Here is a 54,153-nt window from a genome sequence, read left to right as displayed (position 1 = left end):
GAGGACGTTAAAAGGTTACAGTGAAAATAGGAAATCTGACGCAGAGTCTTTAGACTCTAGAAAGATTTATCTTTTTCACACAAACCTTAGTCCGAATTCAATTACTCTCGTGATTTACGCATATAGGTTACGACTACCTTTTTGGACTTTAGAGTTTCTGGCTCCCTTATCCGCTATATACGCCTTACTATCACCTTCCTGTTCGTAGAGCCACGATTTCGCTATCCCTTCCTCTGACGATTCTTATTTCCAGCGTCAGACTTAAAACGGTCTATCCCCAGACCGTTTTAATCCGCTACCTCACGATAGTCAGGCTTGGGAATCGCTATTGGGTTCACCGGTAGCAGGTGCCCACCGAGGACTTACACCTCAGATGCACGACATGCCCGTCGTACCAGAAAAGAGCAGGAAAAATTTCCTACTCCAATTTTCTACACTCGTTCTCCATCACTGTTTACTCTGTAGCCATCCACCGTCGTATTAACAGCTAGGGCACCTGAAGAGTAAGAATAATACCACTTACCAGAAACTTGATACCAGCCTGTTTTCATTGCCCCTGAACTATCCAGATAATACCACGAGCCATTTTCCTTTAACCATCCTGTCTGCATTTCACCAGATAATTTCAAATAATACCAGCTAGAACCGTCTTTCAGCCAGCCTGTTGATTTAGAACCATTTGATTTGAAATGATACCAACTACCATTTATTTTCTTCCAACCGACAGTTGGACTACTATTGGATCTATAGCTAGAGCTATTTCCTGATTGATTCTGATAATTTTGTGAAGAAGTCACTCCCTCTAGCTGTATATAGCGACGACTTCCGTTATAAGCCGTATAACTCAACCACTTGTAGCCATCTTTTTCGAGAATTTGATCATAATGAACCTTCTCCCCAGGATAATAGTAATCAATCACAGTTGCGCTAGCTAGAGGTTGATTTTTGATAGCTGACTTAGTCTTAAAATAATGTGTGCCCCCTGTTGAAGCTAAGGATTGACTAGTCCCAACACTGCCACCAGCCAAATCTTTAAAATGAATAAATCCTGTCATCGTATTTGCTTTTATACTTCGTTTATTATAGGCTTCTGTATAACCATAGTTATATTCCTCGATCTCAATCTGATCTCCCATTACATTTGACACCCAGGCAACATGCCCATAAGTTCCTGCAGTAGACCAAGCAATGGAGCCAATCGTCGGTGTATTATCTACACGATAGCCTTCACGACGAGCACGATGCCCCCATTCATTCGCATTTCCATAAGCCCTTGGAATCTCAAAACCATTGACATTACTCAAACGAAAGGCTGCGAAAGAAGTACACTGACGAGAATACATGCGCCACTGATCAATCTCCTGGCTCCCATTTTTATAATAAGCAGGATAATCATCTCCACGCGCAATCGATCCATTCCCTCCAGAGTAGGCATAGACACTATCACCCGCTGCTAGCATCAATCCTACTACTAAAAAAGAAACAAGCTTTTTAACTGACATCTTCAAGTAATAACTTGTCCCTCTTGCTATAAACGGTAAAATTTTCATTCTTCCTCCTTGAAAAATAATATAAATCGAAGATTGCCTTCACTTAAACTATTCGGAGAAAAAAGAAAAAGTGAGAAAATTTCTCACTTTAGTCCAGATAATGAATCAAATTCTTTTCTGTAAGGATATCTGAGTAGGTAAAGGATTCAACGTAAACATTAGCTTGTTTATCTCCTTCAACGTTCCCAAATTCCACAATAAATAGGGATGGATAAACTTCAATTAACTTACCCAATCTATTTTTTTGGCGCTTGCGCCCATTTTCCAAAGTCATTTCAATTACATGACCCTCATGCGCCTTGATTTCCTCTTTGATTTTTTTCATCTTGGCTACATCTGTAAATGCATCTGACATCTTATGCCTCCCTCTTTGAGATACTTGAAAATTTATTGTATTCTTTTTGGAAAATCAATTCCACAGTTCCACGAGCTCCACTACGGTTTTTCTCGATAATAACTTCCACCTTATTATTTGGTATGCCTTCCTCTTCTTCACCACCACGCTCATAGTAATCGTCGCGATAAAGAAAGGCTACGATATCAGCGTCCTGCTCGATAGACCCAGATTCACGAATATCAGACAAGACTGGTCTTTTATCCTGACGTTGTTCTACACCACGAGACAACTGACTCAGAGCGATTACTGGAACCTTCAGTTCCTTGGCTAGGATTTTCAACTGACGTGAAATTTCTGAAACTTCTTGTTGGCGGTTTTCTCGCCCAGTTCCCGTGATAAGCTGCAAGTAATCTATCAAAATCAAACCTAGATTGCCCGTTTCTTGAGCCAGTTTACGAGAACGAGAACGAATCTCTGTAATTCGAATCCCTGGCGTATCATCGATATAGATACTTGCGTTTGCTAGGTTCCCTTGAGCAATGGTATATTTTTGCCACTCCTCATCGGTCAATTGACCTGTACGGATAGAATGCGACTCAACCAACCCTTCTGCCGCTAACATACGATCGACTAGACTTTCCGCACCCATTTCGAGCGAAAAGATAGCAACCGTTTTGTCCAACTTAGTTCCAATGTTCTGAGCGATATTCAAGGCAAAGGCTGTCTTACCAACCGCTGGACGGGCTGCTAGAATAATCAACTCCTCCTCGTGTAGACCAGTCGTCATATGATCCAAATCACGATAACCTGTCGCAATACCTGTAATATCGGTCGTTTGTTGCGAGCGAGCTTCCAGATTTCCAAAGTTGACATTCAACACATCTCGAATGTTCTTAAACCCGCTTCGATTAGCATTTTCACTGACATCAATCAGGCCTTTTTCTGCCTGAGCAATGATTTCATCAGCTGGTTGCGACGCTTCGTAAGCTTGGTTGACAGACTCTGTCAACTTAGCGATTAATCGCCGTAACATAGCCTTTTCTGCAACGATTTTAGCATAATACTCCGCATTAGCAGAAGTTGGCACAGAATTGACAATCTCAACTAGGTAAGACAGGCCACCAATATTCTGTAAATCCCCTTGATTATCAAGAATGGTGCGAACCGTTGTTGCATCTATGGCATCACCACGATCGGATAAATCGACCATGGCTTGGAAAATCAAACGATGGGCATACTTAAAAAAGTCCCGAGACTCAATGTATTCTCGCACAAAAACAAGTTTACTCTCATCAATAAAGATAGCCCCCAAAACAGATTGCTCAGCTAAGATGTCTTGAGGTTGTACTCGTAACTCTTCTACTTCTGCCATCAGACTTCCCTTCCTTTTACAATCTTGTCAAGAAGGTGTAAACTTATCCTTCTTTCACACGAAGATTGATTACACTTGTGATATCTTGATAGATTTTCACTGGCACATCAATCAAACCAACCGCTCGAATCGGAGCTTGTACTTGAATATGACGTTTATCAATCTTAATTCCAAATTGCTTTTGCAATTCTTCTGCAATCTTCTTATTGGTAATAGAACCAAAGGTACGACCATCTGGACCAACTTTTTCAACAAATTCTACAACCGTTTCTTCTGCTTCAAGTTGGGCTTTAATTGCTTTTGCTTCTGCAATCATCTCAGCGTGAGCTTTCTCTTCAGATTTTTGTTTACCACGAAGTTCACCTACAGCTTGAGCAGTCGCTTCTTTTGCTAGGTTCTTTTTGATAAGAAAGTTTTGCGCATACCCTGTTGGTACTTCCTTAATTTCGCCTTTTTTACCTTTTCCTTTAACATCTGCTAAAAAAATTACTTTCATTCTTCTTTCTCCTTTTCCTTTATTTCATTTAATACAATTTCTGTCAGTTTTTCACCTGCTTCTGACAAGGTTAAATCTTTAATTTGAGCTGCTGCCAAATTAAAGTGACCTCCACCGCCTAACTCTTCCATAATCCGTTGCACATTCAGTTTACTACGACTCCGAGCTGAGATGGATATAAAGCCTTGTGTATTTTTCGCAAGAACAAAACTCGCTTCAATACCTGACATAGCTAACATGGCATCTGCTGCCTTACTAATAACAACTGTATCATAGCATTTCGTGTCCTTAGCCTCTGCTATTAGTACATCTGAACCTAATTTACGCCCCTGTAAAATCAGTTCATTGACCTCACGATATTCTTCAAAATCTGTCGCAGCGATTTCTTGGATAGCAATACTATCACTTCCGCGCGTTCTGAGATAGCTAGCAACATCAAATGTCCGACTAGTCACTCGTGAGGTGAAATTTTTAGTATCCAGCATCATACCAGCCATCAAGACACTTGCTTGCATACGACTCAAACGATTTTTCTTAGAATTTTGGAACTGAATCAACTCCGTTACCAACTCACTGGCACTGCTTGCACCACTTTCGATATAAGTGATAACTGCATTGTCTGGGAAATCCTGATCCCTTCTATGGTGGTCAATAACAATGGTTTGGGTAAATAAATCATAAAAATCTTTTGATAATGTTAAGGCTGTCTTTGAATGGTCTACAAGAATCAACAAAGAACGATTGGTCACCATCCCCATTGCATCCTTAACAGACAACAACTTCGTAACTCCTTCTTTTTCTAAGAATGAAACAGCTCGTTCAATATCTGGAGACATTTGTTCTTCGTCATAAAGAGCATAGCTATTTTCAATCACATTGCTGGCGAACAACTGCATACCTACAGCAGAGCCCAAAGCATCCATATCTAAATTTCTATGCCCAACTACAAACACTTGATCCACACTACGAATCTTATCAGATATGGCTGTCATCATTGATCGAGTACGGGTACGAGTGCGCTTGATGGACGCAGCCGACCCACCGCCAAAGTAGACTGGATTTTTCGTTTCATCATTCTCCTTGACAACCACCTGGTCGCCACCACGTACTTCAGCCAAGTTCAAGTTGAGCAAAGCAACTTTCCCTATTTCATCATGATTTCCATCGCCATAAGAAAATCCCATACTTAAGGTCAAGGGCAACTGCCTCTGTTTCGACTCTTCTCTGAAAGCATCAATAACAGAAAATTTATCATTCATCAAGCCCTCAAGCACCGTATAGTCAGTAAATAGATAAAATCGATCCATACTTACCCGACGAGAAAACATCATGTATTTTTCTGAAAACTCTGATATAAAATTAGCTACAAAACTATTGATTTGACTAATATCTGACTCAGAAGTTGCATCCTCCAAATCATCATAATTATCCACAGACACAACTCCAATCACTGGTCGACTCGTTACTAATTCATCTGTTATGGCTTGCTCCCTGGATACATCTACAAAATACAAAACACCGGAAGAAGAATCCATATGAACAGCATAACGCTTCTCACCCAGCTTAGCATAAGTAGACGGATTTCCTACTGAAGCCTTGATAATCGTTTGAACAGCTTCTAAATCAAAATCGCCATCTTCCTTGGTCAAAATCAATTCAGCATAGGGATTAAACCACTCAACCTCTCCAGAAGATAAATTCAATTTCATAACACCTACAGGCATCTGTTCCAATAGAGCTGTCAAACTTTCTTCCGCTTGGTGGTTTACATACTGTATCTGTTCTACATCACTCCTTGTATAATGCACTCTCAGTTTCTTAAATAAAAAAACATAGCCTCCTACAAAAAGAAACAAAATGAAAACCGTCAACAGATTATTATTAACAAAAATAATGAAAGTGGATAAGACTCCAAACGCAATCAATCCTACTAGAATAGGAAAAATTGGACTTACATAAAATTTTTTCATTCAAAACCTCTTGGCACCCATTATACCATAATACCCCTCAAAAAGCGACTTTTTAAAAGTGTAATCAGTAATTCTATCAATTATAAGAAAAAGGTAGTTTACAATTCAGTAAACCTACCTTTACACATATTGAAATTAAGATTCTTTAACCTCTAACAAACCAATTTCGCCATCCTCACGACGATAAATCACATTGGTTGTCTGATCTTCAACATCCACATAGATAAAGAAATCATGCCCCAATAAATCCATTTGTAGAATTGCTTCTTCCAAATCCATTGGTTTTAAATCAATTTGTTTTGAACGAACAACTTTAGACTGGACAACATTTGAATCTTCCACCAAAACATCTGTAAATAATTGACCAGTTGCTACCTTATTTTTATTTTTACGCTCGATTTTTGTTTTATTTTTACGAATCTGACGTTCAATTTTATCAGTTACAAGGTCAATTGAACCATACATATCTTGAGACACATCTTCTGCACGGAGAGTAATAGATCCAAGCGGAATCGTTACTTCCACTTTAGCTGTTTTTTCACGATAAACTTTTAAGTTAATGCGGGCATCCAACTCTTGTTCTGGCTGGAAGTACTTTTCGATCTTTTCGAGTTTAGAAACTACATAATCACGAATTGCTTCTGTTACTTCTAGGTTTTCACCACGGATACTATATTTAATCATATGAGTACCTTCTTTCTAAACATTTTTGTTTTTATGATTTTATTATAACGCTTTCATTCTATTTTTGCAAATTTTTTCCTCATCTTACAAGGGAAAATGTTTTTACATCCTTAGCACCAGCTTCTTCCAACAGTTTCTTGACACGATTTATAGTTGCTCCTGTAGTATAGATATCATCTATAAGTAGGATTTTTTTAGGAATAGTGACTCCACTTTTTATAAAGAAAGGAAGTTCTGTCCCCAAGCGTTCTGAACGATTTTTAGAAGAACTGGCTCTCTCTTCTCTTTTCCCTAGTAAATCCAGATACGAAAAACCTGCTGCCTCTACCAAGCCCTCAACCTGATTAAATCCTCTGTTAGCATATCTATCAGGACTTAGGGGAATGACTACAAATTGATACTCTTTGTACTTTTTTAACTCCTCACTTAAAACTGAAGCAAAAACTTTTCTTAAAAGGAAGTCTCCATCAAACTTATACCGACTGAAAAAATCCTTCATAGCTTGATTGTAAGTAAAAATTGCTCTATGACTGACTTCAACTCCTTCTTTACACCAAAGTTGACAATCTTGACACTTTGTTGACAATCCTATTTTCATACAGTTTGGACAGTACTCTTCTCCAATTCTCTCAAAAGTAGAATCACAATCTAAACAAAGACAGGAGGCATCATTCTTCAGAAGTAAGAGACTACTAAAAGTTAAAACAGTCTTCATAGTCTGCTCACATAACAAGCACTTCATAGACCAGCCTCCTTATTCATCATCTGAATTTCCTTAATCGCCTTCTTAATTGAAGCATTTAACCCATCATGGAAGAAAAGCAAATCTCCTGTCGGTCTATCCATACTTCGTCCAACTCGTCCACCAATTTGAATCAAACTAGACTTGGTAAACAAACGATGATTGGCCTCTACTACGAAAACATCCACACAAGGGAATGTAACTCCACGCTCCAAGATTGTCGTACTGATAAGTATTGTCAGCTCCCCATCTCGAAAAGCTTGTACTTGCTCTAATCGATCCTCTGTTACAGAAGATACAAAGCCAATTTTCTCATTTGGAAATTGCTCCTGTAAGATTTCTTTTAACTGCTCCCCTTTCTTAATTTCTGAAGCAAAAATAAGTAACGGATAACCTGTCTTTCTCTGCTTATCAATATAGGACTTTAACTTTGGCGACAAACACTTCTTATCTAAGTAGCGATTAAAATCCGATAACCAAATTGGTTTTGGAATAATCAACGGATTTCCATGAAACCGTCTCGGTAAACTCAGTCTTTTTAGTTCTCCTAAACGGATCTTTTTATCTAACTCATTGGTCGAAGTCGCTGTTAAAAAGATTCTCAATCCATTCTCCTTTACACTATTCTTGACAGCGTGGTAAAGCGTGGGATTATCAACATAAGGAAAAGCATCTACTTCATCCACTATCAGCAAATCAAAAGCTTGATAAAACTTCAATAACTGATGGGTCGTCGCAACAACTAGTGGTGTTCGAAAATAAGGTTCCGATTCTCCATGTAGCAAAGCTATTCCGCAAGAAAAATCCTGTTGCAGGCGCTTATACAGCTCCAAACAAACATCTATGCGAGGACTAGCCAAACACACTGCACCACCTCCATTGATCACTTTAGCCACTACTTGATAAATCATTTCTGTCTTTCCAGCTCCTGTTACCGCATGAACTAAGGTTGGCTTTTGCTTGTCTACTGCTTGAAGTAGTCCCTCTGACACCTTCTCTTGAAAAGGAGTTAATTGGCCGCGCCATTTGAGAACATCTTGCTTCGGAAAATCCTCCTGCGGAAAATAGTATAAAGTTTGATCACTTCTGACTCGCTTCATCAGCAAGCACTCTCGACAATAGTAAGCACCGATGGGCAAATACCATTCTTCTAGAACAGTACTATTACAACGTTGACAGAAAAGTTTCCCCTTCTCCTTTCTCATTGCTGGAAGTTTCTCCGCCAACTGACGTTCTTCTTCTGTTAATTCATTCTCAGTAAATAAACGACCGAGATAATTTGGATTTACTTTCATACTTCTTTATTCGTAAAAACTAGCACTTTAGATGATTTTTTAGTACAATTAAATCATGGAATTTAGAACAATTAAAGAGGACGGTCAAGTCCAAGAAGAAATCAAAAAATCTCGCTTTATCTGCCATGCCAAGCGTGTTTATAGCGAAGAAGAGGCTCGTGACTTCATTACTGCCATCAAAAAAGAACACTACAAAGCGACACATAACTGCTCTGCCTTTATTATTGGAGAACGTAGTGAAATTAAACGTACAAGTGATGATGGTGAGCCTAGTGGTACTGCTGGTGTTCCCATGCTTGGGGTACTAGAAAATCACAATCTCACCAATGTCTGTGTGGTTGTGACACGCTACTTTGGTGGTATTAAACTAGGCGCTGGAGGACTAATTCGTGCTTACGCCGGCAGTGTCGCCTTAGCTGTCAAAGAAATTGGCATCATTGAAATAAAGGAACAGGCGGGCATTGCTATTCAAATGTCTTATGCTCAGTACCAAGAGTACAGTAACTTTCTTAAAGAACATAATCTCATGGAGCTGGATACAAACTTTACAGATCAAGTCGATACGATGATTTATGTTGATAAAGAAGAAAAAGAAACTATTAAAGCTGCACTGGTAGAATTTTTTAATGGAAAAGTCACTTTAACTGATCAAGGTTTACGCGAAGTTGAGGTTCCTGTAAACCTAGTGTAAACAATAGATAATACAGTGTTTCACTGATATTTCCACCGCTACTTTAATTAGCAAAATAAAAAGATGCGTACCAAAATATACTAGAAAATGAAGCAATTCAAACGAAACCTGATATCGTTTTCCTTTACACCTATTTACTAGAATTAGCTGAACACAATCGCTTAAAAATTAATGGCTTAGACCTGTGATATAAAAAAATCCTATCACTTCGATAGGATTTCTATATTTTACAAATGGTATAGATAGCGTTATACTAGAAATATCTTATACAAAGAGGTATTCATATGTCTATTTATAACAACATTACTGAACTAGTCGGTCAAACACCGATTGTTAGACTCAACAACATTGTGCCAGAAGGTGCTGCAGATGTCTATGTAAAACTTGAAGCATTTAATCCTGGTTCATCTGTAAAAGACCGTATTGCCCTTAGCATGATTGAAAAAGCTGAACAAGATGGTATTCTGAAACCTGGTTCTACTATTGTTGAAGCAACAAGTGGAAACACTGGTATTGGACTTTCATGGGTAGGGGCTGCTAAAGGGTATAAAGTTGTCATCGTTATGCCTGAAACTATGAGTGTAGAACGCCGTAAGATTATCCAAGCCTATGGTGCTGAACTCGTCCTTACGCCTGGTAGCGAAGGAATGAAGGGTGCTATTGCTAAGGCTCAAGAAATCGCTGCTGAACGTGATGGCTTCCTTCCTCTTCAATTTGACAATCCAGCTAATCCAGAAGTACACGAAAGAACAACAGGAGCTGAAATACTAGCTGCTTTCGGTAAAGATGGACTAGATGCCTTTGTTGCTGGAGTAGGTACCGGTGGAACGATTTCTGGTGTTTCTCATGCACTCAAATCAGAAAATTCTAACATTCAAGTTTTTGCAGTAGAAGCAGATGAATCTGCTATTCTATCTGGTGAAAAACCTGGTCCTCACAAAATTCAAGGTATCTCAGCTGGATTTATTCCTGATACACTTGATACTAAAGCCTATGATGGTATCGTTCGTGTAACATCAGATGACGCTCTTGCACTCGGACGTGAAATTGGTGGAAAAGAAGGCTTCCTTGTAGGGATTTCCTCAGCTGCAGCTATCTACGGAGCCATCGAGGTTGCCAAAAAATTAGGTACAGGTAAAAAGGTCCTTGCTCTAGCACCAGATAACGGTGAACGTTATCTCTCTACAGCACTCTATGAATTTGAAGTTTAGTCTCCTAAATACAATTGGCCCTTATTATAGGGCTTTTTATTTTTACCTTAAAAATAGGAAGCTCTCCCTATAGGGATCGACTGCATAGAAAAAAGGAAGCAAATTTACTTCCTTTCTATAATCAGTTATTCAAGGCTGCTGCCATTGTAGCTGCAACTTCAGCTTCGAAGTCGTTTGCAGCTTTTTCGATACCTTCACCAACTTCAAAGCGAGCGAACTCAACTACTGAAGCGTTAACTGATTCAAGGTATGCTTCAACTGTCTTGCTATCATCCATGATGTAAACTTGTGCAAGAAGTGTGTAAGCTTGGTCAACTTTAGTGTTGTCAAGCATGAAGCGATCCATTTTACCTGGGATAATTTTATCCCAGATTTTTTCTGGTTTGCCTTCTGCAGCCAACTCAGCTTTGATGTCAGCTTCAGCTTGAGCAATAACATCATCAGTCAATTGAGCTTTTGATCCATATTTCAAGTGTGGAAGAGCTGGTTTGTTAACCATTGCACGGCTTTCGTTATCTTGGTCGATAACGTGGTTCAATTGTGCCAACTCATCTTTAACAAATTGCTCATCCAATTCTTTGTATGAAAGAACTGTTGGTTTCATCGCTGCGATGTGCATTGAAATTTGTTTAGCAAGTGCTTCGTCTCCACCTTCGATTACAGAGATAACACCGATACGTCCACCGTTGTGTTGGTATGCTCCGAAGTGTTGTGCATCTGTTTTTTCAATCAAAGCAAAGCGACGGAATGAGATTTTTTCTCCGATAGTCGCTGTTGCAGATACGTATGCAGCTTCAAGAGTTTCACCTGAAGGCATTGTCAAAGCAAGAGCTTCTTCGTTGTTAGCTGGTTTTCCTTCAACGATTGCTTTAGCTGTTGCGTTTACCAACTCAACAAATTGAGCGTTTTTCGCAACGAAGTCAGTTTCAGCATTTACTTCAACAACTGCTGCAATGTTACCGTCAACATAAACACCAGTCAAACCTTCTGCAGCAACACGGTCAGCTTTCTTAGCTGCTTTTGCCATACCTTTTTCGCGAAGCAATTCAATCGCTTTTTCGATATCGCCTTCCACTTCAACCAATGCTTTTTTAGCGTCCATAACACCAGCACCAGATTTTTCACGCAACTCTTTAACAAGTTTAGCTGTAATTTCTGCCATTTTGATTCTCCTATATTTTTTAAAAATAGGAGAGCCGGGCTAAGCCCCGCCCTCCTAGGTAATTACTATTTATTATGAATTAAGCGTTGTCGCCTTCTACAACTTCAACGATTTCTTCAATTGAATCTGCTTGAGTTTCTGAAGCTGTAAATTCTGCTTCAACTGCTACTGCATCCTCACCTTGACGTCCTTCGATGATAGCGTCAGCCAATTTAGCTGTGATCAATTTAACAGCACGGATAGCGTCATCGTTAGCTGGGATGATTACATCAATATCATCTGGATCAGTATTTGTGTCAACCATCGCTACAACTGGGATTCCCAATTTTTTAGCTTCTTTAACAGCGATTTGCTCTTTATGTGGGTCAACTACGTACATCACATCTGGGATACGAGGCATATCTTCGATACCACCCAAGAATTTTTCAAGACGCGCACGTTGTTTGTTAAGAAGTGCAACTTCTTTCTTAGGAAGAACTTCGAAAGTTCCATCTTCTTCCATACGTTTGATTTCTTTCAAACGAGCGATACGTTTTTGGATTGTTCCCCAGTTTGTAAGAGTTCCACCCAACCAACGGTGGTTGATGAAGTATTGACCTGAACGTACTGCTTCTTCAGCAACTGCATCAGCTGCTTGTTTCTTAGTACCAACGAACAATACAACTGCATCATTAGCTGCTGCATCACGCATGAAGTCGTATGCTTGGTCAGCATATTTTACAGTTTGTTGCAAGTCGATAACGTGGATTCCGTTACGTTCAGTAAAGATGTACTTAGCCATCTTAGGGTTCCAGCGACGAGTTTGGTGACCAAAGTGTACACCAGCCTCAAGAAGTTGTTTCATTGAAATTACTGCCATGAGTATTTCTCCTTTTTGTTTTTTTCCTCTTCTTGACTTCAACTCGCAAAACGACCCAAGGGCAACTGCTTCACAATTCATCAAGAATGAGTATTATCGTTCATACGACAATTTTTATTCTACCATACTTTTTCGATATTTTCAAGCTATTTTGATGGGATTTTTAATAGTTATTGTCTCTGGTAAAATCTGAAAAGAGGGCTCTATTCGAGTCCCTCTATAATTAGTCTGCATAAATATATGTTACAAAACCTTCAGAAGTCGTTGTTGGATTGAACCATCCACGGTGATTTCCAATTGTACGATTCCCAGCATAATTTGATTCTGATACTTGGATACGTGTTGTTGATTCAACAGCTGTAACAACCGCTACGTGACCATATCCACCATCGTTCCAACATGCAATTGCTCCAACTTGAGGTGTTGAACCTGTACGGAAACCTGCTGCTGCTGCACTTGTGGCCCACTGTGCTCCATTACCCCAATAGTCTCCAGCCCAAGGTGCTAATGTTTTAACTCCCCATGTACATTCACCAATTGGATAAGTTGAGGCATTTGTGTTATATGTTGGACGTACTTTAGCCTGAACAGGTGCTACTGCAGATTCAGATACTGCTTGTACCTGTGCTGTTAGGTTTGTATTACCTGAAGCAAGTACTGACTGTTGTTGGCTAGCTTGTTTTTCTTTATAAGCTGCTTCTGCTGCCGCAGCTGCACGAGCCTCTGCCTCAGCTGCTGCTTTTTGCTCTAATAGACTTGCTTTTTCCCCTTCAGCTGTCGCTTTCTCAGCAGCAAGACTCAATTCAGCAGCCTTTAGTTCTGCCTGTTTCGTAGTCAATGCTTGAGCATCATCAGCTAATTTTTGTTGATTAGCAATTACAGTATTGATAGCATCATTATTTGCTACTTGTTTTTCAGAAATAGCTTTTTTATCTGCCTTTTGTTGTTCTAACATTTTGTTGTTCGCAGATACGATTTCACTCATTGCAGTAACACGTGAAATAGCTTCTGTAATTGATTTTGAGTTTACAATGGTATTGATATAGCTAGTTGCAGCTCCATTTGTTTGAGCACTACGAGCTTGTTTTTCCAACGATTGGTTACGAGAAACAATGTTTTTGGAAAGTTCTGTAATCTCACCCTCGAGTTTCTTAGATTCTGCTTGTAATCTATCATTTTCAGATTGCAAGTTAGATTGCTCTGCTTGAATAGCAGATACTTGCTCCTGAATTTGATCAACTTGTTTTTGTGCTTCTTCTTGTTGTGCTGTTAAGTTACTAATTTTATTATCTTGAGCAGCAATTTTATCATCAGTCGTTTCTGCATGGGCAGTCGTCAATACTGCTGCCTGGGAAACCATTACTGTACTTAATAAAAGCGAGGCTAAGATTTTTTTCTTCATGGTTAATAAATACTCCTTCTGTTTAAGACAATACTAGTATACCAAAAAAAACTCCAATAAATATTACGCCTTTGTTACATTTATATGTCGTTCTTATAGATAATATTTTTCAAAAATAAATTGAAAAACAGTAATCCATAAAAAATTTAAAATCATCGTTGGTACCAAGCTATAGACTATAAAAATAGACATGTTATCCACTGTCAACCCTACCATAAAAGCCAAAAGATAACTACCCATTTCAAACAGGAATGTCAGGACAATCATGGCTAGCATTCTTGTCCAACGATTCAACAAAATAACACTATTCAATTTATGAAGGAAGGCTCCCAATAAGATAAATAAGAGAGTTGCAATCCCTATTAGATGGAAAAAGTAAACATCATAAACCAAGCCTATAACAAAACAATAGACTAGATAGAGATACTCTGATACTTCTATCGTCTCAAATAAGAGAAATAGAAACAGAAAATGACTAGCCAAATGTACATGGGGGAAAAATGAGCCCAGAAGCTGGCTAATATGGGCGTCAATTAGAACAAAGAAAGGGAGCAATAAAAACACTCCAACCCGCTTCAACTGTCTCATTATGAATTCCCCACTAATTCTATCACATCCACATTATGAGTATCTGCACTCAATTTAACAGTTACTTCTCGTGTCAAATAGTCTGTACTATGCGTTGTGGCAACCACTTCACCAACAGGAATATCCGTAACGTTAAAGTTTCCTAATCCACCCGTTGTCACCTTATCGCCTGTACTAATATCGCTATTACTATTTAATTGACTAATTTTAAGAACTTCATTTTCCTTGTCGTAGCCAACAATAATTCCATAAATTGTAGTAGTGCCGTGTTGAATTTTAACAGAAATCTTATCAGTATTTTCCGTATTTGTCAGAAGGTTGACCATAGTAGAGTTGTCCTCCACTTTTGAAACACTCCCAATCAAGCCACCATTTGCAATAGCTAACATATTCTCAGAAGCCCCTTTTGATTTCCCTGCATCTAAGGTCAACTCCTGCTTCCAAGATACCGGAGAACGCATAATAACATCTGCTGCCAAAGTCTTTGTGGCTTGCAATTTAGACTTCATATCAAGCAATTGGCGCAGTTGTTCATTTTCCGTCTTTAAACTTTCCGCCTCATTTGATTTGACTTCTAACTGGTAAATCTGTTTCTTCAAACTTTCATTTTCATTATATGTTCGTGTCAAATGAGCCAAATCTGATTTGACAGAATCAAACCACCGAAAAGGTTTTTGCACAACTCTATCAACCAATGAGATCCCATCTCCTAATTTTGTCACAATTGTACTTGAATAAGTCGTCGCTAAGAGAGCTGAGACAAGCAGAACAGTGACAAAAACAATAATGACATATTTTGATTTTTTAAAACGGTTCATATCCCTACCTTTATATCAAAAACTGTTACAGTAACTTTTTATCAATTCCTAAAAGCTACTAAGATTTTAAGAAAAATAAGCAACAACCAAGTACGAGAATAACAAGAATAGTCAGCGTATCCTTTCGAGTCCATTCCAATTGTCGGTATTGACTTCTGCCTTTTCCACCCTGATAACCACGCGCTTCCATAGCGATAGCTAAAGAATCTGCACGTTTTAAACTTGTTGCAAAAAGAGGAATCAAAATTGGAATCATAGCCTTCACCTTTTGAACAATGCTTCCTTCACCAAAATCCACTCCACGCGCTTTCTGTGCATTCATAATCCGCGTCGTATCATCCATCAAGGTTGGGACAAAACGTAGGCTCATGGACAGCATCAATCCAATTTCATGAACTGGAACTTTCACACGCTTTAAAGGCGCTAACAAAGCTTCGACAGCTGAGGCCAAACTTAAGGGCATGGTCGTTAAGGTTAACAAAGTTGAAAAGAAAATAATCAATACAAAGCGACAAAAAATAATTCCAGCTTGTTGCAAAGCATAATCCGTGATTCTCACAAACGAAAACTCAAATAAAACATTCCCATTAGAAATGAAAAATAGTTGAAAAATAGTTGTGAAGGCAATCAAGAAAAACATAGACTTCAAGCCCTGAATAAAAAATGAAAGAGATACTCCTGACAAGGCAATAAATATCCCTGTCGCTATAAAAAGAATTAAATTCGTCAAGGGAGTATTAGCCCAGAAAACGATTAAAATCAGTAACATCATAGCAAGCAATTTGCTACGTGGATCCAATCGGTGAACAATCGAATCCCCTGGGATATAACGCCCCAAAATCATACTATCCATTTAGCGACTCCTTGAACTCCTCTATCTTAATCGGTAATCGTTTAAATGACACGCCTCTATCAGCCAATCGTTTACAAAAGGCCGTAATTTTAGGTACTCCCAACTGCACTTCTTCCATAAAGACAACATCTTGAAAGACATCACTTGGCTTACCACCCTTAACTAGACGTCCCTTTTCCATCACATAGACTTGATTCGCATATTCAGCAACATCATCCATCAAATGCGTTACCAAGACAATGGTCATCCCTGACTGGTGGAGTTTTTTGAACAAATTCATCAACTCTTTTCTACCCAGAGGATCCAGGCCTGCTGTGGGTTCATCTAAGACTAATACAGCTGGCTCCATGGCAAGTATGCCTGCAATGGCCACACGTCTCATTTGTCCCCCTGACAGCTCAAACGGGCTACGATTTAAAAGTGATTCATCAATTCCAACCAGAGCCAGTTTCTCACGCGCAATCTTCTCCGCATCTTCTTCAGAAACTCCAAAATTTTGCGGTCCAAAAGCAACGTCTTTCAAAACCGTTTCTTCAAAAATCTGATTTTCAGCAAACTGAAATACCAAGCCAACCTGTTTTCTAATTTGACGAATATCTTTATTTTTAGAAGTCGAGGTGATTAAGGTATCAAAAACTCGCACACTCCCTTGACTTGGAACCAATAAACCATTTAATAGTTGTAAAATAGTTGATTTGCCACTACCTGTATGTCCAATTAAGGCCGTATAAGAACCATCCTCAATCGTCAAAGAAACATCCGACAAAGCTGCTGAAGCTAAGGGAGTACCTTCTTGATATGTAAAACTCACATTTTCTAGAGCAATTCCCATAGTTTATCCTCTAGCTCACTTTCTGTCAAATAATTTTCAGGCAAATCATAGCCATTCTGACTCAAAGAATGTTTTACTTGATTGGCAAAAGGATCGTCTAATCCAATTTGATCTAAATCATTTCGTGAGAAAAGTTCTCTTGGGCTACTAGTTGATTCAATTTCCCCTTTTTTCATGACCAATACGCGGTCACTCATGGCAACTTCTTCCAAATCATGTGTAATGGAAATGACCGTCATATCATAGTCTTTCCGAATTCCTTTTACTGTCTCAATCAGTTCTCTACGACCCTCAGGATCCAACATACTTGTTGCTTCATCTAAGATTAAAATAGCTGGTCTTAGGGCTACAACACCTGCAATGGCCACACGTTGCTTTTGTCCACCTGATAGACGCGCCGGCTCTCTCTTTTTAAAGTCCAACATGCCAACTAAAGTCAGAGCTTCCTCCACTCTCTTTTTCATTTCTTGACGAGAAAGGCCCTGATTTTCCAAACCAAAGGCAACATCATCCTCAACAGTCGCTCCAACAAATTGATTGTCTGGATTTTGAAAAACCATACCGATTTGACGACGTATATTCCAAACATTTTCCTCAGTCAGCCGTTGGCCATCAATTACAATCTCTCCGGATTCTGCTTCCAGTAAGCCATCAATTAAGCGAACCGTCGTTGATTTACCACTACCATTATGCCCTACAATCGAAAGCCATTCTCCACGTTTCACGTGAAACGTAATATCCTTCACATCATAGTATTCTTGACTTTCCTTATAACGAAAAGAAAGATTTTTTACATCAATTATTGATTTCATTTCGAACCAAATGTCCCTTTAAATACATAGGCACTACCCTTGAAATAATCATAGCCAGAGTAGATAGTGAAAAACAAGGCTACATAAAGTAGAACTTGACCAAGCAAAGTCCAATGTAATAGCAAGAAAATAATGGCAAACATCTGACTGAAAGTTTTAATTTTTCCAGGCATTGCCGCTGCTAAAACTGTTCCACCAGTTTCAACCAATAAAAGCCTTAAACCTGTCACAGCCAACTCACGACAGATAATTACTGCAACAATCCAAGCTGGAGCCATACCTAACTCAATCAGCATAATAAAAGCCGATATAACTAGTAACTTATCCGCCATAGGATCTGCAAATTTACCAAAATTACTGACCACATTCCATTTACGTGCTAAATATCCATCTAAATAGTCGGTAATACTGGCAACAGCAAAGATAATAGCTGCCACTATATGACTCTCTATCGAATTTCCTACTGTTAAAATAAAGATAAAAATAGGTATAAAGAGAATTCGACCTATTGTTAAGAGATTGGGAATTTGTTCTTTTTTCATTCGTTTTTCCTTAATTTTTAGTAAAGGTTACAGTGATTTGTCCAGTCTGCGCTGTTAACTTCGATAAATCAACAGTCTGATTATCTACTGTCAAAGTAACACCTTTTACAACACCTAACGTAATTGTTACAGGATTTTTTGTTGCAACTGTTGCTTCTGCACTTTTCTTCTCTGGCGATAGGGTTACACCGCCCTCAAGTTCGCTTTCTGAAATGCTGACCCAACTTGTAACATCTGAAACTGCCAATTGCAATTTAACTGTTTCCTTACTTGTCTTATAAGCGATGTCTACATGATTTCCTTCGCCTGATACACTTATAGCTGATTCTACACTAGAAGAACTGCTAGATGAACTACTACTTGAGGAGTGGGGAACAGAGCTAGTTGAACTTATTGAACTTGTTGATTGAACCACACTGTAATTAGAAAAAGAAGGCCCCTCTGGTTGAGTTTGAATATAGTTCCAAACATAATAGGTCACAAAAATTAAAATCGATAAGGCGAAAAGGATAAAATAAAATAAAGGTAAAAAGGATGTTTTTTTCTTCTTTTTCTTACTTGAACGTCTACGACCTGTCAACTCATCTTCATCAACATCTACTTCCTCATAAGTAATCATACTCCCAGAATCATAAGCATCCAAAACAATTTGATCATCTAACTCAACAGCCCATGCATATTTTCTCAAGAAAGAACGCGTGTAAAAAGGACTTGGAAGTTGATCGAAATCGTCTGCTTCCATTGCTTCCAACATATCTAACTGGATTTCTGTCTTTTTCTGCAATTCATCTAAACTCAATCCCTGATTGATTCTAGCTAATCGTAAAACCTCACCAATTGTTTTTTTCCTCATACTTGTCATCCCTTCTTTCTAGTGTCTATTATGATAGGTTACTACGATGGGAATATTGTAAAATCAACTATGTCACCATCATCTATTAAGTGATGTCCTGCTTCAAGGACATCCTCTAAAGTAATTTCCTGTAAAATTTTCGGTAAATCAAAAATTGTCTCACCATGTTCAAAAGCATCATATTGCGTTGCAATAAATTCAAGAGAGTTCATGCTACTGAAAAATTCTCCAAACATCTCTCTTTTGATAATATCTAAATGATCCTCTGTAATATCTAAATCCTTTGTAAAATTACGAATGGCCTTCCTAAATTGATGAGATAAAGCAACTGGCTCTTTTGTATCCATTGTCAACATGACAAAATGAAAGCGACTTGTTACTTCAATTTCAAGAGATAGAGAAGCATCTATTTTACCTGATTCATAACATTTTTGAAAACGATCCGAAGTCCAACCAAACATCATTGAAAACAATAATTTTAATAAAATATGATGTCGATAGCAATCCGCCTCAGCAACTTCTCGCTTACCTCTAATCCCAATCGCTAGTTTGGGAGAAGATACTTCCATTCTCATACTGTCTGTTTGCTTTACAGGCTGTAAAACAAATTTTTCTCTTGCTAGTTCCTGAACATCTAAATCTTTCAGTTTTTTTCTTTCAAAATAGTCCTGTACTTTCTCTACATCAAAATCACCAACTAAAAACAGAGACATGTTTACAGGTTTGTAAAATCTTGCAAAATTTTCTTGCAAATTAGTTAGATTGATTTTGGAAATGGATTCCTCACTTCCAACTATATCCGTCGCTAAAGGTGTACCAGGATACAAATTCGCTAGAGTTGAAAAGAATAAACACGAATCTGGATTATCTTGATATATTTCTCGTTCTTGCTGGATAATATCCTGCTCTCTCAAAATGGAAGCTTCAGTAAAGTGTGCTGATGTTACCAATTCATCAAGTAAATCTAAATTCTCTAAGAGATAATCCGTCGATGAAAAAAGATAGTTTGTTTTTGTAAAGCTTGTAAAGGCATTGCTATCCGCACCTAGACTCGTAAATACTGACATCAAATCGCTAGAATCTTCTCTCTCAAATAATTTATGTTCAAGAAAATGAGCAATTCCCGCAGGATATTCTTTTACATCTCCGTCAACTTCTGTGATAAGCGTATCTACCGAACCAAACTGTACAGTGACACTCCCGTAAACCTCTTTAAATTCCTTTTTAGGCAAAAGAACAACTGTTAATCCATTTGACAAACGAGTTCGATAAATCATTTCTTTTACAGCTGGATAGTATTTTTCTTCAAAAACAACCTTTGTCATTCTATTCCTTCCATAAAGTAAATCGCTTGTAGTTTCACATTATTAGCTGCTCTACAAATAGCATCTTTGTCAACTTGCTCGAGTTTTGCAATCCAACCTTTAAAGTCTGCTGAAGATTTTCCAAGTAAGGCATTTTGATAAGCACGTTCAATCAATGAACCTTGATTATCTTGAGAAAGCAACAAAGACCGACGAATCATTTCCTTGGTCTGCTCTAACTCAAGCTCTGTAAAATAACCTTTTTTTAAATCAAGCAGTTGATTATTCATCATTTTACGAGCCTGGTTCCTATTTTCTCGATTGATACCAGCATACATTCTCAAGAATCCACTAAACAAATCGAGTTGACTTAAAATGGTATAAGCTAATCCAGCATTTTCACGGACATTTGTAAAGAGCTTAGAGTGAGCAAATCCACCAAGTAAACCATTCATTACAATCATGGTTAAATGTTGCTCATCACCATATTCAGAAGGGCAATAATAACCTAATTCCAAAATGGATTGTCCCACATTTTTCCGAACCATACCTTCCTGAAGGATATTGGAATAAGGTTGACAATACTGGACCTTCACATCTCCTTTTCGACCTTTAAAGCCAAATGATTCTAATACATTTTGAATTTCAACCTCATTAAAATCACCTAGGAAAAAGAAATCTATTCGATCATTGGCTAAAAATTCTTGGAAACAAGAGTAAGAACTTTGTGGAGTTTCAGCTAAAATACGATTTCGTAAATCACTATATTCCAATTGAAGACGTTCATCATGAAAAAACAATTTATCCAATTCTTTATGTGCAAAATAAAAAGAATCATCCATATCAGCTGCTAAACTTGCTAGCAATTGTTTTTTCTCAATTTCAAATAAGGCCGGATCAAACCCATTATCAACTACTACGGGTGAAAAAAGAGTTTCTTTTACAAGTTCCAAAATCTGAGAAGTTAGCACGTTTTTCCTACTTAAAAACTCATCACGAACATAGGTAAATGTCAATTCTATAATGTGGCTTTGCCCTCTTCTGAAACAATTGGTTGACATATCTGTACCGTATAGACTGGCCAAGTGTCTCCTCAAATCTTGAGAAGTGGGGTACATCTGATTAGCAGTCTCTAGCATACTTGCACTCAACATGTGACCTGCAATCGTATCAAGGGATAATGGAGCGGTAAAACGCACGGCGATTTTGTTCGTTTTAAACTTTTTTGATTGGATAAAATGTGTTGAAATTCCATGCACTAACTCCATGATTTACCTCCTTATATACAGACTTCTATTATATCACGAAAACCTGAAATTTTCTTGTTCTCTGTAACACTTTTGAAATAAAAATCGCTTACATTTTTCCCTATTTCTCTCACTATTTTTAGGAAAATATGGTATAATACCAAAGATTGAGGTGAATTATGGAATACAAATTATTTGAAGAATTTATTACCCTCCAAGCACTACTCAAAGAACTTGGAATTACACATAGCGGAGGAGCTATCAAATCCTTTCTCTCTGAACATTCTGTTTACTTTAATGGGGAATTAGAGAGTCGTCGTGGTAAAAAACTTCGTATTGGTGATAAAGTTGACATCCCTGACATGAATATTGACATCTTGTTGACACAACCTACTTCTGAAGAACAAGATGAATACCAAGCTGATAAAGTTGAAAAAGAACGAATCGCTAAACTTGTTAAGGAGATGAATAAAGGAGTAAAAAAAGACAAATCAAAACCTACTTCATCACCCAAAAGCAAACAAGCTCCGCGATTCCCTGGTAGATAATCATGTGGCTACAACACCTATCTCTCAAGACTTTTCGTAACTACAAAGAGACGAAAATAGACTTTAATCCTAAATTAAATGTCTTTTTAGGACGTAATGCACAAGGTAAAACAAATATGTTAGAGGCTATCTATTTTTTAGCCTTAACACGTAGTCATCGAACTCGAACCGATAAAAATCTCATTCATTTTGATGAGGAACAACTTCATCTTTCAGGTCTTATTCATAAAAAAACGGGATCCATTCCTCTCGAAATTGAACTAACACAAAAAGGCCGTGTAACAAAAGTTAATCACTTAAAACAGGCACGACTTTCAGATTATGTCGGACACATGAATGTTGTCTTATTTGCTCCTGAAGATTTACAACTTATTAAAGGAGCACCTTCGGTTCGACGAAAATTCATTGATATGGAACTTGGACAAATCAAGCCCATCTATCTATCAGACTTAACCAATTATAACCACATCCTAAAACAAAGAAACACTTATCTAAAATCAGCTCAAAAAATAGATGAAACCTTCCTTTCAGTGTTGGATGATCAGTTAGTTGATTATGGATGTCGTGTGATGAATCACCGCTTAGATTTCATAAAAAAACTAGAGCATTTTGGTCGTAAGAAACATTTTGAACTTTCTAATCAGATTGAAGAGTTGTCAATATCCTATCAATCTTCTGTCAATATAACTGACAAACAAAACTTATCCGAATCTTTCAAAATTGCTTTAGAAAAAAGTAGATTCAGAGATTTATTTAAAAAGAATACTGGTGTCGGTCCTCATCGAGATGACATTTCTTTTTATATAAATGGGATGGATGCTAGTTTCGGAAGTCAAGGTCAACATCGTAGTCTCGTCCTTTCTATAAAATTAGCAGAAATCGAATTAATGGAAAGCATTACTACAGAATCTCCAATATTACTGCTTGACGATGTTATGAGCGAACTTGACAACACTAGACAACTAAAATTATTGGAAACGATTTCTCATTCAATCCAAACCTTTATCACAACAACAAGCTTAGACCATCTTCAAAATCTACCAGAAAATATAAGTATCTTCACTATTCAGGATGGTAAAGTTTTTGTAAATTAAAATTGACAACATTGTAAAAGAACTCCTGTTTCCACGGGAGTTCTTTTCATTGTTTTTTTACATAGAATAATTTGGTGCCTCATTAGTAATTTGTACATCATGAGGATGGCTTTCTTTCAAACCAGCACCAGACATTTCAATAAATTGAGCATTATCGTGTAGTTCTTTAAGGTTAGCTGCACCACAGTAACCCATACCAGAGCGAATACCACCAATCATTTGGAAGACAATATCAGCTGCAGCACCTTTATAAGCAACACGACCTTCAATTCCTTCTGGAACAAGTTTGTTTGCTTCATTGACAGAACCTTGGAAGTAACGATCGCTTGAACCTTTCTTCATAGCAGCAATTGATCCCATACCACGGTAAGTCTTAAACTTACGTCCTTGGAAGATTTCAGTTTCGCCTGGAGCTTCATCAGTTCCAGCAAACATTGATCCAAGCATAACTGCATTTCCACCTGCAGCAAGGGCTTTTACAATATCTCCAGAATACTTGATTCCACCGTCAGCAATAATCGTTTTTCCATATTCACGCGCAACAGCTGCAGCATCGTAGATCGCTGTTACTTGCGGAACACCAACACCAGCAATCACACGAGTAGTACAGATAGAACCTGGTCCAATCCCAACCTTGACAACATCTACACCTGCTTCGTAAAGGGCACGTGCACCTTCAGCAGTTGCAATATTTCCAGCAATCAAAGTACGATCTGGGAAGTGAGCACGAATCTCAGCAATTTTACGCAAGACACCTGCAGAATGACCATGTGCAGTATCAATAACAATCGCATCCGCTCCTGCTTCAAAAAGAGCCTCTGCACGTTCAAATGTATCTGAAGTAACACCTACTGCACCTGCAACTAGTAGACGACCAAACTCATCTTTAGCAGCATTTGGAAACTCAATAACTTTTTCAATATCTTTGATAGTAATCAAACCAGAAAGACGACCTTCTTCATCTACCAACGGAAGCTTTTCAATACGGTGTTCTTGAAGAATGCTCTCAGCTATTGCAAGATCTGTACCCACAGGAGCAGTCACAAGATTTTCACTAGTCATATGGTTTGAAATTGGTTGGTTATAATCTGAAATAAAACGAAGATCTCGGTTTGTCAAAATACCAACCAATTTACGATTTTCAAGTGTTTCAACAACTGGAACACCACTGATGCGGTAACGTCCCATAAGCTCATCTGCTTCAGCAATTGTATGTTCAGGCGTCAAGAAGAAGGGATCAATAATAACTCCATTTTCAGAACGTTTTACCTTACGAACCTCGTCTGCTTGTTGAGCAATTGACATGTTTTTATGGATAACTCCGAGACCACCTGCACGAGCAATAGCAATGGCCATTTGACTCTCTGTAACTGTGTCCATGGCAGCGGTAATAATTGGGATATTTAAAGTCAAATTATCTGCCAATTTAGTTGTTAAATCTGCATCGTTAGGCAACACATGACTTTCAGCTGGAATAAGCAATACATCATCAAAGGTAAAACCTTTTTTCAAAAATTTAGTGTCCCAATTAGACATTCGAAGTTTCCTCTTTTCTTTATTTTTGAGCTTGACTCTTTTTATATTGTATCTATCATACCATTCTATAAAAATTTGTCAAATGTTACAGGGGTAAATAAAAAACTATCTTTTCTTCGAGATAGAAATGATAGTTTCTTGTAAAATAAACTTAGTTAAAGTAATGAAGTCCCATTGCTCCTTTAACCTCAGATAGGGTTTGACCTGCAACTTCACGCGCTCTTTCACTACCTTTTTGAAGCATATTATAAACTTCTCCCATATCCTTAGCAAATTCGATACGGCGCTCACGAATAGGACCAAGTTCACGTTCTAATATTTCAAGTAGATAACGCTTGGTCTTCACATCACCAAGACCACCTCGTTGATAATGTTCTTTCATGTCAGCAATTTCTTGAGCATCTTCTGGGCGACCAAAAACATCTAGATAATGGAAAACCATATTTCCCTCAATCTTACCTGGATCTTCCACTCGAATATGATCTGGATCTGTATACATACTCATCACTTTTTTACGCAAAGTATCCGCATCATCAGCTAAATAAATACCATTATTGAGTGATTTAGACATTTTAGCATTTCCATCTAAACCAGGCAAACGCCCTGCTCTCTCATTTTCTGGATAAATACCTTCCGGCTCTATCAAGACATCACATTTATATGCATTGTTAAAAGAACGAACAATTTCACGAGTTTGCTCAATCATTGGTTTCTGATCTGTCCCAACAGGAACATAATTAGCCTTGAAAGCTGTGATGTCAGCTGCTTGAGCGATTGGATAGACTAAGAAGCCTGTCGGAATACTTTCTCCAAAGCCTTTCTGAGCAATTTCTGTCTTGACAGTTGGATTACGCTCCAAACGTGCTAATGAAACTAAATTCATATAATACATAGACAACTCAGCTAATTCTGGAATTTGGCTTTGAATAAAGATAGTTGACTTACTTGGATCCAATCCAACTGCAAGGTAATCCAAAGCCACATTTCCGATAGACTCTACAATGGTTTGAGGATCTTTGGCATGATCTGTCAAGGCTTGTTGGTCAGCCAAGAACACAAACATATCATACTTATCCTCTTCCTGTAATAATACTCGATTTTTGAGACTTCCAACATAATGTCCAATATGCAATTTTCCTGTTGGACGGTCTCCTGTTAAAATAATGGGTTTAGTCATTTTGTTCTCCTTCGATATAGTCCCTTCAATTATAGCATTTTTTTAATGAAATAACCGCAATTTATCAAAATAAATCAACCTTACTATTCACGGATTTGTGTAAAGTATAATGTAAATATAATTTACACAAAATTGACAGATAAAAATTTGAATATTTCCGTATTTTCTAGTAGAATAAATATATTACACATATAGGAGAAAAACATTGCTTACAGTATCTGATGTTTCACTACGTTTTAGTGATCGCAAACTTTTTGATGATGTCAATATCAAATTTACAGAAGGAAATACTTATGGATTAATCGGTGCTAATGGTGCCGGAAAATCAACCTTTTTAAAAATTTTAGCTGGAGATATCGAACCTACTACTGGTCACATCTCTCTTGGTCCAGATGAACGTCTCTCTGTTCTCCGTCAAAATCACTTTGACTATGAAGATGAACGTGCCATTGATGTTGTTATCATGGGAAATGAAAAACTTTATAGCATCATGAAAGAGAAAGATGCCATCTACATGAAGGAAGATTTCTCAGACGAGGACGGGGTTCGTGCTGCCGAACTCGAAGGAGAGTTTGCCGAACTTGGAGGTTGGGAAGCAGAGAGTGAAGCCTCTCAACTCCTTCAAAACCTAAATATCCCAGAAGAATTACACTACCAAAACATGAGCGAATTGGCCAACGGTGAGAAAGTAAAGGTTCTCCTTGCCAAAGCACTTTTTGGTAAACCTGATGTTCTTCTTTTGGACGAGCCTACCAACGGTTTGGATATCCAATCGATTACTTGGTTAGAAGACTTCTTGATTGACTTTGATAACACAGTTATCGTAGTATCCCACGACCGTCACTTCTTAAACAAAGTATGTACTCACATGGCCGACCTTGACTTCGGAAAAATCAAACTCTATGTCGGAAACTATGACTTCTGGAAGGAATCTTCTGAACTCGCTGCTAAATTGCTAGCAGACCGTAATGCCAAAGCAGAAGAAAAAATTAAACAATTGCAAGAGTTCGTTGCTCGTTTCTCTGCTAATGCTTCTAAATCAAGACAAGCAACATCACGTAAGAAAATGCTTGATAAGATTGAACTTGAAGAAATTGTACCATCTAGTCGTAAATATCCATTTATCAACTTTAAAGCGGAGCGTGAGATTGGTAATGATCTCTTGACAGTAGAAAATCTAACTGTAAAGATTGAGGGTGAGACTATTTTAGATAATATCAGCTTTATTTTGCGTCCAGGTGATAAAACAGCACTTATTGGACAAAATGACATCCAAACGACTGCATTAATTCGTGCAATCATGGGGGACATTGACTATGAAGGAACTGTCAAGTGGGGAGTAACTACTAGCCGTTCTTACTTGCCAAAAGATAACTCGGCAGATTTTGCAGGAGGAGAGTCAATCCTTGACTGGTTGCGTCAATTCGCAAGTAAAGAAGAAGATGATAATACTTTCCTACGTGGCTTCCTCGGCCGCATGCTCTTCTCTGGTGATGAGGTTAACAAACCTGTCAACGTCTTGTCAGGGGGAGAAAAAGTTCGTGTCATGCTTTCAAAACTTATGCTCTTAAAATCAAATGTCCTTGTCCTCGATGATCCAACCAATCACTTGGACTTGGAATCTATCTCAAGCTTGAACGATGGATTGAAAAACTTTAAAGAATCAATCATCTTTGCCAGCCATGACCACGAGTTTATTCAAACTCTAGCTAACCATATCATTGTCTTGTCTAAAAATGGCGTCATTGACCGTATCGATGAAACCTATGATGAATTCCTAGAAAATGCAGAAGTACAAGCAAAAGTTAAAGAACTTTGGAAAGACTAAATAAAACTTCAAAACTCAGTTGGGTTAACCAGCTGAGTTTTCTAACATTTTATGAGGTAACATGAAATTATTTTTTAAAACATATTGGACCTATTTTGTTTCCTTCATCATTCCCATAATCATTATGACAGGAGTATACCTATCTCAAGGTATCTACTGGAATAGCGACAACTCTCCTCTATTAGGAGATGGTTTTCATCAATACGTTATTTTTGATGTAGCTTTACGAAATATCCTACATGGAAATGGTAGTCTGTTTTACACCTTTACAAGTGGCCTCGGATTAAATTTCTATGCCCTATCTAGTTATTACTTAGGAAGTTTCCTTTCACCTCTAGTTTACTTTTTTAATCTGTCGAATATGCCAGATGCTGTCTATCTGACAACTCTCTTAAAATTTGGATTGATTGGTTTGTCAACTTACTTTAGTTTAAATAAATTATTTCAATCGATTCCTAAGCCTTTAAAACTAGCTTTATCTACTTCCTATGTTCTGATGAGTTTCACTGTCAGTCAATTAGAGATAAAAACCTGGCTAGATGTTTTTATCTTGATTCCTTTAATTATAACTGGTTTACACCTACTTATAACTGAAAAGAAACTCCTTTTGTACTTTACAAGTCTGTCAATATTATTTATTCAAAATTATTATTTTGGCTATATGACAGCATTGTTTCTTATTTTCTGGTATCTCTGCCAAATTTCTTGGGACTTTAAAACTCGAAAATCATCTTTTCTTGATTTCATAGTTATCTCCTTTTTAGCTGGTATGGCTAGTTTGATTATGACTCTTCCCACTCTGTTTGATTTACAGACACATGGGGAAAAATTGACTGAAGTTACAAAGTTTCAAACTGAAAGTAGCTGGTATCTTGATCTCTTTGCTAAGCAATTCATCGGTTCCTTTGATACAACAAAGTATGGGGCTATCCCAATGATTTTTGTTGGACTACTTCCCTTTATTTTGACCATTTTATTTTTTACACTGACATCCATTAAGTTTCACGTGAAACTTATCTATGCAATCTTCTTTGCATTTCTAATTGCAAGCTTTTATATTGAAGCTCTTGATTTATTTTGGCAAGGCATGCATACTCCAAACATGTTTTTACATCGCTATGCTTGGATTTTCTCTACCTTGTTAATTTACACAGCAGCGGAAGTCTTAAATCGTCTGAAAGAACTTAAAATCTGGAATTTTTTAGTTTCGCTTTTTCTTATAGTAACAGGATTTTTAGCTACCATCTATCTAAAATCACATTATTCTTTTTTAACAGATTTGAATATTCTGCTTACTCTTGAATTTTTGGTTGTCTATTCGCTTTTACTCCTTGCAGTTATCAAAAAGTTTATATCTGTGAATCTATTTGCCATTCTAATCTCTTTATTTATAATAGTTGAAATAAGTTTAAATGCTTCATCTCAAATGGACGGAATTGCTAAAGAATGGGGCTTTGCTTCTCGAAGTTCATATCATCGAGAGATCCCAGCTATGGAATCTTTCTCAACATATATTGGAAATCAATTTACTCGTACTGAGAAACTAGAGACTCAGACAGGAAATGACAGTATGAAATTCAACTACAATGGAATCTCTCAATTTTCATCTGTTCGAAATCGTTCAGCAAGCTCTACTTTGGATAAACTTGGGTTTAAATCCTCTGGGACTAATCTCAATCTCCGCTATGCCAATAATAGTATTTTGGCTGATAGTTTATTTGGCATCCAGTATAATATCTCAGAAAACCCTATTGATAAGTATGGTTTCCAAGATGTATATCAAAAAGATAATCTTACCCTATATGAAAATCAATTCTCTCTTCCGATTGCCTTTGCTAGTCAATCTGTTTACAATGATGTCAATTTCACTGAACATACTCTAGATAATCAGGCCTCGTTTTTAAATCAACTTGCTAACGTCAATTTTGATTATTTTTCTCCAATACCTTATGAAAAAACTGAATATACTGATGATTTGATTAGTGTTACAAGCTCTTCAAATGAAGATGCATCAATCCAGTATCAAATTGAAGTTCCAGAAAACAGCCAAGTTTATCTTTCTTTCACAAACCTTCACTTTTCTAATGACAAACAAAAAAAGGTTGACATCCTTGTCAATAGGAAAAAGAAAACTTTTACAACTGATAATGCATTCTCCTTCTTTAATCTAGGCTATACAAAAGAGAAAAAGACTTTCAATATCAATGTTAGTTTCCCTGGAAATTCACAAGTATCATTTGAATCTCCTACCTTCTATCGTTTAGATACCAAAACTTTCACCGAGGCAATTCAAAAAATTAAAGAACAGCCTGTAACAGTATCAACTTCTAAAAACAAGGTTTTTGCTACATATGATGTTCAACAAGATACATCTATTTTCTTCACCATTCCTTATGACAAAGGTTGGTCTGCCTACCAAAATGGTAAGAAAATAGAAATTAAACAAGCTCAAACTGGCTTTATGAAAGTTGACGTTCCTAAGGGAAAAGGAACTATTACACTTTCCTTTATTCCCAATGGTTTTATTACTGGAACAATCTGTTCCTTTACTTCTCTCTTACTATTTGGAATCTATAATCGCAGACGAAAATTATCTAAGGCTTAAAAAATCGACCAGTTGCTTGGTCGATTTTTTAATCTTCCTCCATTTTCTTAGGTTGATAGGCTAGCATACCTAAACCAGTAAATAGAGCTAGTATCACTACAAGTAAGATGACTTGATGATGAATATTTCCTGTCATAGAGATTGTTTGTCGTAATCCCGAAACTGAATAACTCATTGGTAACCAAGGATTAATGGCTCTAAAGAAATCATTTGTCAAGGCAAGTGGATAAGTACCTGCACTTGATGCTAACTGTAATAAAAGCAAAATAAGAGAAAAGAAAGCTCCTATACGGCTATTCCATGTTGTTAAAGCGGTCACTATGGACATGAATACTAAACTTGTTAGGATAATGAGAATAAATGTTCTCATCTCATGATTAGCCGTTAGACCAATAAGATGAACTCCTCCATATACCAAAATTCCTGCCAAAACAGCTATAATACCATTTATTTCAGCTCGAGATTTCAACCAAGCCCAACGGCTCTCTGGATGACGTCCTGAAGGCAGCTTCACAAAGATCATATTCGTTGATATTGCTGCAACAAAGAGAGCAACTGATATCATATAAGGAGCCATTGCAATTCCATTTACAGGAACTTGGTCATTGTCAGTTTTGGAAAGATTGAGTGGATTTGACAAAATCTCTGCATTTTTAGATTCCGTTGATGCTGACTTGAGTTGATCACTAGCATTACCTAATCCTTGGCTCAAAGAAGCAACTCCTGTCTGTAAACCTTCCAATCCAGAAGTTAACTTTGTTCCACCTTCTGCTAGCTTCCCAGCTCCATCTGCCAATTTATTAGCTCCACTTTCTAATTGAGAAGCACCTGAAATTAACTGACTGGATTTGTCAGCTAATTGGTTCGAGCCTGACTGCAATTTATCAACTCCTGCTATCAATTCTTGACTCTTTTGATTCAATTGGTTGGAGCCAGTTGATAATTTTTCAATACCAGACACTAATTCTGGAGTTTTTTCAACTAATTGACCAACTCCTGCTGTCAAGCTAGAAGATTTTTGTGTCAAGGTGTTTGAGCCTGAAACTAGTTGATCCAAACTACCTGTCAAGGTGGCATTTTTTTCACTTAGTTGACTTGCACCTTGAGAAACTTTATCAACACCTGTAGTATATACATTTACCCCTGATGCAATCGACTGACTAACAGGAACTAATTTGCTCGTAACAGCTCCTTGTATCTCTGTTAATCCACTTGACAATCCTGTCAAAGAAGTAGAAGCAAGCGGTAATACTTGATTAGCTTGATTTTTTAAAATCGAAAGATTAGAAGATTGATTTTGTAATTTTTCTAAACTTCCCTGTAAACCTTGTACTAAAGCTACAATTGACTGAGCCGATTGAATACTATCAGTCGAATTTTGAGATACAGAAGCACTTATTTCAGCTTGTTGCTCACTTGTCAATGATTGATAAGCTGCTGTCGATTGAATATTGGCTAATGTAGTTGCTTTTTCAGACTGAGCACTTACTAACATTTGATTAGAAAGAGATGCTATACTTGATAAAACAGAATCTAATTGTTTTGTATCTTCAACATCAATATTTTGAATAACTTGATTTAACTGATTCAAACCAGAAGATAATTGATTAATTTGATCTTTTTTCCCATACGAAGCATCTAACTTACTAGAAAGTTGTTGAATCCCTTCACTTAATTGCTCCATACCCATTCGAAGTGTAGCTGATTGATTAGATAACTGACTAGCACCTGTTGCAAGATTTCCCACTCCGTTTGTATAGGCACTAACACCAGATGAAAATTGATTAAGACCAGCATTAAGCTGAGAAACACCGCCAGTATAGGATTCTACACCAGTATATAACTGATTGATTCCTCTTACTAATTCAGGACTTTTAGAAGATAATTGACCTAATCCGCTATCTAATTGACTCACTGCACCAGTATATGTAACTAAACCACTATTAAAATTCCCTAAGCCAAGATGAAGTTGTTCGACACCAGAAACATAAGCAGATAATCCTTTAGTAAACTGCTCCGTTCCATTTGAAAAGGTTAAACTTGAAGTGGCTAAAGAGTGTAGGTTAGTAGTTAATGTTTGACTTCCTGTCACTAACTGATTCGCTCCATCAGTTAATTTTTCACTACCAGAAGCTGCTTGACTCATGCCATCCTTTAAATCAATCATTTTGTTAAATAAAGCTTTAGTATAGGTCTCGGTTACATTGGTAGAAACACTCTGCTTTAATTGTGTCATAGCAGAATCACTCATCTTGCTGGCAATAAAGCTATGACCACTTGAAGTCTGATAATCGATTTGCATTTGCTCTGGATGATCCGTTAAAATAGAAGCTGCTTTTTCAGATAAATCACTGGGTAAAGTCACTACCATATAGTAATCGCTATCTTCCAATCCCTTCTTTCCTTCATCTTCATCCACGAAATGAAAATCCAAGGCTTTATTTTCTTTTAAATTGGACACCATGTCTTTTCCTATTGCCATAGTATTACCATTATAGGAAGCCTCTTTATCATTATTGACAACTGCCACAGGTAAGTCAGACAATTGCCCATATGGATCCCACATTGAGGACAAAAATATGATATTGTACAGAGCTGGAATAAGAGAAATCCCTATCATGACAATAATAAAGGTTGGTTTTTTAAAAATTACTTTCCATTCTTTAAACATAGTTTCTCCTTTTTTAAACATATTGTCTAAAATTTTGATATAATAGATTATACATTAAAAAATCTAAATTACAAGATAAAAAATCCATTTTTAGACAGATAGTCTAATTTGTTTACAAGGAGGAAATATGCAAGAAAGTAACAAACGCTTAAAAACAAAGCGAACTATTGAAAATGCTATGGTACAATTACTGATGGAACAACCATTTGATCAAATTTCTACTGTCAAGTTAGCAGAAAAAGCCGGAATTAGTCGTTCCAGCTTCTATACTCACTATAAGGATAAATATGATATGATTGAGCACTATCAAAGCAAGCTATTTCATACATTTGAATATATTTTTCAAAAACATGCTCATCACAAAAGAGACGCTATTTTAGAAGTATTTGAATATCTAGAGTCAGAACCGCTTCTGGCTGTCCTTCTTTCTGAAAACGGGACTAAAGAAATCCAAAATTTCTTACGAAATAAACTTCATATCATGCTCAGTACAGATTTACAAAAGCGATTTATGCAACTGAATCTTAATACCACTGAATTAGAATATAGTAGCATCTATCTAACTCACGCACTTTTTGGTGTCTGTCAAACTTGGATTGCACATGGAAAAAAAGAAAGTCCTCAAGAAATAACAGACTTCCTTATGAAGATGCTTGGTGATACAAATTGATACAAAAAGAGGAACACAGTTGTGTTCCCTTTTATCTATACTCCGCCAGTAGGACTCGAACCTACGACATCATGATTAACAGTCATGCGCTACTACCAACTGAGCTATGGCGGATAAAATAGTCCGTACGGGATTCGAACCCGTGTTACCGCCGTGAAAAGGCGGTGTCTTAACCCCTTGACCAACGGACCTTCTATCTGTAGCAGATATAACCATTATATCAATTTCTTACTAATTGTCAATCACTTTTGAGATTTTTTCTCTAAAATATCTTTTAATTTTCTAATTTTTAATCTTGAAATAGGACAACGATGGTCTTCATAGAAAACAATTTCTAAGTTTTTTCGATCAATCTCTCTGATATTGCCTATATTTACCAAAAATGACTTATGAGGAGAATAAAATCGCTGAGTATGTTTGTCCTTTTCCTGAATATCTGTCATTGTTCCATAGAACTCTTTTGCAAAATTCTTACCAATAATGCGCAATTTATGAGATACTCCTGTCGTTTCAATATACAGAATGTCATGGTAAGGGATTTTTAAATCATTTCCCTTATAATTGTAGTCAAAATAATCTACAACATCTTCATTTTCAAGTAACATACTCTTCGTGTAGAAGATATTTTGCTCAATTCTCTTCTTAAACAACTCATCATTGATATCCTTATCAACGAAATCTAGGGCTGATACCTGGTATTTATAGGTCAAAGTCGCAAACTCTGATCGACTAGTGATAAAGACGATAATAGCGTAAGGATTGTAATGACGAATGAGCTGAGCCACTTCAAATCCTTTTTTCTCAATTCCATGAATATCGATATCTAGGAAATAAAGCTGATTTACTTCATCATTTTCAATGTATTCTTCAAATTCACGGACTTTTCCTGTTGTCTTGTATGATATTGGAATATTCGACTCTTTCGAAATTTCATCCAATATTCTTTCTAGTCTCACTTGATGTTCAATAACATCTTCTAAAATTAAAACTTTCATTCAAATTCCCTCTTAAATCTAATAATTTGTCTAAATGTACTACCTTCCATCTCTGTTTCCAAAATAATATTGTTGTACTTATCTAGTAGTTCTTTCACATTATTTAGGCCGACTCCGCGATTTCTTCCCTTAGTGGAGAATCCTAATGCAAATAGATCTCCTGAAGGAGTCATCGTCATTTTACATGAATTCTGAATCACAATAACTGTTTCAGTTTCCATCTTAATAACTGCTACTTCCATCTGCTTTTTATAACTATCAGCCGATCCTTCGACAGCATTGTTCAATAAAACGCTCATGATACGAACTAAATCCAACAGATCTATTGGTAATCTAGTAATTATATCTTTTACTTCCAGTGTAAACTCTACACCATTATTTCGAGCATAGACAATGGACTGTGCAACCAAACTTCGTAAAGCTGAATCTTCTATGTTGTTCAAATCAAAGTAAGTATACTTATCTGAACGCAGTTTGTGATTTGCTTTGACCAAAACTTCATTGTAAACTCTGTCAATTTCCTGTAAATCACCACTGTCAATTGCCATCTGCATACTGACAAGCATCCCAGCATAATCATGTCGAAAACCACGAATTTCATTATATAGACCGACAATTTCATCTGTATAATTCTGTAAATGTTTCTGTTCAAATTTCTTCTGCTTCAAAGCAATCTCTTTTTCTATTTGTTCTTTATGCGAATTCATTGCAAAGAAGGTCAAAAGGAGAGAGATAAAGACAATAGATGATAAAATACTTCCAAAACTATTCAAATGTTTAACCGTACTTACCATATCTGAAACGAAAGATGCAGTATGGAGTAGTAGTAAAGCAAAAAATACTTTTTTCAAGAAGGGATAAAGGTAGTCCTTATCAAAATAGTTTAGTTCCAAATGGAAATAATGAATGATTGTTACGATAACGACATAAGTCAACACCGTTACAACGAAAAAGAATGGGGCATGATATTGTGAAACAAAATTGTCTCCTGTTATAGAAGAGAAAGTTACGGACAGAAAGTTATGAGTGCTCTCATATAAAAGAGATAGTAGTAAACTTAGGAATAGTCCTCTATCCCTCTCATACTGTTTAATCCATCGAAAATAGGAATATAGGCCCAAAGGAAATAAAAATCTTTCAATCACTATTTCATCTAAATATAGAAGATAAAAGGAAAGTTCAAGTACTGCTTCTACTAGTAATGTATAGAGACCAAAAAAATATAGTTCCTTTGATTTTATTTGACCTTTACAAATTAAACGGTAACTGTGACTAATAATTAAAAAATGACCAATAACTGTCCCAAATCCAAATAAATTCATTACTCTTTCCCCTTATTTTATTACTTTTTTCTTGGGAAAATAAAATCACGGAGGATTTTTGGAAGTCTCATTTCCCCACCTTTAATCTTTTGCAAGTCTTTTTCCTTCAAGGCTACAAACTGTTCCAATTTAACTGTGTTTTTCATAATAAAATCTCCTAAAATGTTTTTTCTTGTAAGCTAACTTACAAAAACCATTATACAAAATGGAATTTCGTTTTAGATAAAATTCTCTCAACTGTCATTTTTTTCTCCCAAAGTGTACTTTTTTAAGAAAAAAGCCGGGAAAATTCCCAGCTTTGCTATTATATTGATCCCAGCAGGATTCGAACCTGCGACCGTTCGCTTAGAAGGCGAATGCTCTATCCAGCTGAGCTATGAGACCTAACACAATTATTCTACCAAAAATTCAATTAAAAGTCAATTTATTTATGATAGGGTGATCCCTGCTGAATCGTAAAAGCGCGATAGATTTGTTCAACAAGAACTAGTCTCATTAACTGATGGGGCAAGGTTAGGCGACCAAAACTGACAGAAAGATTGGCTCTATTTTTTACAGCTGATGACAATCCTAAACTTCCCCCAATAATAAAGGTAAGAGTAGAAAATCCTTTTATAGAAGCTTCTTCTAACTGCTTACTAAATTCTTCTGAAGAGAACATTTTCCCTTCAATAGCTAATGCAATAACAAAATCACGGTCAGCAACTTTTGATAAAATTCTCTGACCTTCTATTTCTAAAATCTTTTGATTTTCTGATTCACTGGCCTTATCTGGTGTTTTTTCATCTGATAACTCAATCATTTCAAACTTAGCAAATCTAGAAATTCGTTTTGAATACTCTGCGATACCATCTTTTAAATACTTTTCTTTCAGTTTCCCAACTGTTACAACTTTAATTTTCATGACTCTATTCTAACATATTCTCTATTTTTTCACATCTTATTCACAAAATAAAAAATAGATTTCAATTAAGAAAATCACAGCTTCAAAAGAGTTATCCACAGTTTGTGTAAAACTTTTGTGTTTAAGTTATAATTAAGCTAGTCAGTTTATACTTTCAGTAATTCAAACATATGGAGGCAAATATGAAACATCTAAAAACATTTTACAAAAAATGGTTTCAATTATTAGTCGTTATCGTCATTAGCTTTTTTAGTGGAGCCTTGGGTAGTTTTTCAATAACTCAACTAACTCAAAAAAGTAGTGTAAACAACTCTAACAACAATAGTACTATTACACAAACTGCCTATAAGAACGAAAATTCAACAACACAGGCTGTTAATAAAGTAAAAGATGCCGTTGTATCCGTTATTACTTATTCAGCAAATAGACAAAATAGCGTATTTGGCAATGATGAGACTGATACAGATTCTCAGCAAATCTCTAGTGAGGGATCTGGCGTTATTTATAAAAAGAATGATAAAGAAGCTTACATCGTCACCAACAATCACGTTATAAATGGCGCTAGCAAAGTAGATATTCGATTATCAGATGGGACTAAAGTACCTGGAGAAATTGTCGGAGCGGATACTTTCTCTGATATTGCTGTCGTCAAAATCTCTTCAGAAAAAGTGACAACAGTAGCTGAGTTTGGTGATTCTAGCAAGTTAACCGTAGGAGAAACTGCTATTGCCATTGGTAGTCCGTTAGGTTCTGAATATGCAAATACTGTCACTCAAGGTATCGTATCTAGTCTTAATCGAAATGTATCTTTAAAATCTGAAGATGGACAAGCCATTTCTACAAAAGCCATCCAAACTGATACTGCTATTAATCCAGGTAACTCTGGTGGCCCACTGATCAATATCCAAGGACAGGTTATCGGAATTACCTCAAGTAAAATTGCCACAAATGGAGGAACATCTGTAGAAGGTCTTGGTTTTGCAATCCCTGCAAATGATGCTATCAATATTATTGAACAGTTAGAAAAAAACGGAAAAGTGACGCGTCCAGCTTTGGGAATCCAGATGGTTAATTTATCTAATGTGAGTACAAGCGACATCAGAAGACTCAATATTCCAAGTAATGTTACATCTGGTGTAGTTGTTCGTTCGATACAAAGTAATATGCCTGCCAATGGTCACCTTGAAAAATACGATGTAATTACAAAAGTAGATGACAAAGAGATTGCTTCATCAACAGACTTACAAAGTGCTCTTTACAATCATTCTATCGGAGACACCATTAAGATCACTTACTATCGCAACGGTAAAGAAGAAACTACATCTATTAAACTTGACAAGAGTTCAGGTGATTTAGAATCTTAATTGACATCTATGTAAAGAAAGCTTTACATAAGAGAAAAGATGTGTTAGTGTAGAATCATGGAAAAATTTGAAATGATTTCTATCACAGATATACAAAAAAATCCCTATCAACCCCGAAAAGAATTTGATAGAGAAAAACTAGATGAACTAGCACAGTCTATCAAAGAAAATGGGGTCATTCAACCGATTATTGTTCGTCAATCTCCTGTTATTGGTTATGAAATCCTTGCAGGAGAGAGACGCTATCGGGCTTCACTTTTAGCTGGTCTACGGTCTATCCCAGCTGTTGTTAAACAGATTTCAGACCAAGAGATGATGGTTCAGTCCATTATTGAAAATTTACAGAGAGAAAATTTAAACCCAATAGAAGAAGCACGCGCCTATGAATCTCTCGTAGAGAAAGGATTCACCCATGCTGAAATTGCAGATAAAATGGGCAAGTCTCGTCCATATATCAGCAACTCCATTCGTTTACTTTCCTTGCCAGAACAGATTCTCTCAGAAGTAGAAAATGGCAAACTATCACAAGCCCATGCGCGTTCCCTAGTTGGGTTAAATAAGGAACAACAAGACTATTTCTTTCAACGGATTATAGAAGAAGATATTTCTGTAAGGAAGTTAGAAGCTCTTCTGACAGAGAAAAAACAAAAGAAACAGCAAAAAACGAATCATTTCATACAAAATGAAGAAAAACAGTTAAGAAAACTACTCGGATTAGATGTAGAAATTAAACTATCTAAAAAAGACAGTGGAAAAATCATTATTTCTTTTTCAAATCAAGAAGAATATAGTAGAATTATCAACAGCCTGAAATAAGGCTGTTCTTTTATTTTTTTATCTCACAAGGTTATCCACTATGTTTTTCGATAAAAAGCTTAATAAATCAATAATTTCTTCTTTTATCCCCAACCTGTGGATAAAGTTTGGTAACATTGTGGATTATTTTTCACAGCTTGTGGAAAATTCTTGCTATCTATGGTAAAATATCTCTAGTATTAAACTTTTAAATAGTAAAGGAGGAGAAAAGATTGAAAGAAAAACAATTTTGGAATCGTATATTAGAATTTGCACAAGAAAGACTGACTCGATCCATGTATGATTTCTATGCTATTCAAGCTGAACTCATCAAGGTAGAGGAAAATGTTGCCACTATATTTCTACCTCGCTCTGAAATGGAAATGGTCTGGGAAAAACAACTAAAAGATATTATTGTAGTAGCTGGTTTTGAAATTTATGACGCTGAAATAACTCCCCACTATATTTTCACCAAACCTCAAGATACGACTAGCTCACAAGTTGAAGAAGCTACAAATTTAACTCTTTATGACTATAGTCCAAAGTTAGTATCTATTCCTTATTCAGATACGGGATTAAAAGAAAAGTATACCTTTGATAACTTTATTCAAGGGGATGGAAATGTTTGGGCTGTATCAGCCGCTTTAGCTGTCTCTGAAGATTTGGCTCTGACCTATAACCCTCTTTTTATCTATGGAGGACCAGGCCTTGGTAAGACTCACTTATTAAACGCTATTGGAAATGAAATTCTAAAAAATATTCCAAATGCACGTGTCAAATACATACCTGCTGAAAGCTTTATTAATGACTTTCTTGATCACCTAAGACTTGGGGAAATGGAAAAATTTAAAAAAACCTATCGTAGTCTTGATCTTTTGTTAATCGATGATATCCAGTCACTCAGCGGAAAAAAAGTCGCAACTCAGGAAGAATTTTTCAATACCTTTAACGCCCTTCATGACAAGCAAAAACAGATTGTCCTAACCAGTGATCGTAGTCCAAAACATTTAGAAGGGCTCGAGGAGAGGCTTGTCACGCGCTTTAGTTGGGGATTGACACAAACTATCACACCCCCTGACTTTGAAACACGCATTGCCATTTTACAAAGTAAAACGGAACATTTAGGCTACAATTTCCAAAGTGATACTCTAGAATACCTAGCTGGGCAATTTGATTCAAATGTTCGAGATCTTGAGGGAGCCATAAACGACATCACTTTAATTGCCAGAGTAAAAAATATCAAGGATATCACTATTGATATTGCTGCAGAAGCTATTAGAGCTCGAAAACAAGATGTTAGCCAAATGCTCGTCATCCCAATTGACAAAATCCAAAATGAAGTTGGTAACTTCTATGGAGTTAGTGTCAAAGAAATGAAGGGAAGCAGACGCCTTCAAAACATTGTGTTAGCCCGTCAAGTAGCCATGTATTTATCTAGAGAACTAACAGATAATAGTCTTCCAAAAATTGGGAAGGAATTTGGTGGAAAAGATCATACAACAGTTATTCATGCCCATGCTAAAATTAAATCTTTGATTGATGAAGACGATAATTTACGCTTAGAAATTGAATCAATCAAAAAGAAAATCAAATAAGTTGTGGATAACTTTTACTTTATTATCTTTTTTATCCACATTTTTTAAACAAGCCAAAAAACTTGATATGACTTGTTTAAAGTCTGTTTTCCACAGATTTCACAGACTCTATTATTACTATTATCCTTCTAATACTAAAAATAAATAAAGGAGAATCCATGATTCATTTTTCAATTAATAAAAATTTATTTCTACAAGCCTTAAATACAACTAAAAGAGCTATTAGTTCTAAAAATGCCATTCCTATTTTATCAACTGTCAAAATTGACGTGACCAATGAAGGTGTTACTTTAATTGGTTCAAATGGTCAAATTTCAATTGAAAATTTTATTTCTCAAAAAAATGAAGATGCTGGTCTATTAATTACTTCTTTAGGTTCGATCCTTCTTGAAGCTTCTTTCTTTATCAATGTGGTATCTAGCCTACCTGATGTAACTCTTGATTTTAAAGAAATTGAACAAAATCAAATTGTTTTAACCAGCGGCAAATCAGAAATTACCTTAAAAGGAAAAGATAGTGAACAGTATCCACGAATCCAAGAAATTTCAGCAAGCACTCCTTTGGTTCTTGAAACAAAATTGCTCAAGAAAATTATCAATGAAACAGCTTTTGCTGCAAGTACACAAGAAAGTCGTCCAATTTTAACAGGTGTTCATTTTGTATTGAGTCAGCATAAGGAGCTAAAAACAGTGGCAACAGACTCTCATCGTCTAAGCCAGAAAAAATTAATGCTTGAGAAAAATAGTGATGATTTTGATGTCGTGATTCCTAGCCGTTCTCTACGCGAATTTTCAGTGGTATTTACAGATGATATCGAAACTGTAGAGATTTTCTTTGCCAATAACCAAATCCTCTTTAGAAGCGAAAATATTAGCTTCTATACTCGTCTCCTAGAAGGAAACTATCCTGATACAGATCGCTTGATTCCAACAGACTTTAACACTACTATTACTTTTGATGTGGTAAACTTACGCCAGTCAATGGAGCGTGCTCGTCTTTTATCAAGTGCGACTCAAAATGGTACTGTGAAACTTGAAATTAAAGGTGGTATTGTTAGCGCCCATGTTCACTCTCCAGAAGTTGGTAAAGTAAACGAAGAAATCGATACTGATCAGGTTACTGGTGAAGATTTGACCATTAGTTTCAACCCAACTTACTTAATTGATTCTCTTAAAGCTTTAAATAGCGAAAAGGTTACCATTAGCTTTATCTCAGCTGTTCGTCCATTTACTCTTGTGCCAGCAGATACTGAAGAGGACTTTATGCAACTTATCACCCCAGTTCGTACAAATTAAGTTAAAGAGGTTGAGCCTAGCTCGCCTCTTTTATGATATAATCAAAAAAGAAAAGGAGAGTAGTATGTATCAAGTTGGAAATTTTGTTGAGATGAAAAAGCCACATGCTTGTACAATCAAGTCAACTGGTAAAAAAGCCAATCGTTGGGAAATTACACGTGTAGGGGCAGATATCAAAATTAAATGTAGCAATTGTGACCATGTTATCATGATGGGGCGCTATGATTTTGATCGAAAAATGAATAAAATTATTGACTGAGACCCCTTAGTTAGAGGGTTAGCAAGTTTTCCCTTTTTGTGTTATAATATTAGGGATTGAAATGAAAACGGAGAATGAGAAAATATGGCTTTAACAGCAGGTATCGTTGGTTTGCCAAATGTTGGTAAATCAACACTATTTAATGCAATTACAAAAGCAGGAGCAGAGGCAGCAAACTACCCATTTGCGACGATTGATCCAAACGTTGGAATGGTTGAGGTTCCTGATGAACGCCTCCAAAAATTGACGGAAATGATTACTCCTAAAAAGACAGTTCCAACAACATTTGAATTTACAGATATCGCAGGAATTGTAAAAGGAGCTTCAAAAGGAGAAGGGCTAGGGAATAAATTCTTGGCCAACATCCGTGAAGTAGATGCGATTGTTCACGTAGTTCGTGCTTTTGATGATGAAAATGTCATGCGTGAGCAAGGGCGTGAAGATGCCTTTGTGGATCCACTTGCAGATATTGACACAATTAACCTAGAATTGATTCTTGCTGACTTAGAATCAGTCAATAAACGTTATGCGCGTGTAGAAAAGATGGCCCGTACACAAAAAGATAAAGAATCTGTAGCAGAATTCAATGTTCTTCAAAAGATTAAACCAGTCCTTGAAGATGGAAAATCAGCTCGCACCATCGAGTTTACAGATGAAGAACAAAAAGTTGTCAAAGGTCTCTTCCTGTTGACAACTAAACCAGTGCTCTATGTTGCCAATGTGGACGAGGACGTGGTTGGAGACTCAGAATCTATCGATTATGTAAAGCAAATTCGTGAATTTGCAGCAACAGAAAATGCAGAGGTAGTGGTGATTTCTGCGCGTGCTGAGGAAGAAATTTCTGAGTTAGACGATGAAGATAAAAAAGAGTTCCTTGAAGCCATTGGTTTGACAGAATCAGGTGTAGATAAGTTGACGCGTGCAGCTTACCATTTACTTGGACTTGGAACTTACTTCACAGCTGGTGAAAAAGAGGTTCGTGCTTGGACCTTTAAACGTGGCATGAAAGCTCCTCAAGCTGCTGGTATCATCCATTCAGATTTTGAAAAAGGATTTATTCGTGCAGTTACCATGTCTTATGACGATTTGGTGAAATATGGATCTGAAAAGGCTGTAAAAGAAGCTGGACGCTTGCGTGAAGAAGGAAAAGAATATATCGTTCAAGATGGCGATATTATGGAATTCCGCTTTAATGTCTAAAAAAATTAATGAATAGTGTCAATTAGGTTGGAAAAAAATTCCAACCCTTTTGGCTTTTGAAAGGAAAAATAAATGACCAAATTACTTGTAGGATTAGGAAATCCAGGGGATAAATATTTTGAAACAAAACACAATGTTGGATTTATGTTGATTGACCAACTAGCGAAGAAACAGAATGTCACTTTTACACATGATAAGATATTTCAAGCTGACCTAGCTTCATTTTTCCTTAATGGTGAAAAAATCTATTTGGTGAAACCCACTACTTTTATGAATGAAAGTGGAAAAGCGGTTCATGCTTTATTGACTTATTATGGTTTGGATATTGAAGATTTACTCATCATTTACGATGATCTTGACATGGAAGTTGGAAAGATTCGTTTAAGAGCAAAGGGATCCGCAGGTGGTCATAATGGTATCAAGTCTATTATTCAACATATCGGAACTCAGACCTTTAATCGTGTTAAGATTGGAATTGGAAGACCTAAAAATGGTATGTCAGTTGTTCACCATGTTTTGAGTACCTTTGACAAGGATGATTATATTGGTATTTTACAGTCTATTGACAAGGTTGACGATGCTGTAAATTATTATTTACAAGAGAAAAACTTTGAAAAAATGATGCAGAGGTGTAACGGATAAATGGTGACCTTATTAGATTTATTCTCAGAAAATGATCAGGTCAAAAAATGGCATCAAAGTTTAACAGATAAGAAAAGACAACTAATACTTGGTTTATCAACGTCTACTAAGGCTCTTGCAATTGCAAGTAGCTTGGAAAAAGAAGGTAAGGTTGTATTATTGACGTCAACTTATGGAGAAGCAGAAGGACTGGTTAGTGATCTTATCTCTATCTTGGGTGAGGAACTTGTTTATCCATTTTTGGTAGATGACTCCCCTATGGTCGAGTTTTTGATGTCTTCACAAGAAAAAATCATTTCACGGGTTGAAGCCTTGCGTTTTTTGACTGATTCATCTAAGAAAGGGATTTTGGTTTGTAATATTGCAGCAAGTCGATTGATTTTACCGTCTCCAAATGTGTTCAAAGATAGTATTGTAAAAATATCAGTTGGTGAAGAATGTGACCAACACGCGCTTATCCATCAGTTAAAGGAAATTGGCTATCGAAAAGTTACACAAGTACAAACTCAAGGTGAATTTAGTCTGCGAGGAGATATTTTAGATATTTTTGAAATATCCCAGTTAGAACCTTGCCGAATTGAGTTTTTTGGTGATGAAATTGATGGTATTAGATCATTTGAAGTAGAAACACAATTATCGAAAGAAAATCAGACAGAACTCACCATCTTTCCAGCTAGTGATATGCTTTTGAGAGAAAAGGATTATCAACGAGGTCAGTCAGCTTTAGAAAAACAAATTTCGAAGACCTTATCACCTATTTTAAAATCATACTTAGAAGAAATTCTTTCAAGTTTTCACCAAAAACAAGTACATTCAGATTCACGGAAATTTTTATCTTTATGCTATGATAAGACATGGACTGTATTTGACTATATTGAAAAAGATACTCCAATATTCTTTGATGATTACCAAAAATTAATGAATCAGTATGAAGTCTTTGAAAGAGAATTAGCGCAATACTTTACAGAAGAATTACAGAACAGTAAAGCATTTTCTGAGATGCAGTATTTTGCTGATATAGAGCAAATCTATAAAAAACAGAGTCCGCTTACCTTTTTCTCTAATCTGCAAAAGGGGTTAGGAAATCTCAAGTTTGATCAAATTTATCAATTTAATCAATATCCTATGCAGGAGTTTTTCAATCAATTTTCTTTTCTAAAAGAAGAAATTGAACGATACAAAAAAATGGATTACACTATCATCCTTCAGTCTAGCAATTCAATGGGAAGTAAAACATTGGAGGATATGTTAGAGGAATATCAGATTAAATTGGATTCCAGAAATAAGTCAAGCATTTGTAAAGGATCTGTAAACTTAATCGAGGGTAATCTCAGACATGGTTTTCATTTTGTAGATGAAAAGGTTTTGTTGATAACTGAACATGAGATTTTTCAAAAGAAATTGAAACGTCGTTTTCGAAGACAACATGTTTCAAACGCAGAGCGATTAAAAGATTATAATGAACTTGAAAAAGGGGACTACGTTGTTCACCACATTCATGGAATTGGTCAATACCTAGGAATTGAAACCATTGAAATCAAAGGGATTCACCGTGATTATGTTAGTGTTCAATACCAAAACGGGGATCAAATCTCTATCCCAGTGGAACAGATTCATCTACTTTCCAAATACGTTTCAAGTGACGGTAAAGCACCTAAACTCAATAAATTAAATGATGGTCATTTCAAAAAAGCAAAGCAAAAAGTTAAGAACCAGGTAGAGGATATAGCTGACGATTTAATTAAACTTTATTCTGAACGTAGTCAGTTGAAAGGTTATGCTTTTTCAGCTGATGATGAAGATCAACATGCTTTTGATGATGCCTTCCCTTATGTTGAAACGGATGATCAACTTCGTAGTGTTGAGGAAATCAAGAGAGATATGCAGGCTTCTCAGCCAATGGATCGACTTTTAGTTGGGGATGTTGGTTTTGGAAAGACTGAAGTTGCTATGCGTGCAGCCTTTAAGGCAGTCAATGATCGCAAACAAGTTGTCGTCCTAGTTCCGACGACGGTTTTAGCGCAACAGCACTATACGAATTTTAAGGAACGATTCCAAAATTTTGCAGTTAATATTGATGTGTTGAGTCGCTTTAGAAGTAAAAAAGAGCAGACTGAAACACTTGAAAAATTGAAAAACGGTCAAGTTGATATTTTGATTGGAACACATCGTGTTTTGTCAAAAGATGTTGTGTTTTCAGATTTGGGCTTGATGATTATTGATGAGGAACAGCGATTTGGTGTCAAGCATAAGGAAACCTTGAAAGAACTAAAAAAACAAGTAGATGTCCTGACCTTAACAGCAACGCCAATTCCTCGTACCCTTCATATGTCTATGCTGGGAATCAGAGATTTGTCTGTTATTGAAACTCCGCCGACTAATCGCTATCCTGTTCAGACCTATGTTTTGGAAAAGAATGATAGTGTCATTCGTGATGCGGTCTTGCGTGAAATGGAGCGTGGAGGTCAAGTTTACTATATTTACAACAAAGTTGACACGATTGACCAAAAGGTTTCAGAATTACAGGATTTAATTCCAGAAGCTTCGATTGGTTATGTTCATGGGCAAATGAGTGAGATTCAGTTAGAAAATACTCTACTGGATTTCATTGAAGGTCAGTATGATATTTTGGTGACGACTACCATTATTGAGACAGGAGTGGACATTCCAAATGCCAATACCTTGTTTATTGAAAATGCAGACCATATGGGCTTGTCAACCTTGTATCAGTTAAGAGGAAGAGTTGGTCGTAGTAATCGTATTGCTTATGCTTATCTCATGTATCGTCCAGAAAAATCAATCAGTGAAGTCTCTGAGAAGAGATTAGAAGCGATCAAAGGATTTACAGAATTGGGCTCCGGATTTAAGATTGCGATGCGAGATCTTTCGATTCGTGGAGCAGGAAATCTTTTAGGAAAATCACAGTCTGGTTTCATTGATTCTGTTGGTTTTGAATTGTATTCGCAGTTACTAGAGGAAGCTATTGCTAAACGAAACGGTAATGCTAACACCAACACAAGAATCAAAGGGAATGCTGAGTTGATTTTGCAAATTGATGCCTATCTTCCTGATACTTATATTTCTGATCAACGACATAAGATTGAAATTTACAAGAAAATTCGTCAAATTGACAACCGTGTCAATTATGAAGAGTTACAAGAGGAGTTGATAGACCGTTTTGGAGAGTACCCAGATGTAGTTGCTTATCTTTTAGAGATTGGTTTGGTCAAATCATACTTGGACAAGATCTTTATTCAACGTGTGGAAAGAAAAGATAATAAAATTACAATTCAATTTGAAAAAGTCACTCAGCGATTGTTTTTGGCTCAAGATTATTTTAAAGCTTTATCCGCAACGAACTTAAAAGTAGCTATCACTGAGAATAAGGGATTAATGGAGCTTGTATTTGATGTCCAAAATAAGAAAGATTATGAAATTTTAGAAGGTCTGCTGATTTTTGGAGAAAGTTTATTAGAGATAAAAGAGTCTAAGGAAGAAAATTCCATTTGATATTTTCCTTCTATAAAATAGATAAAAATGGTACAATAATAAGTTGAGGTAATAAGGATGAGATTAGACAAATATTTAAAAGTATCGCGAATTATCAAGCGTCGTACAGTCGCAAAGGAAGTAGCAGATAAAGGTAGAATCAAGGTGAATGGAATCTTGGCCAAAAGTTCAACGGACTTGAAAATTAATGACCAAGTTGAAATTCGTTTTGGAAATAAATTGTTACTTGTAAAAGTACTAGAGATGAAAGATAGTACAAAAAAAGAAGATGCAGCAGGCATGTATGAAATTATCAGTGAAACAAGGGTAGAAGAAAATGTCTAAGAATATTGTACAATTAAACAATTCTTTTATCCAAAATGAATACCAACGTCGTCGCTACCTGATGAAAGAACGACAAAAACGGAATCGTTTTATGGGGTGGGTTCTTATTTTGATGATTTTATTGTTCATTTTACCAACTTATAATCTTGCTCAAAGTTATCAGCAATTACTCCAAAGACGTCAACAGTTATCAGACTTGCAAACTCAGTATCAAACCTTGAGTGAGGAAAAGGAGAAAGAGACAGCTTTTGCCACAAAGTTGAAAGATGAAGAGTACGCTGCTAAATACATGCGTGCAAAATATTATTATTCTAAGAATCGGGAAGCTGTTTATACGATTCCTGACTTGCTCCCAAGGTGATAAAATGGAAAATTTACTAGACGTAATAGAGCAATTTTTGAGTTTATCAGATGAAAAGCTGGAAGAGTTGGCTGATAAAAATCAATTATTGCGTTTACAAGAAGAAAAGGAAAGGAAGAATGCGTAAATTCTTAATTATTTTGTTGCTACCAAGTTTTTTGACCATTTCAAAAGTTGTTAGCACAGAAAAAGAAGTCGTCTATACTTCGAAAGAAATTTATTACCTTTCACAATCTGACTTTGGTATTTATTTTAGAGAAAAATTAAGTTCTCCTATGGTTTATGGAGAGGTTCCTGTTTATGCGAATGAAGATTTAGTAGTGGAATCTGGAAAATTAACTCCCAAAACAAGTTTTCAAATAACCGAGTGGCGTTTAAATAAACAAGGAATTCCGGTATTTAAGCTATCCAACCATCAATTTATTGCTGCAGACAAACGATTTTTATATGATCAGTCAGAGGTGACTCCAACAATAAAACAAGTATGGTTAGAATCTGACTTTAAACTGTATAATAGCCCTTATGATTTAAAAGAAGTGAAATCATCCTCATCAGCTTATTCGCAAGTATCAATCGATAAGACCATGTTTGTAGAAGGAAAAGAATTTCTACATATTGATCAGGCTGGATGGGTAGATAAGGAATCAACTTCTGAAGAAGATAATCGGATGAGTAAAGTTCAAGAAATGTTATCTGAAAAATATCAGAAGAATTCATTCTCTATTTATGTTAAGCAACTGACTAATGGAAAAGAAGCTGGTATCAATCAAGATGAAAAGATGTATGCAGCTAGTATTTTGAAACTCCCTTATCTCTATTATGCGCAAGAAAAAATAAATGAGGGTCTTTATCAGTTAGATACGACTGTAAAATACGTATCAGCAGTCAATGATTTTCCAGGTTCTTATAAACCAGAAGGAAGTGGTAGTCTTCCTAAAAAAGAGGATAATAAAGAGTATTCTCTCAAGGACTTAATCACAAAAGTATCTAAAGAATCTGATAATGTAGCTCATAATCTATTGGGTTATTACATTTCAAACCAATCTGATGCCACATTCAAATCCAAGATGTCTGCCATTATGGGAGATGATTGGGATCTAAAAGAAAAATTGATTTCTTCCAAGATGGCCGGGAAGGTCATGGAAGCTATTTATAACCAAAATGGATTTGTGCTAGAGTCTTTGACTAAAACAGATTTTGATAATCAGCGAATTGCCAAAGGTGTTTCTGTGAAGGTAGCTCATAAAATTGGGGATGCGGACGAATTTAAGCATGATACGGGTGTTGTCTACGCAGATTCTCCATTTATTCTTTCTATTTTCACTAAGAATTCTGATTATGATACGATTTCTCAGATAGCCAAGGATGTTTATGAGGTTCTAAAATGAGAGAACAAGATTTTTTAAATCATTTTCTCAAGAGAGGATATTTTAAAAAGCATACTAAGGTGGTGCTAGCTCTTTCTGGTGGATTAGATTCTATGTTTCTATTTAAGGTATTGTTTACTTATCAAAAAGAGTTAGAGATTGAATTGATTCTGGCTCATGTGAATCATAAGCAGAGAATTGAATCAGATTGGGAAGAACAGGAATTAAGGAAGTTGGCTGCTGAATCTGGACTTCCTATTTATGTCAGCAATTTTTCAGGAGAATTTTCAGAAGCGCGTGCACGAAATTTTCGCTATGATTTTTTTCAAGAGGTCATGAAAAAGACAGGTGCGACAGCCTTAGTCACTGCCCACCATGCGGATGACCAGGTGGAAACGATTTTGATGCGCTTGATTCGAGGTACTCGCTTGCGCTATCTATCAGGAATTAAGGAGAAGCAAGTAGTCGGAGAGATAGAAATCATTCGTCCCTTCTTGCATTTTCAGAAAAAAGACTTTCCATCAATTTTTCACTTTGAAGATACATCAAATCAGGAGAATCATTATTTTCGAAATCGTATTCGAAACTCTTACTTACCAGAATTGGAAAAAGAAAATCCTCGATTTAGGGATGCAATCTTAGGCATTGGCAATGAAATTTTAGATTATGATTTGGCAATAGCTGAATTATCTAACAATATTAATGTGGAAGATTTACAGCAGTTATTTTCTTACTCTGAGTCTACACAAAGAGTTTTACTTCAAACTTATCTGAATCGTTTTCCAGATTTGAATCTTACAAAAGCTCAGTTTGCTGAAGTTCAGCAGATTTTAAAATCTAAAAGCCAGTATCGTCATCCGATTAAAAATGGCTATGAATTGATAAAAGAGTACCAACAGTTTCAGATTTGTAAAATCAGTCCGCAGGCTGATGAAAAGGAAGATGAACTTGTGTTACACTATCAAAATCAGGTAGCTTATCAAGGATATTTATTTTCTTTTGGACTTCCATTAGAAGGTGAATCAATTCAACAAATACCTGTTTCACGTGAAACATCCATACACATTCGTCATCGAAAAACAGGAGATGTTTTGATTCAAAATGGGCATAGAAAAAAACTCAGACGTTTATTTATTGATTTGAAAATCCCTATGGAAAAGCGAAAATCTGCTCTGATTATTGAGCAATTTGGTGAAATTGTCTCAATTTTGGGAATTGCGACCAGTAATTTGAGTAAAAACACGAAAAATGATATAATGAACACTGTACTTTATATAGAAAAAATAGATAGGTAAAAAAATGTTAGAAAACGATATTAAAAAAATTCTCGTTTCACACGATGAAATTACAGAAGCTGCTAAAAAATTAGGTGCTCAACTCACTAAAGACTATGCAGGAAAAAATCCAATCTTAGTCGGGATTTTAAAAGGATCTATTCCTTTTATGGCTGAATTGGTTAAACATATTGATACACATATTGAAATGGACTTCATGATGGTTTCTAGCTACCATGGTGGAACAGCAAGTAGTGGTGTTATCAATATTAAACAAGATGTGACTCAAGATATCAAAGGAAGACATGTTCTATTTGTAGAAGATATCATTGATACAGGTCAAACTTTGAAGAATTTGCGAGATATGTTTATTGCAAGAGAAGCAGCTTCTGTTAAGATTGCAACCTTGTTGGATAAACCAGAAGGACGTGTTGTAGAAATTGAGGCAGACTATACCTGCTTTACTATCCCAAATGAGTTTGTAGTAGGTTATGGTTTAGACTACAAAGAAAATTATCGTAATCTTCCTTATGTTGGAGTATTGAAAGAAGAAGTGTATTCAAATTAGAAAGAATAATTTTTAATGAAAAAACAAAATAATGGTTTAATTAAAAATCCATTTCTATGGTTATTACTTATTTTTTTCCTAGTTACAGCTTACCAGTATTTTAGTACAGGTAGTGTTGCAGGGAAAAGTGAGCAAATTAATTATACAGAATTGGTAAAAGAAATTACCGATGACAATGTAAAAGAATTAACCTACCAACCAAATGGCAGTGTTATCGAAGTTTCGGGTGTTTATAAAAATCCTAAAACAAGTAGAGAAGAAACAGGCATTCAGTTTTTCACGCCATCTGTTACTAAGGTAGAGAAATTTACCAGCACTATTCTTCCTGCAGATACTACCGTATCAGAATTGCAAAAACTTGCTACTGACCATAAAGCAGAAGTAACTGTTAAGCATGAAAGTTCAAGTGGTATGTGGATTAATCTACTCGTATCCATTGTGCCATTTGGAATTCTATTCTTCTTCCTATTCTCTATGATGGGAAATATGGGAGGAGGAAATGGCCGTAATCCAATGAGTTTTGGACGTAGTAAGGCTAAAGCTGCAAATAAAGAAGATATTAAAGTAAGATTTTCAGATGTTGCTGGAGCTGAGGAAGAAAAACAAGAACTAGTTGAAGTTGTTGAATTCTTAAAAGATCCAAAACGATTTACAAAACTTGGGGCTCGTATTCCAGCAGGTGTCCTTCTGGAGGGACCTCCGGGAACAGGTAAAACTTTGCTTGCTAAAGCAGTCGCCGGAGAAGCAGGTGTTCCATTCTTGAGTATCTCAGGTTCTGATTTTGTAGAAATGTTTGTCGGAGTTGGAGCTAGTCGTGTTCGTTCTCTTTTTGAAGATGCCAAAAAAGCAGCGCCAGCTATCATCTTTATCGATGAAATTGATGCTGTTGGTCGCCAACGTGGTGTCGGCCTCGGTGGAGGAAATGATGAACGTGAGCAAACCTTGAACCAACTCTTGATTGAGATGGATGGTTTTGAGGGAAATGAAGGGATTATCGTCATTGCTGCGACAAACCGTTCAGATGTACTAGACCCTGCCCTTTTACGTCCAGGACGTTTTGATAGAAAAGTATTGGTTGGTCGCCCTGATGTTAAAGGTCGTGAAGCAATCTTGAAAGTTCATGCTAAGAACAAGCCTTTAGCAGAAGATGTTGATTTGAAATTAGTGGCTCAACAAACTCCAGGCTTTGTTGGTGCTGATTTAGAGAATGTCTTGAATGAAGCAGCCTTGGTTGCTGCTCGTCGCAATAAATCGATAATTGATGCTTCAGATATTGATGAAGCAGAAGATAGAGTGATTGCTGGACCTTCTAAGAAAGATAAGACAGTTTCACAAAAAGAACGTGAATTGGTTGCCTACCATGAGGCAGGACATACCATTGTTGGCCTAGTCTTATCGAATGCCCGCGTTGTTCATAAGGTTACAATTGTACCAAGAGGCCGTGCAGGCGGATACATGATTGCACTTCCTAAAGAAGATCAAATGCTTCTATCTAAAGAAGATATGAAAGAGCAATTGGCTGGCTTAATGGGTGGACGTGTAGCTGAAGAAATTATCTTTAATGTCCAAACTACAGGAGCTTCAAACGACTTTGAACAGGCGACACAAATGGCGCGTGCAATGGTTACAGAGTACGGTATGAGTGAAAAACTTGGCCCAGTACAATATGAAGGAAATCATGCTATGTTTGGTGCACAGAGTCCTCAAAAATCAATTTCAGAACAAACAGCTTATGAAATTGACGAAGAGGTTCGTTTATTATTGAATGAAGCACGAAATAAAGCTGCTGAAATTATTCAGTCAAATCGTGAAACTCACAAGTTGATTGCAGAAGCACTATTGAAATACGAAACATTGGATAGTACACAAATTAAATCTCTCTATGAAACAGGAAAGATGCCTGAAGCAGTAGAAGAGGAATCTCATGCATTATCTTATGATGAAGTAAAGTCAAAAATGAATGATGAAAAATAACCCAAAGAGAGGCAAGACCTCTCTTTTTTGTGCAGTTGAGGAGCTAAAGGGTGCAGAATGGATGAAATGTACCAAAAGTGTTTCTAATCTGTTAGACTGTATCTAGAAAGGGGAAAATTATGATTAAAGAATTGTATGAAGAAGTCCAAGGGACTGTGTATAAGTGTAGAAATGAATATTACCTTCATTTATGGGAATTGTCGGATTGGGACCAAGAGGGAATGATATGTCTATATGAATTGATTAGTAAAGAAGAAGGATTAGTAGAAGATATCTCTCGTTTAAGGAAATATTTTAAGACTAAGTTTCGGAATCGAATTCTAGACTATATCCGTAAACAAGAAAGCTACAAACGAAGATATAATAAAGAACCATATGAAGAAGTAGGTGAGATTAGTCATCGTATAAGCGAGGGAGGTCTGTGGATAGATGACTATTATCTCTTTTATGAAACACTAAGAGATTATAGAAACAAACAAAGTAAAGAGAAACAAGAAGAGCTAGAACGCATTTTAAGAAATGAACGATTCCGAGGGCGTCAAAGAGTGTTAAGAGACTTACGTATTGTGTTTAAAGAGTTTGACATCCGTAGCCGGTAAGAAGCAATGCAAAAAAATGAAAAAAATAGGAAAAGGTGTGTCAATCGAAAGTGATG

At 36.4% G+C, this 54,153-nt stretch carries 50 protein-coding genes, 3 tRNA genes and 1 pseudogene; 24 read left to right on the top strand and 30 right to left on the bottom strand.

All coding sequences use genetic code 11. The annotated features are described in order from the left end of the window. Nucleotides 1–431 precede the first annotated feature (431 nt). The 8 genes from cbpD to HT701_RS04880 form a co-directional block, all read right to left on the bottom strand. Nucleotides 432–1,550, bottom strand: a complete 1,119-nt coding sequence (cbpD, locus tag HT701_RS04915; RefSeq protein ID WP_000698583.1) for a choline binding-anchored murein hydrolase CbpD — start codon at nt 1,548–1,550, stop codon at nt 432–434. An 88-nt stretch (nt 1,551–1,638) separates the two neighbouring features. Beyond that, nucleotides 1,639–1,905, bottom strand: a complete 267-nt coding sequence (locus tag HT701_RS04910) for a Veg family protein (RefSeq protein ID WP_001278160.1) — start codon at nt 1,903–1,905, stop codon at nt 1,639–1,641. Nucleotide 1,906: 1 nt separating this feature from the next. Then, entirely contained in the window at nt 1,907–3,259 is a 1,353-nt protein-coding gene (dnaB, locus tag HT701_RS04905; protein WP_000852490.1) for a replicative DNA helicase, read from the bottom strand. A gap of 43 nt (nt 3,260–3,302) precedes the next feature. Continuing rightward, nucleotides 3,303–3,755, bottom strand: coding sequence for a 50S ribosomal protein L9 (rplI, locus tag HT701_RS04900; protein ID WP_000864214.1), 453 nt, complete (start codon nt 3,753–3,755; stop codon nt 3,303–3,305). After that, nucleotides 3,752–5,725, bottom strand: coding sequence for a DHH family phosphoesterase (locus HT701_RS04895; protein ID WP_000715104.1), 1,974 nt, complete (start codon nt 5,723–5,725; stop codon nt 3,752–3,754). The genes rplI and HT701_RS04895 overlap by 4 nt, the downstream gene beginning before the upstream one ends. A gap of 135 nt (nt 5,726–5,860) precedes the next feature. After that, the gene (gene raiA / locus HT701_RS04890; RefSeq protein WP_000599109.1) at nt 5,861–6,409 is read right to left on the bottom strand and encodes a ribosome-associated translation inhibitor RaiA; all 549 of its coding nucleotides are present in this window, start codon (nt 6,407–6,409) and stop codon (nt 5,861–5,863) included. Nucleotides 6,410–6,488: 79 nt separating this feature from the next. Continuing rightward, the gene (locus HT701_RS04885; RefSeq protein ID WP_050235194.1) at nt 6,489–7,151 is read right to left on the bottom strand and encodes a ComF family protein; all 663 of its coding nucleotides are present in this window, start codon (nt 7,149–7,151) and stop codon (nt 6,489–6,491) included. Then, nucleotides 7,148–8,446: a DEAD/DEAH box helicase gene (locus tag HT701_RS04880; RefSeq protein ID WP_119919420.1), complete on the bottom strand. Its 1,299-nt coding sequence runs from the start codon at nt 8,444–8,446 to the stop codon at nt 7,148–7,150. The genes HT701_RS04885 and HT701_RS04880 overlap by 4 nt, the downstream gene beginning before the upstream one ends. A 55-nt stretch (nt 8,447–8,501) precedes the next feature. Between HT701_RS04880 and HT701_RS04875 the strand changes: the two genes are divergently transcribed. The 3 genes and pseudogenes from HT701_RS04875 (at nt 8,502) to cysK (ending at nt 10,348) form a co-directional block, all read left to right on the top strand. Further along, the gene (locus HT701_RS04875) at nt 8,502–9,137 is read left to right on the top strand and encodes a YigZ family protein (protein WP_000395743.1); all 636 of its coding nucleotides are present in this window, start codon (nt 8,502–8,504) and stop codon (nt 9,135–9,137) included. Between the two features lie 104 nt (nt 9,138–9,241). Then, nucleotides 9,242–9,325 (top strand): annotated as a pseudogene (locus tag HT701_RS11435) (PH domain-containing protein); the annotation flags it as partial. A gap of 96 nt (nt 9,326–9,421) precedes the next feature. Beyond that, entirely contained in the window at nt 9,422–10,348 is a 927-nt protein-coding gene (gene cysK / locus HT701_RS04870) for a cysteine synthase A (RefSeq protein ID WP_119919419.1), read from the top strand. A gap of 121 nt (nt 10,349–10,469) precedes the next feature. Here the strand turns inward: cysK and tsf are convergent, their stop codons facing one another. From tsf to HT701_RS04810, 12 genes are all read right to left on the bottom strand, one after another. Beyond that, on the bottom strand, nt 10,470–11,510 hold the full coding sequence (tsf, locus tag HT701_RS04865) for a translation elongation factor Ts (RefSeq protein WP_000808091.1): 1,041 nt from the start codon (nt 11,508–11,510) through the stop codon (nt 10,470–10,472). Between the two features lie 79 nt (nt 11,511–11,589). Next, nucleotides 11,590–12,369, bottom strand: a complete 780-nt coding sequence (rpsB, locus tag HT701_RS04860; RefSeq protein ID WP_000268468.1) for a 30S ribosomal protein S2 — start codon at nt 12,367–12,369, stop codon at nt 11,590–11,592. A 223-nt stretch (nt 12,370–12,592) separates the two neighbouring features. Continuing rightward, entirely contained in the window at nt 12,593–13,771 is a 1,179-nt protein-coding gene (locus tag HT701_RS04855; protein ID WP_000727004.1) for a CHAP domain-containing protein, read from the bottom strand. A gap of 93 nt (nt 13,772–13,864) precedes the next feature. Continuing rightward, nucleotides 13,865–14,359 carry a rod shape-determining protein MreD gene (gene mreD, locus HT701_RS04850; RefSeq protein WP_049511280.1) on the bottom strand — a complete coding sequence of 165 codons (495 nt, stop codon included), beginning with the start codon at nt 14,357–14,359 and terminating at the stop codon, nt 13,865–13,867. Continuing rightward, the gene (gene mreC, locus HT701_RS04845; protein ID WP_023940633.1) at nt 14,359–15,177 is read right to left on the bottom strand and encodes a rod shape-determining protein MreC; all 819 of its coding nucleotides are present in this window, start codon (nt 15,175–15,177) and stop codon (nt 14,359–14,361) included. Before mreC ends, mreD begins: the two co-directional genes overlap by 1 nt. Nucleotides 15,178–15,235: 58 nt before the next feature. After that, nucleotides 15,236–16,030, bottom strand: coding sequence for an energy-coupling factor transporter transmembrane protein EcfT (locus tag HT701_RS04840; protein ID WP_023940631.1), 795 nt, complete (start codon nt 16,028–16,030; stop codon nt 15,236–15,238). Next, nucleotides 16,023–16,862 carry an energy-coupling factor transporter ATPase gene (locus HT701_RS04835; protein WP_023940630.1) on the bottom strand — a complete coding sequence of 280 codons (840 nt, stop codon included), beginning with the start codon at nt 16,860–16,862 and terminating at the stop codon, nt 16,023–16,025. The genes HT701_RS04840 and HT701_RS04835 overlap by 8 nt, the downstream gene beginning before the upstream one ends. Then, the gene (locus HT701_RS04830; RefSeq protein ID WP_050136440.1) at nt 16,847–17,674 is read right to left on the bottom strand and encodes an energy-coupling factor ABC transporter ATP-binding protein; all 828 of its coding nucleotides are present in this window, start codon (nt 17,672–17,674) and stop codon (nt 16,847–16,849) included. The genes HT701_RS04835 and HT701_RS04830 overlap by 16 nt, the downstream gene beginning before the upstream one ends. Then, entirely contained in the window at nt 17,671–18,216 is a 546-nt protein-coding gene (gene pgsA / locus HT701_RS04825) for a CDP-diacylglycerol--glycerol-3-phosphate 3-phosphatidyltransferase (protein ID WP_050136443.1), read from the bottom strand. Before pgsA ends, HT701_RS04830 begins: the two co-directional genes overlap by 4 nt. Nucleotides 18,217–18,226: 10 nt before the next feature. Next, complete coding sequence (gene rodZ, locus HT701_RS04820; RefSeq protein ID WP_050136445.1) at nt 18,227–19,069, bottom strand: cytoskeleton protein RodZ; 843 nt, start codon at nt 19,067–19,069, stop codon at nt 18,227–18,229. A 41-nt stretch (nt 19,070–19,110) separates the two neighbouring features. Further along, nucleotides 19,111–20,394 (bottom strand): pitrilysin family protein, encoded by a 1,284-nt coding sequence (locus HT701_RS04815; RefSeq protein ID WP_050136447.1) that lies wholly within the window; start codon nt 20,392–20,394, stop codon nt 19,111–19,113. Continuing rightward, a complete protein-coding gene (locus HT701_RS04810) occupies nt 20,391–21,641 on the bottom strand; it encodes a pitrilysin family protein (protein ID WP_119919417.1) in 1,251 nt (416 codons plus the stop codon). Before HT701_RS04810 ends, HT701_RS04815 begins: the two co-directional genes overlap by 4 nt. A 158-nt stretch (nt 21,642–21,799) precedes the next feature. Between HT701_RS04810 and yaaA the strand changes: the two genes are divergently transcribed. Further along, nucleotides 21,800–22,168, top strand: a complete 369-nt coding sequence (gene yaaA / locus HT701_RS04805; protein WP_000455897.1) for a S4 domain-containing protein YaaA — start codon at nt 21,800–21,802, stop codon at nt 22,166–22,168. Between the two features lie 2 nt (nt 22,169–22,170). After that, complete coding sequence (recF, locus tag HT701_RS04800; RefSeq protein ID WP_172931269.1) at nt 22,171–23,262, top strand: DNA replication/repair protein RecF; 1,092 nt, start codon at nt 22,171–22,173, stop codon at nt 23,260–23,262. A 57-nt stretch (nt 23,263–23,319) separates the two neighbouring features. Here the strand turns inward: recF and guaB are convergent, their stop codons facing one another. Both guaB and trpS read right to left on the bottom strand, forming a co-directional pair. Further along, nucleotides 23,320–24,798, bottom strand: coding sequence for an IMP dehydrogenase (guaB, locus tag HT701_RS04795; protein ID WP_000073402.1), 1,479 nt, complete (start codon nt 24,796–24,798; stop codon nt 23,320–23,322). Nucleotides 24,799–24,949: 151 nt separating this feature from the next. Then, complete coding sequence (trpS, locus tag HT701_RS04790; protein ID WP_057488307.1) at nt 24,950–25,975, bottom strand: tryptophan--tRNA ligase; 1,026 nt, start codon at nt 25,973–25,975, stop codon at nt 24,950–24,952. Nucleotides 25,976–26,180: 205 nt separating this feature from the next. On the opposite strand from trpS, the gene HT701_RS04785 reads away from it, so the two are divergent. Together HT701_RS04785 and HT701_RS04780 are read left to right on the top strand one after the other, a co-directional pair. Beyond that, nucleotides 26,181–27,803, top strand: coding sequence for an ATP-binding cassette domain-containing protein (locus HT701_RS04785; RefSeq protein ID WP_119919415.1), 1,623 nt, complete (start codon nt 26,181–26,183; stop codon nt 27,801–27,803). A 61-nt stretch (nt 27,804–27,864) separates the two neighbouring features. After that, nucleotides 27,865–30,408 carry a YfhO family protein gene (locus HT701_RS04780; RefSeq protein ID WP_172923004.1) on the top strand — a complete coding sequence of 848 codons (2,544 nt, stop codon included), beginning with the start codon at nt 27,865–27,867 and terminating at the stop codon, nt 30,406–30,408. A 28-nt stretch (nt 30,409–30,436) separates the two neighbouring features. Here HT701_RS04780 and HT701_RS04775 read toward each other — a convergent pair whose 3' ends face one another. Next, nucleotides 30,437–33,079, bottom strand: coding sequence for a YhgE/Pip domain-containing protein (locus HT701_RS04775; protein WP_172931268.1), 2,643 nt, complete (start codon nt 33,077–33,079; stop codon nt 30,437–30,439). 127 nt (nt 33,080–33,206) lie between these two features. Between HT701_RS04775 and HT701_RS04770 the strand changes: the two genes are divergently transcribed. Beyond that, the gene (locus HT701_RS04770) at nt 33,207–33,749 is read left to right on the top strand and encodes a TetR-like C-terminal domain-containing protein (RefSeq protein WP_023940611.1); all 543 of its coding nucleotides are present in this window, start codon (nt 33,207–33,209) and stop codon (nt 33,747–33,749) included. A gap of 40 nt (nt 33,750–33,789) precedes the next feature. On the opposite strand, the gene HT701_RS04765 is transcribed toward HT701_RS04770, so the two are convergent. From HT701_RS04765 to rlmH, 7 genes are all read right to left on the bottom strand, one after another. Further along, nucleotides 33,790–33,863: transfer RNA gene (locus HT701_RS04765), tRNA-Asn, on the bottom strand. Nucleotides 33,864–33,868: 5 nt separating this feature from the next. Beyond that, nucleotides 33,869–33,940 (bottom strand) — tRNA-Glu (locus HT701_RS04760). Nucleotides 33,941–33,991: 51 nt separating this feature from the next. Then, nucleotides 33,992–34,744: a competence system response regulator transcription factor ComE gene (gene comE / locus HT701_RS04755; protein ID WP_000866062.1), complete on the bottom strand. Its 753-nt coding sequence runs from the start codon at nt 34,742–34,744 to the stop codon at nt 33,992–33,994. Continuing rightward, entirely contained in the window at nt 34,741–36,066 is a 1,326-nt protein-coding gene (comD, locus tag HT701_RS04750) for a competence system sensor histidine kinase ComD (RefSeq protein WP_172931267.1), read from the bottom strand. The genes comE and comD overlap by 4 nt, the downstream gene beginning before the upstream one ends. 20 nt (nt 36,067–36,086) lie before the next feature. Further along, complete coding sequence (comC, locus tag HT701_RS04745) at nt 36,087–36,212, bottom strand: competence-stimulating peptide ComC (protein WP_000799687.1); 126 nt, start codon at nt 36,210–36,212, stop codon at nt 36,087–36,089. 164 nt (nt 36,213–36,376) lie between these two features. Beyond that, nucleotides 36,377–36,450: transfer RNA gene (locus HT701_RS04740), tRNA-Arg, on the bottom strand. Nucleotides 36,451–36,490: 40 nt separating this feature from the next. After that, on the bottom strand, nt 36,491–36,970 hold the full coding sequence (rlmH, locus tag HT701_RS04735) for a 23S rRNA (pseudouridine(1915)-N(3))-methyltransferase RlmH (protein WP_000695932.1): 480 nt from the start codon (nt 36,968–36,970) through the stop codon (nt 36,491–36,493). 182 nt (nt 36,971–37,152) lie between these two features. On the opposite strand from rlmH, the gene HT701_RS04730 reads away from it, so the two are divergent. The 16 genes from HT701_RS04730 (at nt 37,153) to HT701_RS04660 (ending at nt 54,097) form a co-directional block, all read left to right on the top strand. Then, on the top strand, nt 37,153–38,334 hold the full coding sequence (locus HT701_RS04730) for a S1C family serine protease (RefSeq protein WP_000681604.1): 1,182 nt from the start codon (nt 37,153–37,155) through the stop codon (nt 38,332–38,334). Nucleotides 38,335–38,391: 57 nt separating this feature from the next. Continuing rightward, nucleotides 38,392–39,150, top strand: a complete 759-nt coding sequence (locus tag HT701_RS04725; RefSeq protein WP_000410378.1) for a ParB/RepB/Spo0J family partition protein — start codon at nt 38,392–38,394, stop codon at nt 39,148–39,150. A gap of 212 nt (nt 39,151–39,362) precedes the next feature. Beyond that, a complete protein-coding gene (gene dnaA / locus HT701_RS04720) occupies nt 39,363–40,724 on the top strand; it encodes a chromosomal replication initiator protein DnaA (protein ID WP_023936251.1) in 1,362 nt (453 codons plus the stop codon). A gap of 158 nt (nt 40,725–40,882) precedes the next feature. Further along, nucleotides 40,883–42,019, top strand: a complete 1,137-nt coding sequence (gene dnaN / locus HT701_RS04715) for a DNA polymerase III subunit beta (RefSeq protein ID WP_172931266.1) — start codon at nt 40,883–40,885, stop codon at nt 42,017–42,019. A 64-nt stretch (nt 42,020–42,083) separates the two neighbouring features. Next, on the top strand, nt 42,084–42,278 hold the full coding sequence (locus HT701_RS04710) for a DUF951 family protein (RefSeq protein ID WP_000285185.1): 195 nt from the start codon (nt 42,084–42,086) through the stop codon (nt 42,276–42,278). Nucleotides 42,279–42,362: 84 nt separating this feature from the next. Then, nucleotides 42,363–43,478: a redox-regulated ATPase YchF gene (gene ychF, locus HT701_RS04705; RefSeq protein WP_061759648.1), complete on the top strand. Its 1,116-nt coding sequence runs from the start codon at nt 42,363–42,365 to the stop codon at nt 43,476–43,478. A gap of 72 nt (nt 43,479–43,550) precedes the next feature. Next, nucleotides 43,551–44,120: an aminoacyl-tRNA hydrolase gene (gene pth / locus HT701_RS04700; RefSeq protein ID WP_061759649.1), complete on the top strand. Its 570-nt coding sequence runs from the start codon at nt 43,551–43,553 to the stop codon at nt 44,118–44,120. Continuing rightward, nucleotides 44,121–47,630: a transcription-repair coupling factor gene (gene mfd / locus HT701_RS04695; RefSeq protein ID WP_172931265.1), complete on the top strand. Its 3,510-nt coding sequence runs from the start codon at nt 44,121–44,123 to the stop codon at nt 47,628–47,630. Between the two features lie 57 nt (nt 47,631–47,687). Then, a complete protein-coding gene (locus HT701_RS04690) occupies nt 47,688–47,954 on the top strand; it encodes an RNA-binding S4 domain-containing protein (protein WP_033679437.1) in 267 nt (88 codons plus the stop codon). After that, complete coding sequence (locus HT701_RS04685) at nt 47,947–48,315, top strand: septum formation initiator family protein (RefSeq protein WP_172931264.1); 369 nt, start codon at nt 47,947–47,949, stop codon at nt 48,313–48,315. Before HT701_RS04690 ends, HT701_RS04685 begins: the two co-directional genes overlap by 8 nt. A 4-nt stretch (nt 48,316–48,319) precedes the next feature. Next, nucleotides 48,320–48,442: an SP_0009 family protein gene (locus tag HT701_RS11750; RefSeq protein ID WP_000429334.1), complete on the top strand. Its 123-nt coding sequence runs from the start codon at nt 48,320–48,322 to the stop codon at nt 48,440–48,442. Then, nucleotides 48,435–49,703 carry a serine hydrolase gene (locus HT701_RS04680; RefSeq protein WP_138700408.1) on the top strand — a complete coding sequence of 423 codons (1,269 nt, stop codon included), beginning with the start codon at nt 48,435–48,437 and terminating at the stop codon, nt 49,701–49,703. Before HT701_RS11750 ends, HT701_RS04680 begins: the two co-directional genes overlap by 8 nt. Further along, nucleotides 49,700–50,977: a tRNA lysidine(34) synthetase TilS gene (gene tilS / locus HT701_RS04675; protein WP_054388171.1), complete on the top strand. Its 1,278-nt coding sequence runs from the start codon at nt 49,700–49,702 to the stop codon at nt 50,975–50,977. The genes HT701_RS04680 and tilS overlap by 4 nt, the downstream gene beginning before the upstream one ends. Nucleotides 50,978–50,981: 4 nt before the next feature. After that, entirely contained in the window at nt 50,982–51,524 is a 543-nt protein-coding gene (gene hpt, locus HT701_RS04670; RefSeq protein ID WP_000892175.1) for a hypoxanthine phosphoribosyltransferase, read from the top strand. A 15-nt stretch (nt 51,525–51,539) separates the two neighbouring features. Further along, nucleotides 51,540–53,498, top strand: coding sequence for an ATP-dependent zinc metalloprotease FtsH (gene ftsH / locus HT701_RS04665; RefSeq protein ID WP_000744568.1), 1,959 nt, complete (start codon nt 51,540–51,542; stop codon nt 53,496–53,498). A 119-nt stretch (nt 53,499–53,617) separates the two neighbouring features. Continuing rightward, nucleotides 53,618–54,097: a sigma-70 family RNA polymerase sigma factor gene (locus HT701_RS04660; protein WP_000588858.1), complete on the top strand. Its 480-nt coding sequence runs from the start codon at nt 53,618–53,620 to the stop codon at nt 54,095–54,097. The last annotated feature ends 56 nt before the right edge of the window (nt 54,098–54,153 follow it).

The sequence above is a fragment of the Streptococcus sp. 10824 genome (assembly GCF_013276595.1).
GTDB classification, from domain to species: Bacteria; Bacillota; Bacilli; order Lactobacillales; family Streptococcaceae; genus Streptococcus; species Streptococcus pseudopneumoniae.
This window is presented reverse-complemented; position numbering and strand designations above follow the sequence as displayed.

Bases quoted from the DNA above. Each gene is read 5' to 3' on its own strand.
- ychF (WP_061759648.1), top strand. From the start codon at position 42,363: ATGGCTTTAACAGCAGGTATCGTTGGTTTGCCAAATGTTGGTAAATCA.
- cbpD (WP_000698583.1), bottom strand. From the start codon at position 1,550: ATGAAAATTTTACCGTTTATAGCAAGAGGGACAAGTTATTACTTGAAG.
- HT701_RS04660 (WP_000588858.1), top strand. From the start codon at position 53,618: ATGATTAAAGAATTGTATGAAGAAGTCCAAGGGACTGTGTATAAGTGT.
- HT701_RS04830 (WP_050136440.1), bottom strand. From the start codon at position 17,674: ATGAAATCAATAATTGATGTAAAAAATCTTTCTTTTCGTTATAAGGAA.
- mfd (WP_172931265.1), top strand. From the start codon at position 44,121: ATGGTGACCTTATTAGATTTATTCTCAGAAAATGATCAGGTCAAAAAA.
- rplI (WP_000864214.1), bottom strand. From the start codon at position 3,755: ATGAAAGTAATTTTTTTAGCAGATGTTAAAGGAAAAGGTAAAAAAGGC.
- hpt (WP_000892175.1), top strand. From the start codon at position 50,982: ATGTTAGAAAACGATATTAAAAAAATTCTCGTTTCACACGATGAAATT.
- HT701_RS04910 (WP_001278160.1), bottom strand. From the start codon at position 1,905: ATGTCAGATGCATTTACAGATGTAGCCAAGATGAAAAAAATCAAAGAG.
- HT701_RS04690 (WP_033679437.1), top strand. From the start codon at position 47,688: ATGAGATTAGACAAATATTTAAAAGTATCGCGAATTATCAAGCGTCGT.
- rlmH (WP_000695932.1), bottom strand. From the start codon at position 36,970: ATGAAAATTAAAGTTGTAACAGTTGGGAAACTGAAAGAAAAGTATTTA.
- trpS (WP_057488307.1), bottom strand. From the start codon at position 25,975: ATGACTAAACCCATTATTTTAACAGGAGACCGTCCAACAGGAAAATTG.
- HT701_RS04730 (WP_000681604.1), top strand. From the start codon at position 37,153: ATGAAACATCTAAAAACATTTTACAAAAAATGGTTTCAATTATTAGTC.
- comE (WP_000866062.1), bottom strand. From the start codon at position 34,744: ATGAAAGTTTTAATTTTAGAAGATGTTATTGAACATCAAGTGAGACTA.
- rodZ (WP_050136445.1), bottom strand. From the start codon at position 19,069: ATGAGGAAAAAAACAATTGGTGAGGTTTTACGATTAGCTAGAATCAAT.
- HT701_RS04835 (WP_023940630.1), bottom strand. From the start codon at position 16,862: ATGGGAATTGCTCTAGAAAATGTGAGTTTTACATATCAAGAAGGTACT.
- HT701_RS04770 (WP_023940611.1), top strand. From the start codon at position 33,207: ATGCAAGAAAGTAACAAACGCTTAAAAACAAAGCGAACTATTGAAAAT.
- HT701_RS04810 (WP_119919417.1), bottom strand. From the start codon at position 21,641: ATGGAGTTAGTGCATGGAATTTCAACACATTTTATCCAATCAAAAAAG.
- HT701_RS04840 (WP_023940631.1), bottom strand. From the start codon at position 16,030: ATGGATAGTATGATTTTGGGGCGTTATATCCCAGGGGATTCGATTGTT.
- HT701_RS04875 (WP_000395743.1), top strand. From the start codon at position 8,502: ATGGAATTTAGAACAATTAAAGAGGACGGTCAAGTCCAAGAAGAAATC.
- HT701_RS04775 (WP_172931268.1), bottom strand. From the start codon at position 33,079: ATGTTTAAAGAATGGAAAGTAATTTTTAAAAAACCAACCTTTATTATT.
- comC (WP_000799687.1), bottom strand. From the start codon at position 36,212: ATGAAAAACACAGTTAAATTGGAACAGTTTGTAGCCTTGAAGGAAAAA.
- pth (WP_061759649.1), top strand. From the start codon at position 43,551: ATGACCAAATTACTTGTAGGATTAGGAAATCCAGGGGATAAATATTTT.
- yaaA (WP_000455897.1), top strand. From the start codon at position 21,800: ATGGAATACAAATTATTTGAAGAATTTATTACCCTCCAAGCACTACTC.
- HT701_RS11750 (WP_000429334.1), top strand. From the start codon at position 48,320: ATGGAAAATTTACTAGACGTAATAGAGCAATTTTTGAGTTTATCAGAT.
- HT701_RS04680 (WP_138700408.1), top strand. From the start codon at position 48,435: ATGCGTAAATTCTTAATTATTTTGTTGCTACCAAGTTTTTTGACCATT.
- HT701_RS04815 (WP_050136447.1), bottom strand. From the start codon at position 20,394: ATGACAAAGGTTGTTTTTGAAGAAAAATACTATCCAGCTGTAAAAGAA.
- HT701_RS04710 (WP_000285185.1), top strand. From the start codon at position 42,084: ATGTATCAAGTTGGAAATTTTGTTGAGATGAAAAAGCCACATGCTTGT.
- guaB (WP_000073402.1), bottom strand. From the start codon at position 24,798: ATGTCTAATTGGGACACTAAATTTTTGAAAAAAGGTTTTACCTTTGAT.
- HT701_RS04780 (WP_172923004.1), top strand. From the start codon at position 27,865: ATGAAATTATTTTTTAAAACATATTGGACCTATTTTGTTTCCTTCATC.
- HT701_RS04880 (WP_119919420.1), bottom strand. From the start codon at position 8,446: ATGAAAGTAAATCCAAATTATCTCGGTCGTTTATTTACTGAGAATGAA.
- HT701_RS04885 (WP_050235194.1), bottom strand. From the start codon at position 7,151: ATGAAGTGCTTGTTATGTGAGCAGACTATGAAGACTGTTTTAACTTTT.
- pgsA (WP_050136443.1), bottom strand. From the start codon at position 18,216: ATGAAAAAAGAACAAATTCCCAATCTCTTAACAATAGGTCGAATTCTC.
- dnaB (WP_000852490.1), bottom strand. From the start codon at position 3,259: ATGGCAGAAGTAGAAGAGTTACGAGTACAACCTCAAGACATCTTAGCT.
- comD (WP_172931267.1), bottom strand. From the start codon at position 36,066: ATGAATTTATTTGGATTTGGGACAGTTATTGGTCATTTTTTAATTATT.
- cysK (WP_119919419.1), top strand. From the start codon at position 9,422: ATGTCTATTTATAACAACATTACTGAACTAGTCGGTCAAACACCGATT.
- HT701_RS04725 (WP_000410378.1), top strand. From the start codon at position 38,392: ATGGAAAAATTTGAAATGATTTCTATCACAGATATACAAAAAAATCCC.
- recF (WP_172931269.1), top strand. From the start codon at position 22,171: ATGTGGCTACAACACCTATCTCTCAAGACTTTTCGTAACTACAAAGAG.
- tilS (WP_054388171.1), top strand. From the start codon at position 49,700: ATGAGAGAACAAGATTTTTTAAATCATTTTCTCAAGAGAGGATATTTT.
- mreD (WP_049511280.1), bottom strand. From the start codon at position 14,359: ATGAGACAGTTGAAGCGGGTTGGAGTGTTTTTATTGCTCCCTTTCTTT.
- raiA (WP_000599109.1), bottom strand. From the start codon at position 6,409: ATGATTAAATATAGTATCCGTGGTGAAAACCTAGAAGTAACAGAAGCA.
- rpsB (WP_000268468.1), bottom strand. From the start codon at position 12,369: ATGGCAGTAATTTCAATGAAACAACTTCTTGAGGCTGGTGTACACTTT.
- mreC (WP_023940633.1), bottom strand. From the start codon at position 15,177: ATGAACCGTTTTAAAAAATCAAAATATGTCATTATTGTTTTTGTCACT.
- tsf (WP_000808091.1), bottom strand. From the start codon at position 11,510: ATGGCAGAAATTACAGCTAAACTTGTTAAAGAGTTGCGTGAAAAATCT.
- HT701_RS04855 (WP_000727004.1), bottom strand. From the start codon at position 13,771: ATGAAGAAAAAAATCTTAGCCTCGCTTTTATTAAGTACAGTAATGGTT.
- ftsH (WP_000744568.1), top strand. From the start codon at position 51,540: ATGAAAAAACAAAATAATGGTTTAATTAAAAATCCATTTCTATGGTTA.
- HT701_RS04685 (WP_172931264.1), top strand. From the start codon at position 47,947: ATGTCTAAGAATATTGTACAATTAAACAATTCTTTTATCCAAAATGAA.
- HT701_RS04895 (WP_000715104.1), bottom strand. From the start codon at position 5,725: ATGAAAAAATTTTATGTAAGTCCAATTTTTCCTATTCTAGTAGGATTG.
- dnaN (WP_172931266.1), top strand. From the start codon at position 40,883: ATGATTCATTTTTCAATTAATAAAAATTTATTTCTACAAGCCTTAAAT.